Here is a 57,671-nt window from a genome sequence, read left to right on the forward strand (position 1 = left end):
GCATGGCTACGTTAATAGCGTCACACACCAAGTCAGTATTCAGGGCTTCAAGAATGGTTCTTCCAGTGAGGATTTCGGCTGCCATCGCGGCTGATTGAGTCATGCCTGAACAACCAATCGTTTCGATTAGCGCTTCTTCGATGATGCCGTTTTTTACGTTTAGCGTCAGTTTGGCTGCACCTTGTTGTGGTGCACAAGTGCCGACACCATGGCTTAAGCCAGAAATAGCGATGACATCTTTTGGGCTAACCATAGCGCCTTCAACTGGAATTGGAGCTGAAGTGTGAAGATCACCCCTTTGAATTGGGCACATTGATTGAATTTCTGAAGAGTAGTGCATAATGTTTTCTCACTTATAGAGCCATTTAAGACCTAGGGCGTTGAGAAAACAGGACGTGTTGGAAGAGGTGCGGCTAATTCACTACAGATCTTGAGCATCGATAATCCAAAGGTGTCATGGAGCTTGGTCTTAATAGACTAAGTCCATTTCAAAATGGAGGAATAGCGATACATCCAACAGTATTACCTGTTTTCGATTCTGTAGGAGTCATTAGCACTGTTCGAAAAGAACGGGCGGTTGAAGCAAAAGCTTAGGTGGAACCCCATCACCTGATGACTATAGATTAGATCTTTATCACACTTTTGTGCAAGCGAATGTTTAGAGCGATTTCGACTATAAACAAGCTTCATTATATTTCAATAAGTATAAAAAAACGCCAATAACGGACTCTTATTAGAGGCATTATTGACGTTTTTTAGAAAGGTATCAGCTAGTTATGCTGCATCTTCTTCTGCGTCTTCAACAGCTTCAAGTTTCTTTTCTTTTTTCGGAGCTGGTTTGCGCTTAGCACCTAGTGCGTAAAGAACTTCTTCTTTATTCTTCGCTAGGTACATTGCAAGTTCTTCTTGCTTGCCTTCATCTTCAACTAAATCGCTTTTGCTTAACAGTTCAAAAAGCTCATCAGCCATATCCAGCATTTTGTCGTATGCGTCAGCTTCGGCTTTAGAGGTAAAAGTCATTTTCTCTTCTCCGTTGCGTTCGACCACGTACTTGACGATAACAGCCATGGTTAATCCTCTAAGTTTGATAAATTTTACTGGCTTTTTATACAGTTTCTGATGCAAAAAGTCCAGTTGATGACCTAACTATGCGGCCTCAATCTTGATGTGTAGCCCAGTCTTCACAATAACCCATGAAAGATTTCAGCAGTGGGCTTTGATATTTGTCTTTGTGCACCAGCATCCAGAATCGGCGTTTCATGTCGAGCGGGACATCGAGTGTTTTAACTCGGCCGGAATCAATCGCTCGTTGTGCGGCCAACCGTGATAAACAGGCAAGTCCAAGCCCTGCAGAAACCGAATTGATGATGGCCTCCGTGGTGTTTAGCTCAAAGGATTCATACCAATGTTCGATACGAGGTGCGACGGCACGCAGGAAAAACTCACGGGTTCCTGAACCTGACTCTCTCAGTATCCAGTGGCTGCCTTCTAAATCTTGCAATGCAACTTTGTCTTGAGAAAGGAGAGGGTGTTGATTACTAACGATAATACACATTTCATCGCTACTGAACTGGCTAGAGATCAACTCCGGATGGAGTGTTTTTCCTTCAATTAACGCGATATCCAGTTCATAATCCACCAACTTTTGGCAGATCAGCGCACTGTTTGAAATGAACAAGCTCTGATCTTGATGCTGAGTTAGCTCGCGAAAGCCAGACAGAATAAACGGCGCGACCTGATTACCAATCGTGTCACTGGCGCCAACCTTGAGATTGCCACTTAATGGTTGGTCATCTCGGAATAAAACATCGATGCCTGCGGCTCTATGAAGAATCTCGTCAGCCAAAGGAAGTAGCTTTTGTCCTTCTTGATTGAGAATTAATCGGTTGTTGACCCGGTCAAATAGAGAGTGGCCCAATTGTTTCTCCATTTCGCCAAGCGCCATGCTGACAGCAGCCTTAGATAAAAACAGTGCTTCCGATGCGGCGGTAAGCGTCGAATGTTGGGTAATGGTGACAAACACTTTGAGTTGTTTGATTGAAATATTAGCCATCAGGTTCCTAGTTTTACGCTGCTGGTGGAAAAAGGTCTTGTTCAGTATTAATGAACACTTGTTATATATAATTGGATATTGTTTAACGAAGCGCAAGCGTATTATGGCTTCAACAAGCTGATGAGTTCACATGTTTAGTGAATTAAGTTTAAGAGAGGCTGACATGATTCAACGTATTAAATATAGATTAACAGGAGCTCCAACCCCCATGGCAGGGTTAGCACTCGCAATTGCAAGCTTAGGCTGGTGTTGGGATGGTGTTCTCGTCGCACAAGGTATATTACATACTCCAGGCTTAGTGCAGTGGGTTAGTGCTGGTATTGCTGCGGTATTACTTCTTGTTTTAGCTGTGAAATTTTTGATTCACGGCCACTTATTACGTGAAGACCTTGCTCATCCTGTTGTTGGTAGTGTGGTACCCACATTCGCAATGGGTTGTATGGTGGTGTCTGCTTCGTTGGCTCCAATTTCTCAATTCTTACAAGAAGCTGTGTGGCTCGCTTCGGTAGCGTTACATGTCGTGTTCTTGGTGAGCTTCTTATACCACAGAGCTAAAAACTTCGAGATTCACCACATGGTGCCAAGTTGGTTTGTGCCACCAATCGGTATTATCGTGGCAGACGTTTCTTTTTCAGGTAACCCGATCTTAGAACCTGTTGCTCACGCGACTTTAGTCTTTGGCTTATTGGTTTATGCCGTAATGCTACCGCTCATGATCTACCGTTTGATCTTCTCTCATGAAGTGCCTGACGCAGCAAAACCAACCATTGCGATTATGGCGGCTCCAGCAAGTCTATCTTTAGCTGGCTACCTAACGGTGACGGCAAATCCTTCGCCAGTGATCATTGGGTTACTCTTTGGCATTGCAGTGTTGATGACGTTTATTATCTACATCGCGTTTTTCAAACTACTTCGTCTACCATTCAGCCCAGGTTATGCGGCGTTTACATTCCCAATCGTGATTGGTGCAACGGCGTTATTCAAATTGGCGGCTTGGATGCAAACTGTTGGTGTGGAAACTCACTATGTGGATCAAGTCTTCAACCTAGCGTATCTAGAATTGATTGTGGCAACGTTTGTGGTGGGCTATGTGGCAGTTCGTTATTACATGAATTACAAACCTCACCGTGTTCTAAGCGCGGTAGGCAGTAGATTGTAAGAAGCAATAGTTCAAAAGATAAACGGACCTTAAGTTTTCAGTATTTCATAAGCTTATATTCCTAATCCAAACTCGGCACTTATGCTAATCTGGCTTTATATTGTGGCAAGATTAGCGTGAGTGCACTTTGTTTACTGTTTACCATTCCAATAAAGTCAATACTTTAAAAATCCTTCTCGTTCACTTAATCAAAAGTGACCCTTTAGCCAATCCTTTCGAAAAAGAGCAGATCTTGGTTCAGAGCCCAGGTATGTCTCAATGGCTTAAGATGGAACTCGCCAAAGAGTTTGGTGTAGCAGCAAATATAGACTTTCCTCTTCCAGCAACCTTCATTTGGGATATGTTTACCCAAGTTCTTCCGGATGTCCCTAAACGCAGTGCGTTTAACAAAGAAGCAATGACGTGGAAGTTGATGAGTTTGCTACCCGCTAAGCTTGACCACCCTGATTTCTTACCCCTGCAACGTTATCTTGAAAATGATGAAGATGACTCTAAGTTGTATCAATTGGCAGAGAAGATTGCCGATATCTTCGATGGTTACTTAGTGTATCGACCTGAATGGATGGCGATGTGGGAATCAGGAGAGCCCGTTGCTGAATTGGTCGATGATGAAGGGCAACAAGAGCACCCTTGGCAGCCGATTTTGTGGAAAGCGCTTTATGATCAGACCCTCTCTCAGGGTCAATCAAAGTATCACCGTGGTAACTTGTATCACGACTTCATTGAAGCGTTAGCCAATCAACAAGGTCAACTGCAGCACCTACCTAAACGCTTGTTCGTGTTTGGTATTTCTTCGTTGCCTCCTCGTTATATGGATGCGCTGAAGGCTCTCGGTGAACAGATTGATGTCAATTTAATGTTCACGAACCCAAGTAGGCCTTATTGGGGAGATATTGATAGTCTTAAAGATCTTGCAAGGTTTGATGCAAAGCGACGAAAAAAGTTAGCTCTATCAAATAATATTATTGCTGATGCTGGCTCATCCTCTCTTATGGAGGGGGCTAAATATGTCGTTCATGATGACTTGCATATCGATAATGCAGTCGGTAATAACCTTTTAGCTTCTATGGGTAAGTTGGGCCGAGATAATCTGCGTTTATTATCAGAGGGAGATAGTGGTGAGTTTGAAGCTTTTGTAAATATTAAGGCTGATAATTTACTTCACCAGATTCAATCTGACATTCTCGAACTCAAAGAGTATCGAAATGATCAAATCTTGGATTCCAGTGATCACAAGCAAACGGTTGAGCTTGGCGATCGCTCGCTGACCGTACATGCGTGTCACAGTCCAATGCGCGAGGTTGAAGTTCTTCATGATCAGTTGTTGGCGATGTTTGATGCCGATCCGACACTAAAACCACGCGATATCATCGTAATGGTGTCTGACATCAATGCCTATAGCCCAGCGATTCAGGCGGTATTTGGTAATGCTCCGGGTGAGCGTTATATCCCTTACTCGATCTCTGATAGAACCGCAGACCAAGAAAGCCCAATTCTGACCGCCTTCATGCAGTTGGTCGCGCTACCGAATACGCGTTGTCTAGCGTCTGAGTTGCTAGAACTATTAGAAATTCCTGCGATGATGGCACGCTTTGGTATTGATGAGTTTCAATTCGAGCAAGCCAAGCAATGGGTTGAAGAAGCCGGTATTCGTTGGGGGGTTGATGCATCAACTGCGACAGAATTTGATTTACCTGCGACCGAGCAAAACACTTGGCTCTTTGGTATTCAGCGCATGTTACTGGGCTATGCGATGTCGGATTCTGCAGGTTTGTTTGAAACTGAACACTCTCCGATTGCTGCTTATAACGAAGTTCAAGGCATTAACGCCGAACTTGCTGGTAAGTTAGCGCACTTTATTGACCGCATCGCACATTACCGTCAACGCTTAACTGAAACACAATCTATCGATATGTGGCGTGAAACCTTGCTGAAAATGATTGATGATTTCTTTGCAGTGGAGCTAGAAGGTGAGGTGGTGCTTAAGTCGATTCGCGATGCACTTTCGCAATTGAATGAACAGCTTGATGATGCCTTGTATGAACAAGAACTGTCGCCAAGCATTATCTATCAGTACCTCAATAATAAGTTATCTGGCGCGCGTATTAGCCAGCGATTCTTAGCTGGCCAAGTTAACTTTTGTACTTTGATGCCGATGCGTTCTATCCCGTTCAAAACCGTCTGTTTGTTAGGTATGAATGATGGGGTTTACCCTCGCTCAATGCCGCCAGAGGGCTTTGATTTGATGAATGGGCGTACGCGTCCTGGCGATCGTTCTCGCCGTGATGATGACCGCTATCTATTCTTAGAAGCGATGCTGTCAGCGCAAGAATGCTTGTACATCAGCTATGTTGGCCGTTCGATTCAAGATAATACTGAGCGAGTGCCATCGGTGTTGGTTTCAGAGTTGATCGAGTACTGCCAGCAGAACTACTGCTTAAGTGAAGACCAAGCCTTACCAAGTGATGATTCAGGCATCAACCTGACTCAAGCGATCAGTTTTGAACACACCATGACACCGTTCAGCCCTACTGCGTTTACTCAAGGTGATGCGAGCCATGTGTTGAGTTATGCCAAAGAGTGGCTTCCAGCGGCTAACCGTTCCGGTGAACGCAGTGGTGAATTCAATCGCGCATTGGATGATTACTTGTTGGGTGCAACGTATCCGTTAGAACTAGACTTGGTTGAGTTACAGCGTTTTTGGCGTTTGCCAGTGCAGTACTTCTTTAACCGCCGTCTAAAAGTGGTGTTTGAGCCGCCACTTCCTGTGATGGAAGATGATGAGCCATTCGTGCTTAATGGTTTAGAGAGTTTCCAGCTTAAGGATGCTTTGCTGCAAGTGCTGCTAGACCACCCTGAAGGTGCAGACGAAGCAGTGCGACTGTTTGTCTCTGAGCAAAAAGCACAGGGTCGTTTACCGGTCGGAGCCTTTGGTGATATTGAATTTGAAACCAACCGTGTTCAAGCGGAAGACTTAGCCAAAGAGATTCGATTTGTGAGTGGATCACCGCAACAAGATCTCGAAGTGAATATCGAACTTGATGTGTTAGGCGAAGGCAAACCTGTTCGCTTGATGGGTTGGTTAACTCAAAACTATCAATCGGGTCTAGTTCGTTTCCGTAGCGGTAAAATACGCTCTCAAGATTATTTGGCAGCGTGGATTGATCATCTATGTTGTGCAGTCATGGGACACGGAAAAACGACCCATATTATCGGCTACGACAGAAAAGAGGGCGTGGTTCACCAAACGCTACAACCTATCGGCGATGCGCAGCAGGCGAAGAGTTTACTGGCTGAGTTAGTACGACTGTTTTATCAAGGCATGACAGCACCACTGCCTTATTTCCCGAAAAGCGCATTGGCTGGCGTTGAGGCTGGCTTTAGTCGTGGTAAGTGGGTTGATGACGAAGAAAAGTCTCTTAAGAAAATGGCCGATACCTTTAATGACAGCTTCGCCTTTACGGGCGAGGGCAGAGATACCTACATCTCTCGAATCTGGCCTAAGTGGGATGATGGATTAGCTGCTGAGTCGCGTATGTATTCAACGCTTGTGTTACAGGCCGCAAGACTTGCCGCTGCCGATCTTGAAGATCAGGAATAATCGGCAGTGATCAGCAAGGTCGCCAACGATACTAACGTCAAAGAGATGTGCTTGAATAAAGGCATAGAAAATAAAGAGTTAGATTTAAACTTGGAGTGCTTGGCTTATCAAAAGGTTAGAGATAATCGAGGTATAAGCTTAGTCAAAGCGATAGATAGTGACTTGCGAGAAGTCAGGGTACAGGAAATAAAGTGGCCGCCAGTAAATCATTATTAGTGTAGGGCGTTCGCTGTACGGCCACAGGTCAGAGGGACCATTATTCTGTGGTTCAAAGTAACGCATGAGTATAAAACTCGAATCGCGCTCCTGAACTCGTGGGCGCATAGTAGCGAGGCGATCTGAATTGATCCGTGAGAGAGATCGCACTAACTATTAACAAATCAGCGTAGGACGTAAATTGAATGACGTTTTCCACGCTAGGTCACATTTGTAACAACACATTTATCAGAAGGCAGTAAGGCATGACGACCACAAGCAGTGTTCAGGTAATCGCTCCACAGACACTCGATACCATGACGTTTCCACTTCATGGCGCGCGTTTAATTGAAGCATCAGCGGGTACTGGTAAAACATTCACCATTGCTGGCTTGTACTTGCGCCTACTGCTCGGGCACGGCACGGCTGCGCAACAAGGTGATCTGACTGAAGCCACTCGACACCATGAGCCGCTTACCGTAGACCAAATTTTGGTGGTGACCTTTACGGAAGCGGCAACGGCAGAGCTACGTGATCGTATTCGCGCGCGAATTCATGATGCACGTATTGCGTTTGCTCGCGGGCAAAGTGACGATCCAGTGATTGCTCCTTTGTTACAAGCCATCGAAGATCATGCTGGTGCGGCGAAAACTCTACTCAATGCCGAAAGACAAATGGATGAGGCCGCGGTATACACCATTCACGGCTTCTGTCAGCGTATGTTGACTCAAAATGCCTTTGAGTCTGGCAGCCGATTTGATAATGAATTTGTGACCGATGAAAGCCATCTTAAAGCGCAAGTGGTTGCCGATTATTGGCGTAAACAGTTCTACCCGCTACCAATTCAACTGGCTGGTGAGGTGCGAAATATTTGGGGTTCGCCTGCTGCATTATTAGCAGACGTAAATCGTTATCTGACAGGATCTCCGCTGAAATTGACGGTAGATGCGATGTCGGGTGACTTGCAAACTCTGCACAATCAGAATCTAGATAAAGTGAAGCAACTTAAGGCGTTGTGGTGTGAATCTGAAGCGGACTTTTTGGCTTTGATTTCAGGTTCAGATGTGAACAAACGCAGCTACACCAAGAAGTCTCTGCCTACTTGGTTAGAAGCCGTCACAGCATGGGCGCAGAGCGACACTCATGATTACCAGTTTCCAGATAAATTAGAGAAGTTCTCTCAAGCAACCCTAATTGAAAAAACACCAAAAGGTACGGCTCCTCAACACGCGGTGTTTGAGGCTATTGAGAGCTTCTTAAACTCTCCTGCAGATCTAAAAGCCCCATTGTTGGCACATGCGATTACTCATTGTCGAACCATGCTAGCTAAGGCGAAACAGCAGAAGCAATGGTTATCGTTTGATGATTTGTTGACTCAGTTATCCGCGTCGATTGATGTGGATGAGCAATCACTGCTGGTGGAGAGAATCCGCACCTTATACCCAGTGGCGATGATCGATGAATTCCAAGATACCGATCCGCTGCAATACAGTATTTTTAGCCGAATCTACCTAGATAACCCGCAATGCGGCCTGTTTATGATCGGTGACCCGAAGCAGGCTATTTATGGATTCCGTGGCGCAGATATCTTTACCTATATTAAGGCGAGAAACCAAGTTAGTGCTCACTACACCTTAGGCACTAACTGGCGTTCAAGTTCCGATATGGTCAGTGCAGTAAACCAAGTGTTTATGAATTCGGACAGCCCGTTTATCTACGACCAAGACATTCCATTCTTACCCGTTGCTGCTAGTCCATCGGCCGACAAACGCCAATGGGTGATGAATGGTCAAACTCAGCGCGCACTTACCTTTTGGCTGCAAGAGGCTGAAGACAAGCCACTACCAAAAGGCGAATATCACAAGGCGATGGCTGAGGCGACGGCGAGTCAAATTCAAACCATTCTGACTGCCTCTCAAAACCAACAAGCCTATTTTGATAACGGTAAAAAACAACATGCCGTGAATGCGGGTGATATTGCTGTCTTGGTTAGAACCGGTAGTGAAGGGCGTCTAATTAAAAATGCGTTGTCTGAACAAGGTATCGCGAGCGTGTACTTGTCCAACCGAGACAGTGTGTTCACCAGCTTGGTCGCACAAGATATTCAGCGTTTATTACAGGCGGTGCTGACGCCTGAAAATGACCGAGCATTACGCGCTAGTTTAGCCTCAGAGTTGTTTGCTCTGGATGCGGCTTCATTGGACGAACTCAACAACGATGAAGTGGTGTGGGAAAACGTCGTTAACGAATTTCGAGAATATCGTAAGTTATGGCTACAGCGCGGCGTGTTACCAATGTTGCGCAGCGTGATCAGTAAAAGACATCTCGCGGAACGCTTACTGGAAGAAGAAAATGGTGAGCGCTCACTCACTGACTTGATGCACATTGGCGAGCTGCTGCAACAAGCTAGGCAAGAGCTCGACAGCGACTATGGCTTACTGCGTTGGTTGGCAGAAGCGATATCAGATGCACAAAATGGTTTAGGCGGCAGTGAAGACGACATTCAACGCCTTGAATCAGAAAGAAACTTGGTTCAAATCGTCACTATTCATAAGTCGAAAGGCTTGGAATATGATCTAGTATTTTTGCCGTTCGTTGCAAGCTATCGTGAAGCGAGTGAAGGTAAATTCTACGACCATGACTCAGATACCACGGTACTTGATATTACGGGCAGTGATAGTGCTTTAGCACAAGCGGATAAAGAGCGACTGGCGGAAGACTTGCGCTTAATTTATGTAGCGCTGACTCGTGCGGTTTATGGCTGTTTTATTGGTATGGCTCCTTTACGTAAAGGGCGCTCAACCAAAGAGCCGACCGGTGTTCATTTGAGTGCCATGGGCTACTTGGTTCAAAACGGACAAGAGCAAGGCATTGCCGAGTTGAATCAAGCTTTGTCAGCGATTGAGGGTAAGAACTCAAGTGTGTTGTTAGCCGAAACCCCAACCGCTCATGAGCAAGTGTTTGTACAAACGGAGCAAGTGAGTGAAGACTTACATGCTAGTGAATTGAAGGCTTCAATTGACCGAGCTTGGCGAATCACCAGTTACTCGGGGCTTGTAAAACAAGGCAGTCACGGCGCGAGCCATGACGCTACCATCGAGGTGTCAGGTTTCGATATTGATTCGGCTGATGAGCACGATGAGTCGGAACTGATTGAACCTGAACGTTCTATATTCACGTTCCCTCGCGGCGCTCGCCCAGGTACTTTTTTGCACACCTTATTTGAGGATGTTGAATTTACCGAGCCAGCAACCAGCGAACATAACACGCAAGTAATCACTCACTTATTAGAGTCGGATCAATACGAGCTAGAGTGGTTACCCGTGCTTCAACAGCTGGTTGATACCGTTCTTAATACCGCATTAGATGGCAAGAATTTAAAGCTAAGCGAGAAAGACTCAACTCAACGATTAGTCGAAATGGAGTTCTTGTTGCCGATCGAAGTGTTGGCTGCATCTGAATTGAATCAGACCATTCAGTATCATGATCCGTTGTCGGCCAAAGCGGGCGACCTAGGCTTCCAAACCGTGCAAGGCATGTTGAAAGGCTTCATCGATTTAGTGTTTGAGCACCAAGGTAAATACTATGTACTCGACTGGAAATCGAACCATCTAGGTGATGATGTTGCCGTCTACCATGGTGAAGCATTGAAATCGGCGATGGCCGACCACCGCTACGATCTGCAATATCAAATCTATGCGTTGGCATTGCATCGTTTCTTACGCAGCCGCGTTGCGAATTATAGTTATGAACAACATTTCGGTGGGGTTTATTACTTATTCTTAAGAGGAATGGACGGCCAATCTCAACAAGGTATTTTCTCGGCTAAACCCACATTGGCTTTGCTCGATGAAATGGATCAATTGATTGACGGTAAAGTGATAGACAGACGTTCAGCACAATTGAATGACAATGAAACTGGACAGATGGGGCTTCTATAATGACAACAACGACCACTAATACCAGCATAGAAACAGCGAACTCTGTTAAGCCAGTTTCACTTATCCCTGAACAACTCATGGGTGTATTAAAGTTCCTCGCTGATAAGGGCTCAATTCGTCAGCTGGATTATCAGTTTGCCCGTTTTATTGCTCAGCAAGCGACGAGTCACTCTCAAGAGATCGGCTTTCTCGCTGGGGTAGTGAGCCATGAATTAGGCAAAGGGCATATCTGTACTCAGCTTATACAGCTACATACGGTAGACCTTGAGCAAACGGCAGACCTTGCTCAGTTGCTTGGTTTGTACGGTGAAACGGCACTGCAACTGAACCAGAAATTGTTGGGTATTGATTGGGTGACTGTTCTGCAATCATCTAACCTAGTTGGTACAACCAACGATTGCGTTAAGCCGCTGATGTTTGATGGACAGCGTGTCTACTTACAACGCTATTGGAACTACGAAGTGGTGTTGGCTGAAACGTTAAACCGTTTAAGTAATCCAGTCGAGTTCAACATTGAGCAGAAAAAAGCGCTGACAGAAACGTTGAATCAATTATTCGCACGCAGTTATCACTTCCTGTTTAACGCATTAGCCAAGGCTGAAGCAAACCAACAAACCTCTCAGGTATTACGTCAGCAGTTAGTGTGTGACCATCTAGATATTGTGAATGAACAGGCTCTAGATTGGGGGGCGATAGACCAAGCGATTGTTCAAGCCAAGCAAGTGACCGATTTAGATGTACTGGATAGCCTAGTACCATTATCTGTTTGCTTGAATTGGCAAAAAGTAGCGGCAGCGGTGGCGTTAAGTCGTCGCTTCGCAGTGATTTCTGGTGGGCCGGGTACCGGTAAAACGACCACGGTAACTAAGTTGTTGTCGGCTATGGTCGAGCAATCACTCAGCCAAGGTAAAACACCGACGATCAAGCTGGTGGCACCGACAGGTAAAGCGGCTGCACGTTTAACAGAGTCGATTGGTAAAGCGATTGAGCAACTGCCTTTAGCGCCTGAAGTGAAGGCCAACATACCGACGGAATCGAGTACTTTGCACAGACTGCTCGGTGCTATTCCTAATCGAGCGGAGTTTAGACACAACCGACGTAATCCACTTCACCTTGATATCTTGGTGGTGGACGAAGCATCGATGGTCGACTTATCCATGATGTATAAGCTGGTGGATGCGCTCCCTGAACACGCAAGGCTGATTTTGCTTGGTGATAAAGATCAACTCGCTTCAGTCGAGGCAGGTGCCGTGTTGGGGGATATCTGCTCATTTAATTCAACAGGCTACAGCACAGCGCAAGGTAACTTGATTGCGGAAATGACAGGCTTTGATGCGATAGCTAAACCCAGACAAGTCAAAGCTGGATCGGTTAACCCTTCTGCGATTGCAGATAGCTTGTGTATGCTGCAGAAGAGTTACCGTTTTGATGCGCGTTCAGGTATCGGACAGTTGGCAAAAGCGATCAATAACGGTTCTGCTAATCAGGTCGATCAAGTGTTTGCGAAAGGGTTTGAGGATATCGAAAATCATCCCCTGTCGAGTGACAGCTATAACTTGATGTTGCGTACTTTAGTCAATGAGTATGGTGCGTATTTGAACCGAATGAATGTACCGTTAGAAGAATTAGAAACTCAAGAAGCGAGAGCCAAATCGGTGCTCGATTTGTTTAGCCAGTGTCGATTGCTATGTTCTATTCGTGAAGGTGACTTTGGTGTTAAAGGCCTCAACCACAGAATCGAAAGGGCACTTGCTGCAAGACGCTTGGTGAATCCGCATAACGATGAATTGTGGTATCACGGGCGACCAGTCATGGTAACGCGCAATGATCATGGCTTGGGCTTATACAATGGTGATATTGGTATCTGTATGCTTGAAGCTGATGCAAGTAGCTCTTCTTCAACTGACGATAACTCTGCACCTCGATTAAAGGTGTACTTTGAATTGCCCGATGGCAGTGTAAAAGCCGTACTACCAAGTCGAGTGCCTGATCATGAAACCGCCTATGCGATGACGATACACAAATCTCAAGGTAGTGAATTTGATCTGACCTTGATGATCTTACCGCCAGATTTCAGCCCGATTTTAACGCGAGAACTTATCTATACGGGGATTACGCGTGCCAAGAAACGACTGATGATGTTCAGTGATACGAATGTACTAAAGCGTGGGATTAAGGTGAAAACAGAACGAGTCAGTGGTTTAGGAAGTCGCTTAACCAGCTAACAGTCAGTCGTTTTAGCGAAGGTGGTGCTGGAAGTAAAACAACGAAATGGCAGGGTAAATCGTATACACAAAGCAACCATCCCTGGTTGCTTTGAACGTTATTAGGAATCCGTGCCTAAAAACGCTCGAGTAAACGATATATGGTTTATCTTGTACTTTGCTTGGCAATTCAAAATAAACTCTTTGAGGTTCTCGCTCACAGGGAACACGCAGTGTACGTCTAGCCCTTCTAAGAATTGGTTATCAGCCATATCCCAAAAACTTTGCAGCGAGTTACAAACAATGGTTCTCATATCAATGTTGCTCTTTTTGCTGTTTATACTAACGGCAGAGCTACTGCTAGCGTGCTGACCGTTAACGGGTATAGCAATCCGTGCAGTTACCATCTCAATAAGTTCGATGTGACTATCGAGATGGTAATTCCTATAAAAACATTTGTTAATATCATTAAAGCGCTTAAATTCTATACAATTATTCGTGTGAGTGAAAGTGCATACTTAATAAATCTCATATAGAAAACGATTACATTTGCAATTATTTTCCTTTTGAAGTGAGATTTTAGTCCAAAACTTTATTTACACATTTAACGCTAAGATCTTTGAGTTTCTCTGATAGTTGTATAGACCCTGTTTTTCCATCGGTAATTCATCAACACCTATCTCGTAAAAACCCTGTTCACGGAACCAATGAAGGCTATGTGTGGTAAGAACAAAGATCTGGTCGATGTCACGCGACTTGGATTGATGACGCATATAATCCAGCAGTAATTGCCCACGGTTTCCATCGCGGTAGTCAGGGTGGATAGCCACACACGCCATCTCTGCCATATGATCTTCGGGATAAGCATATAGTGCAGCGCAGCCAATAATCAGACCGTCTTTTTCGATGATGGTAAAACGATGGACTTCTTGTTCTAACTGCTCTCTTGAACGACGAACGAGAATACCTTGTTCTTCAAGAGGGCGAATGAGGTCAAAGATACCACCGATGTCATCAATCTGAGCTTGTCTGACTTGCTCGGCACTCGCCATGACCACTTGGGTTCCAATACCGTCGAAAGAGAACAGCTCTTGGATTAATGCGCCATCCACTTTGTAGCTGATTAAGTGACAACGAGGCACACCAGCACGACAAGCAGAGATCGCGCCTTTCAAGAATCGAAGTGTTCCTGTACTCATGTCTTCAGCTGGGTCTTGAGATTGAGTTAAGCGTTCTAGAATTTGTTTTGCGTCTGTGGGGAAAAGTTCGGCGAGTACATTACCGGTTTGATCCGTTACCCCTTGCTCCGAGCAAAAACCAATCAACTTATCGGCCTTTAAACGAATGGCCACTTGAGTGGCGACTTCTTCAGAAAGTAGGTTAAAGCTTTCGCCCGTTACCGAGCTGGCAATAGGGCCAAGCAGGACGATGGATCCTTGGTCGAGTGTACGATTAATCCCTTCTATATCGATTCGACGAATGCGCCCGCTGTGGCAGTAATCCGTACCATCATCGACACCTAATGGCTGAGCGGTAATAAAGTTGCCGCTCATGACGTTCAGTTGAGTGCCTGCCATTGGGGTGTTGTTCAGACTCATTGAGAGTCGAGCGGTGATGGCGAGTTGTAATTGGCCAGCAGCCTGCATCGCAACACCCAGTGAATACTCATCGGTGACCCTAATATTCTTGTGGTAAGGCGTATGGCAATCTTGCTTTGCTAGCAGTTGGTTGATCTGCGGCCTTGCCCCATGAACAAGAACAATCTTGACTCCAAGGCTGTGGAGTAGGGCAATATCACTAATAATGTTGCCAAAGTTTCTATCGGCAACGGCTTCACCTCCCAGCATAATTACCATGGTTTTGCCACGGTGAGCATTTACGTAAGGGGTTGATTGTCTGAAACCTTTTACTAGCGCTGTACTTCTTAATTTCACAGAACAAGTCCATTTGTGTTTATTTATTCGTTAATTTAGCATTTAAATTCAAAAGTAAACAACACATTTTTGGAATAAAGCGCAAACTATTCTCATCTAGGGTTCATTATATAAACTGTCTCAGTGTAGAATGCGCATAGCATCTTTATGAGTAGTCACCGAATGCAACAAGCTCCAGCAAGAAAGAACAAGATCGATGAAATAACCAAAGGCCTCTACAGTGAAGCTGAGCAACGCAACCAATCTAAATTGAAGCGTAAGATCATTGAACGCAGCCTGATGGCATTAGCTATGGTCGGAACGTTTGCGGTGGTGTCTCTTTTTGGTGATGTTATTAATCGAGTACAAGATGCAGCAACGCCCGATCATTTGCTTTATGGCACTTGGGTTGAACAAGATGTTGCTCATTATGCGACAGATGAATTTGTGCTTAATGCCAACGGTGTCTCAGTCGGTGGTTCGGTCATTTCGACTAACTTTGAGTTTGATGGTAACTACTTTGAATACAAGGCGGGGGATAAAACGTACCGCTTCCGCATGACCAAATCTGATCATACAGAAATGGTGCTCGATTCAGATGGGCACTACAACCCAGTCTTTCGCCTCAAAGGCTATATCGATAATTCCGTTCGATAGGTTATCTTACTGTAAACTCTTACAATCTAAGATTGTGTTATCTGACCGTTTTTGTCATCCTCGATGCATAGAATTTTTAGGATGACTCTTGTGATTAAAAAATGGCTTCCCCTTGTTGCCGCCTCTTTACTATTTGGCTGTGCTCAACCCACCGATCGTGCTCAACAACACCTTGATGATGAATTTCCCCGTGCCTTAAATAAGGTCGATCAGGTTGAATCCAATAAACCAAGAGACTACACCGCATTTTCAGAACAAGCTGAGATGGTGGTTTCTAAATCCCCTTCAATGGCAAAAATCTATGAGCCGCTTTATCAGCAACTTAACGAGTGGGCGATGCAAAGTGGTGATCCGAGCGAGCTAGCCAACTTTGGTGTTCAAACCGCGCAACTTGGTGGTGGCGATAAGCAAGGCAATGTTTTGTTCACGGGCTACTTTTCTCCTGTGATGGAACTGCGCCATGAAGCGAATGAAGAATACCGATTCCCTGTTTATGGACTTCCTGATTGTGATAAAGATTGTCCGACTCGTGAAGAGATCTACAACGGTGCATTAGAAGGCCAAGGTCTTGAATTAGGTTACGCTGCAAATCGTATCGACCCGTTTATGATGGAAGTGCAGGGCAGTGGCTTTGTGCATTTTGGTGACGACGACACGCTTAAATATTTCGCGTATGCGGGTAAGAACAACAAAGCTTACGTGAGCATTGGCCGTGTTTTGATTGATCGAGGCTTAGTTCCACGCGAAAAAATGTCTTTGAAAGCCATTAAAGAGTGGGTCATGGCAAATGAGCCTTCCGTGGTAAAAGAGCTACTTGAGCAAAACCCTTCTTTTGTTTTCTTTAGTTCTAGAGAAGATTTATCGGTAATGGGTAGCGCAGGCATTCCATTGTTACCAATGGCGGCGGTTGCAGGTGATCGCTCTATCTTACCAATGGGAACTCCGATTCTTGCAGAGGTGCCACTATTAAATGCCGATGGTACTTGGAGCGGAGCACACCAACTAAGACTGCTACTGGTTTTGGATACCGGTGGCGCGGTTAAGCAGAACCACTTGGATCTCTACCACGGTATGGGGCCAAGAGCGGGTACTGAAGCGGGTCATTACAAGCATTTTGGTCGAGTGTGGAAGCTGGGTCTAGATGGCAGCGCGACCGAAGCGCCTTGGGCTTTGCCTCCTGAGAAGGTCGAGTAAACGACAATAAAATTGGGCATTGAAAGCGAATCGCTAATCCCCTAGACTTTTTATTCAAGAGTGCGTATAAAACGCACTCTTTTCTTTTTCTCAGAAATAAATTGGCGGCAACAATGCGTGAATTGACCACTCCAGCTTCAGAAAACTATGACCAACGATTTGGTGGCACTCGTCGCCTATATGGCAATAGTGAAGTCGACATACTTAGAGCGGCACACGTGTGTGTTATCGGTATTGGTGGCGTGGGTTCATGGGCTGTTGAAGCGCTTGCTCGTACTGGTTTAGGTGAGCTGACGTTGATCGATATGGATGACGTTTGCGTGACTAACATCAACCGTCAGATCCACGCTATGTCGGGTACGGTTGGTAAGAGCAAAATCGAAGTGATGGCTGAGCGCGTTAAGTTGATTAACCCTGAATGTAAAGTGAACCTGATAGACGATTTTATTGGTCCTGACAATCAGTCTGAATACTTGTCGAAAGATTTCGATTTTGTTCTCGATGCGATTGATAGCATGAAAGCTAAGGCTTCGCTGTTGGCGTATTGTCGTAGTAACAAGATCAAAGTGATCACCACTGGTGGTGCGGGTGGCCAAGTTGACCCAACTCAAATCAAAGTGGCTGATCTGACTAAGACGATTCAAGATCCGTTAGCGAAGAAACTGAAAGACACGTTGCGTCGCCATCACAATTTCCCTAAGAACCCAGCACGTAAGTTTGGCATCGATTGTGTGTTCTCGACTGAGCAACTTAAATACCCTCAAGCTGACGGCAGTGTATGTGCTGCGAAAGCGACCGCAGAAGGTCCAAAGCGCATGGATTGTGCGACGGGGTTTGGTGCAGCAACGGTTGTAACGGCTACGTTTGGTTTTGTGGCGGTTTCACGTATCGTAGAAAAGATCGTTCAAAAGCATACTAAATAAGTAAGCACTCGATACGAAACAGCAAGCTTTTGTGCACCTAACAATCTACTGGATAATAAAATGATGTCATTCCCAAGCTCTCCATTCGGCAAAGAAATTAACAGCAATGATATTGTCGCAAAGATGCAGACTTTCAGCGGTTGGGAAGACCGTTATCGTCAAGTGATTCAATGGGGCAAGAAACTGCCAATCATGCCTGACGAGCTGAAAAATGATCAGGTTGTGGTTTCTGGTTGTGAAAGCCAAGTGTGGCTAGTTTCTCAGAACATCGACGGTGTTTGGTATTTTTGTGCAGATTCGGATGCGCGTATTGTGCGTGGTCTTATTGCTTTAGTGATGGCCGCGTATGACGGTAAAACATCAGAGCAGATTCAAGCGTTCGATATTGATGGATACTTCGAAGAGGTCGGCTTAATTACTCACCTTAGCCCTTCTAGAGGGAATGGTCTGAAGGCGATTGTTGAACAGATAAAGCTTCTTTCAGCTTAGAACTAGAAGTCAGTTATTAGAAAGCCTGCTTTTATAAACAAGAGATTAGAAAATACGGTGCTCAATGAGCACCGTATTTTTTTATGAACTAGTCATAAGTGAAAAAGTAAATAAGTAGGTTTAGAAGTGGAACTCAGCGCTTACCGCGTAGCCATTCTCGATAACTTTTGCTTCGTACATTGTGTATTCAAGAGCAACACGAGCCGGGCCAATCATTACACCTGCACCCACACCGTAGTAAACGTCGTTGCTATCACCTAGGTTACTTTCAAAGTGCCCAATACCTGCACGGCCATAAATGTCAAAGATAGTGATTGGCAAAGAAACTTTTGCACTAGTTAGCCATGCATTTGAGTACACGTGTTCGAAATCTTTGTGTGTATCGACAAAGTCAGCGTAGCCAGCTTCGATAGAAAGAAGGTCGTTGAATGAGTAACCCAAGTACAAGTTGTATCCGCTATTCTCATCGGTCATATCGACGTTTTCGTTCTCTACTTGGTACTCAGAATATAAGTAGCTCGCACCAATATATGGGTCAGCTGAAGCTTGTTGAGCGGCAGTTAGCATTACTAGAGGAAGAACGATTGTTTTAAGTTTCATTGTGTTGTCTCTATCTAAAAAGTTTGTATTTAAAGTGCTATTCCGTCAGCTCTAGGTCACCCATGATAAATGGTGGTTCTTGTTATTGATGGCGAGATTCAGTTTGTTATCTGCGGTTAACGAGAACGGGGTGCATTGTGTCTTTTTTTAGAAATGACTCATCAATGAAGTCTTAGAAATCAATAAAAACGAATCAGAGAAATATAAAGGAAATATAAAGTTATTACTTATCAACGGTTTAACTTGGTAGGTGTTTAATGGGGAAATGGAACTAATTTGGAAGGAGGAGTGTCTGGTTTGAAAATTAAAACCAGACACCAAAATTGTTAGCGGTGAATTAGAGCATATCGACGGCTTTTTCTATCGCTGCAATGAGCTTTTCAACATCATCCATATTGTTATAAATACCAAATGAGATCCGTACCGTCCCTTTTACATTAAGTGCATCCATTAATGGGTGTGCACAGTGGTGGCCAGCACGAACTGCGATGCCTTGTTGATCTAACAGCGTCGCAATATCTTGATGGTGAACTCCGTCCATCACAAAAGTAATCACACTTGAATTGGGTTTGTAGCCAAGAACCTGGATATCACCCAATTGATTGAGTGCTTGGTAGGTTTTCTGTAGTAGCTGGTGGATGTGAGTTTCCACATCGTGCTGCTCAAACTGATGTAACCACTCTATCGCTGTACTTAATGCGATGGCTCCCGCCACGTTTGGCGTGCCAGCTTCAAATTTACCAGGCAGTTCAGAAAATGTGGTGCCAGAAAAGGATACGCGCTCGACCATTTTGCCACCACCATGCCAAGGTGGCATCGCTTCTAACAATTCAATCTTACCGTAAAGCACGCCAATGCCTGCTGGAGCATAGAGCTTATGTCCTGAGAAAACGTAGAAGTCAGCATCTAAAGCAGCAACATCAACGGGTTCATGAACAATACCTTGCGCGCCATCGACCACAACAATTGCATTCATCTTATGTGCTTTCTTGATGACAGCTTCAATCGGCTGACGAGAACCAGTGACGTTGGTTATCTGAGCCAGCGCAACAATCTTGGTTCGCTCATTCAACAGAGCGTTAAACGCAACAAGATCAAACTCGCAGTCCGATGTCATCGGTACTTTCACAACTTTAGCACCAGTTTGTTCAGCTACGATTTGCCAAGGGACGATGTTGGCGTGGTGTTCCATTTCACTGACCAAGATCTCATCGCCAGGTTGAAGCGTACTTCTAGCGTAAGTTTGTGCGATCAGGTTAAGTGCTTCGGTTGCACCGCGAGTCCAAATAATTTCTTTTGACGATGTCGCGCCGATAAACTGTGCGACTTTGTCTCTGGCCGCTTCAAATTGACTGGTCGCCTGAGCTGTTAAGCTGTGGCTACCACGGTGAACATTGGCATTTTGCTTGGAGTAATATTGGCTAATGGCATCAATAACCACCTGAGGTTTTTGTGTTGTTGCCGCGCTGTCTAAGTAAATCAACGGTTGTTGGTTGATGGTTTGTGATAGCGCAGGAAACTGCTCTCGGATGTGATTGATATCAAGCATCTATTCTTACCTAAAATCTTGGAAATTGGTGCTAGCGTTATGCTTAGCGGTATCGTTATTTTATCGCGACTTGTTAACCGTTGCTGACTAATCTTGATGATTCCAGCTATTTTCTCGTTCTTTAACCTGAGCGAAGAGCTTTTGGTTAACCGGAACTTCTATCTGATGCTTAAGCGCGGTTTTTATTAGGTGTCCGGTAATGAAGTCGATTTCTGTTTTTCGTTGGTAAAACACATCTTGCTTCATTGAGGAATTGTTCTTAGCTGTCGCTTGAATAACCTTATTGACGCTTGTCTCTAATTCGTCGAAGGAACAAGTAATACCCTCAGCCTGCATCACTTGTGTGAGTTCTTTAATTATAGAACTCAAAACTTCGCTAAACCTTTGGTCAGCAAGCTCTCCGTTTTTGACTTGTTCCAACCCTGTCAGTGGGTTGATGGCACAATTGATGGCGAGCTTAGTCCATAGCGCTGTTTTTATTTCTGGATTCCAACTCACGGCAGGTAAGGCATGTTCCAACACATCAACTAAAAAAGTGCACTGTTGACCCTTGAGGTTAAAAGCCCCCAATTGTGTTTGGCCGATTCCTGTGTGGGATACATTGTTGCGGTTGGGTTTGAATGCCGCTTGGGTGGTGGTCGCCAATACTACCGGATGACCATCAATTTGAGTGGCTATATCGTCAACCGCGCCCATTCCGTTGTGCATGAACATGAGAATGGTATCAGGCTCGAGATATTGAAGCAGCGGGGTAGTTGCTTCTTCTACTTGCCAAGCTTTGACCGTGAAGATGACTAGATCACTTTCCGATAGCTTTTCGATATTGTGGTTACTGAAAGAAAGGGAAGCTTGTTCATCTAATGATAGTTTCATTGAGTCGTCAGCGGAGCGACCCCACAAAGATACATTATGACCCGCTTGAAGTAGTTTTATCGCCCACAAAGAGCCAATAGCCCCAGGCCCAACAATCGTGATGTTCACAGCAATACCGAGATAAGAAAGTGATGCTGCAAGGATAGCGAGGCATTAAATGAAAGCAATAAAAAATGGCACCCGAGGGTGCCATTTAGGAAGTTTTCTTAGAAGTTCGATTAGAACTTGTAAGTTACTGCTACGTAGTGACCGAAGCCTGTCGTTTTACCTGCTAGGCCGTCATCTTTAAGACCGTATACGTCTTTGTAACCTTTTAGACCGTAACCAACCGCGAAGCTGTCAGAGTGCCAGTAGATACCGTTGAACATAGCACCACCGTTAGTAGTGTTAAGTGCAGCGAAGTCGTCATCCATGCCGAATTGGTAATCGATGTAACCTTGGTAAGAGATGAACGAACCGTTTTCAAAGAAGTAGAATGGTTTGAACCAGTTCATAGAAACTTGGTAACCGTTCCAGTCTTTAATTTTTGAGTCGTATGTACCGTAAAGGTTTAGGCCTACTTTGCCAAACCAAGGAACCATTACGTCAGAACCAAGGCCCACTTTTTGAGTGTTTACACCACCGTTTGAACCATCCCACTCCATAAGAGTAGCAACGTATAGCTCTTGAACTGGACCGAAAGAAAGGTCTTTACCAGTTAGTCCGTCTAGAGACATACGAGGTGCGAACTTCATAAAGATTTTTGAGTCTGCGTCAGCTTTGTCGCTGCCAGGATCAGACGTTAGGTTGAACACATCAACGTAACCGTAAAGATCGAAGATACCAGAGCGGCCGCCGAATTCCATTTCTAGGTAATCATGAGTTGATTCACCTGGAAGCTCGTCAATTGCAGCCATAAGGTTGAATTGAAGCCATTTGTAATCGTTCTTGTGAATGTCGCCGTCAGAATAATCCGCTGCCATTACTGGAGCAGATGTTGCTGCAAGTAGGCCAAGAGTTAAAAGTGATTTACGCATAATGGAACTCTCTATGTTTAAAATAAGTAACCCGCTAATCCGTGCGTGTTTGTATGTCCGAATGCCGAGCATAATAGCGATTTTGTTCTCAAATAAAAGTGAGACGGAGTGAAAACTATAATTATTATAGTGAGGTTGATCACACTAATGATCTAAATGATGGAACTTTAAGTCAGTAATGCATCTTGATGCACCACTAATTCTATTGATTTTGTGAAATTCGATTATTTTATGGATAAATTGGTGAATTACTGCCCTAAGCAAACGATTCTACTGAATAGAGTGACATGCATATCAAAATCAACAGTATTCCTTTCCAAGGCTTTTCGCGCTGAAAAGTGACTAATTCAAATCACCCTCCATTCTGTGTTTGATCTATTTTTGACCAACTTCGTAATGGTGTTGGAATCAATTGATGAACAACTCATGTGATGAGTAATCTGGAATTCGAGCCTCATTACTTTTCAAGCTACAGATATATTTGAGACAGTTCACAGCACTAAATACCGAGAGAGTGTTTAAAGATTTTTACTGAGCTTATCTTTTTGTGTGACGAACTGGTCTAATTTTTTTGGAGAGAAGACCGATGAAATATTCACCATTATTAGCGGTAGCAATTTCAGCGCTGTTCATTGTTGGGTGTGATGACGACGATGAACCAACAACACAACTGCAAGCCGTGCATGCATCACCCGACGCGCCCTTAGCTAATGTTATCGTAAATAGTCAGGCTCGTTGGACTGGCGTTGATTATGCTCAAGCGTCTGGTTACACCTCTGTCGACCAGGGGCAGACATCAGTACAAGTCGATGTGCAATTACCTGGTGATGCTGTCGCCACAGTGATTCCTCAAAGCCAATTCGATTTGAGCGGTGACTTAGATTACACCGTCATGGTGGTCGGCGATGCCGATGGCTCTAATAATCCTGTAGAGGCTTTAGTTGTTACACGCCCTGCAGAGGGGACGGCAACAAGCTCAAGTTTAGACGTGCAAGTTGTACATGCAGCAACAGGAGTTGGTGATGTGAACCTGTATGTTACCGGGCCGAGTGATCCGTTAGGTGCGCCGCTTGGGACTCTTGGTTACAAAGATTTTACTGATGTGCTGAATATCCCAGCTGGTCAGTACCGAATAAGATTAGAAACAGTGAGCGGAAGTGCTATTGCTTTTGATTCTGGGGAGATAACGCTTTCTGGTGGCAGTGAACTTACTATTGCAGCGGTACCAAGAGCTGACTCAAACAGTGCATCTCCGGTGAAGTTGATGGTGATGGACGGTAGCGGTTCATCTTTAATTTACGACATGGCAGAAACTGCCGAAGTAAGAGTCGGGCATTTAGTTAATGGAGCGCCGGATGTAGATCCATTTGTGAACGGAGCTGCATTTGCACCTCTTGCTGATTTGATGTTTAAAGAGATCCGTGGATTTCTAGATTTAGCCGTAGGCACTTACGATATTGATATCTTTGCTGATGGTACAACAACCAACGCATTGATTGATGCAGATGGAGTGGCTGTATTTGCTGGCATGGATTACAGCATCTATGCCGTGGGGACAGTGTCTCCATTGAACTTGGAAGCACTTGTAATCCCTGAGAACCGTCGTCCGGTAGCGACTAGCGCAGTATTGAATATTACCCATGCGGCGGCAAACCCAATTGCAGCTTCGGTAGATATTTACTTGACCGAGAATACGGGTATTGCTGGCAGCACCCCTGCGCTGAGCGATGTGAAATTCAAAGATTATGTGAATGGTATTTATGTTGCGGCGGGGTCTTACTTTGTGACGATTACGGTCGCGGGTCAACCGTCGGTTGTGGCAATTGATTCTGCTCCTGCTACCTTGGCTGATGGTGTGGTGTATCAAGTCGTGGCGATTGATGACGGAACGGGTTTTAATCTTATAGTGAGTGATACAACAGATTAGCTCTTGTTAAATTGATAGCGACAAAGTAAAAGAGGGTAGCGTGATGCTACCCTCTTTCTATTCTGTTTCTTTTTATCTTATTCGTGATTGTTTTTGGCTTTTTCTAATAAATCCGTGAAAAAGTGACGTAACGAATAGAGCATGATCAAACTCGGAATCACCATTAATGACGTCAGTATAAAGAAGGTTGACCAATCATTGAGGAAGTCGACGAGCTCGCCACTGAATGAAGCCAGTGTTGTTCGACCGAAATTACCCAAGGACGCTAACAAGGCATATTGTGTCGCTGAGAAGGCTTGCCCTGTTAATAGTGTTAAGAAAGACACAAATGCGACGGTCGAGAAAGCGGTAGTGAAATTATCGACAATAATCGTTGCCAAGAATAAGTTTTCATTTGGCCCTACTTGAGCTATCCATGCAAACATTAGGTTGCTGGCTGCCATTGCTACGCCGCCAATCATTAGCCCACGTACAATACCAAATTTCACATTGAAGACACTGCCTAACAAGGTGAAGAATATTGTTGCGCCCCAACCAATTAATTTGGAGTAGTGGCCGATTTGTTCATTGCTAAAGCCGATCTCTTTATAGAAGGGAATCGACATTCTACCTAAGAAGGCTTCACCAATCTTAAATAGGAATACGAAGAGCAATAGAGTAATGGCAACTTGAACACCGTTACGCTTAAAGAAATCGTAGAACGGCTCTAGTACCGTTACGCTAAACCAAGCGACGACTTTTGAACCCACCACCTTACTATGTCGCTGCTGTGCTTCTTGTTGTAGCGCTTCACGTTGTGTTGTTGGTTCACCGACAAATAAAGTGAATAGCATCAGAATAATCACAACGCCAGCCATGCCGTAGTACACGCCATTCCAACCGATAGTATCGGCATTGATAAAGGCGAGATAACCCGGAAGAGAATAACCCGTCCACCATCCCATCACGGCCATTGCGGATGCTTGCGGCAGTTTTGATGCTTCGGATTTTGGGAAGGTATCAATACGAAATGCATCAATCGCGATGTCTTGTGTGGCTGAGGCAATAGCAATAGCGAGCGCTAACATTGAGGTAAACGCCAAATTATCTGCGGGATTGACGCCTGCGATGAATAAGGTGCCGATTAAAACAATGGTTTGGCAGAAAAAGATCCAACTGCGGCGCTGGCCGAGTATTGCGTGAAGCACCGGCAGTTTTACTCGGTCTACCAATGGTGCCCATAAAAAGTTAATGGCATAGACGGCAAATACACTACCGAAATAACCGATCGCAGCACGAGTTAAGCCAGCATCTTTTAGCCAGCCAGACATGTTAGAGCCGATAAGAACCCAAGGAAAGCCACTCGAACAACCCAGCATAAACACCCAAAGTAGACGTTTATCTAGGTAGCTACGGAAGGTCTGCATCCAAGAAAGAGAGGGAGTGCCAGATGACATGGGGCGTCCTTGTATAGAAAAACGCCCTTAAGAGATTAAGGGCGCTGTATGAGATTACTTAAGAAGTGTTACTTTGTTGATGATGATAGGGTCTGATGGGATATCTGACATACGACCGATTCGCTTAGTTGGAATGGTTGCCATCTTTTGTACGACATCGAAACCTTCAGTCACCGTACCGAAAACAGCGTAACCAGGGTTGCCACCTTTTGCATTCAAGAAGTCGTTATCCGAAAAGTTGATAAAGAACTGACGAGTCGCAGAATCTGGCGCGTTAGTACGAGCCATTGCAATCGTTGCTGTATCATTTTTTAGACCGTTACTGCCTTCATTTTTGATCGGAGCATAAGTCGCTTGTTGATTCATATCTTGATCAAAGCCGCCACCTTGCGCCATAAATCCAGGGATAACACGGTGGAAGATAGTGCCTTCGTAGCTGCCATCTTCAACGTATTTTAGGAAGTTAGCCACACTAATAGGTGCTTGCTCTTGGTTTAGCTCGATAGTGAAGTCGCCTAATGTCGTCTCTACGTTGACTTTAGGGGTAGCCCAAACGCTCACGCTAACCAGCATTAATGCAATAGAAGTTAGAATACGGCTCATTAGAAACGTTCCTTCATGTAGTTTTGTAGTTCAGGATCGTTCGCGATTTCAGTAAGAACCAAGTTGATCACATCGTTTAGAACCATTGAGATGTCTTCGTTTGAAGCACTTAATGCACCAGTACGAGTTGCAGTACCGTTGAATGTTTTAACGAGCTTACCTTCAGGTGTCTCAGCCGTGACTTCAAGTGTCACTTTACCGTCCATTTGGTTTTCCATAATGGTGTGTTCTACGGTAACAAGTGCTTCTTGAATCTCTAAAACAATTGAGTTTTCACTGTTTACGCTTGCACGGAAACCTTGAGAGTCCAGTTGTTTTGCTAATGCGTCCTCTAGAGAAATACGCATGTTCTGTTTAGCGTGAATCGGCTGGATATTTGAACGGCCACTATCAACCAAGGCTACATACTGAGCGGCACGAACATCTTTGCTCGTTAGTGTGTATGTTTTGTCTTGAACGATGTTGCTTGAGCTTAGTGAAGCTTCTGGCATTACGTTGATCTGTTCTTGCTGAGGGGCTGAACAGGCAGTCAGAGCCATGATAGAAGCAGCCAAAATCAGTTTTTTCATTCCTTTATCCTTTCTAAATTCACACCAGAAGCTCGGTATCTTAAATTCTTATAAAGCAGTCTACTGCCTATTTATTAAAATTAGCAGGCTCTCTTGTTGCCTGTAATATCTCAAATTTTTGGTTCAATTCAAGCGTTTCGACGTTAGCTTCACCAAATAATCTTGCTAGTTTGACATCGTATCCGAGGTGTCGGTTACCAATAACAATTAATTTACCTCCGTTACTAAGAACATGCTTTGCATCACAGAACATTTGCCACGCAATGTGATCAGTGATCGCTTGCTGTTGATGGAACGGAGGATTACACATAACTAAGTAGGTGCTGTTTTTCTTAAAGCCATCTAAACAGTTATTTGCGATGAACTGGAAGTTACCTTCTTCGCCAAGATTGTCTTTTACGTTTTGGCGCGCAGATTCCACCGCCATGAAGCTTTCGTCTACACAGGTAATACGAGCTTGTGGGTTTAACTGACCTGCTTTCACACTCAGTACACCATTACCACAACCCAAATCAATTATGTGACGTAATTCTGGATCTTGTGGAATGTGTTCCAACATATAACGAGCGCCTTGATCGAGTGCCTCGCCTGAGTAAACATTTGGTAAATTTTTCAAGCGAATATCTTCACCGTCCACATCCCATTCAACATAAGGCTCTACCGTTTGAATTGGTTGGCAGTTTGGAGACGAGAACACAAGGCGATGCTTTTTCTTAGCTAGAGAGGTTTTGGTTTCACCCAGATACTTTTCAAACAGGTTCAGTGTTGAAGTGTGGATCTCTTTAACTTTATTCACACCAATTACTTGGCAGCCTTCAGGCAGTGCTTGGCGCAACTGACTCAACTGCCATACAAGGTGGCGGTTGGTTTTCGGCAATTGCATGATCACAAGGTCGATACCGTGTGGGATATCATCCATCGTGTTTAAAAAGTTCACACGGTTGCTCTGATTACGTTGCAAGTTTTTTAGCGTTCCGCGATGAGAGATAAAAGAGTCACTCATCATGGTCACGTCATGATCTTTTGAGAACCAAGCGGATAGGGCGCCAAAACTGTCGTTCATGATCAGGATGTGTTTACCAGGTTCAAGATTCATCTCTTCAACATGGCTAATCAGGTATTCGTCGCCGGCATCCCAAGCTTGAAGGGTTTCATTTGAACGGTTGGGGAAACGATTTAGGGTTAAAGTTCTATCGTGAAGGGTAAGTTCAGTTTTCATTGCTTGAGATACTTATGTAAGAAATAACAAAGATATTGTCTCAAATGCAGCCTGAACAAGATATAAAAAACTCGACTAAACCCCTCGAGTCAGCGATGAAATACTCAGACAGTCGGTTAGTTAGGGTTTATACTGGAGCGACAGATAATGCCAATACGCTATTTAAGGAATCACAATGATCCAAGAAGTTATCGAAACAAAATTGCACAATGAGTTTTCACCAAGTCATTTAAACGTGGTGAATGAGAGCTATATGCACAATGTTCCGGCTGGTTCTGAGAGTCATTTTAAAGTGATTGTTGTCAGCGATGTGTTTGAAGGTTTGCGTCTTATTGCTCGTCACCGAGCGGTAAATAAAGCACTTTCAGAAGAACTGGCGAATAATATTCACGCGCTATCCATTCATACCTATACAAAAGATGAATGGATGAAGCAGCTAGATAACGTGCCAGATAGCCCTATGTGTATGGGCGGTGGCAAGTAATAGATTCAATACATATAAAGAGAGGTGGTTATGCCGCCTCTTTTGTCATCAAAACTATGTGTTTTTAGGTTTATATCACTCAGATTGATGTCAAATTGAGCTGTCAAAAATACCTACAATGAGTAATGTTTTTATTAACAGTGTTTCAACATAACTCGTAAAATATTAGTTTGTGACAGAGTATTAATCTCTTGTTTAAAACACGATTCAAAAGCCATTTTATCTGTGCGGCTCGTCAAATTTATACATATTTGAGAGTCCATATGCTTCAAATCTCACCAAATAAAGGCCGTATTCAAGTTATTGGTCATGGCATCAAGTTGTCAAAAAATGCTAGAATACGGCACCTGATAAATCTCACATAATTAGTGTGATGAATTTATTAAGATAATGTTGCGATTTTGGTATCTCAAATCTACCGAAACCGGACACTGTAATGTCGTGTCTAAGGGCGGAATAAAACGTCCTGAATTTACGCAATTAAAAGAATCTTTTTCCCGATAAAGTAGTGCAAGTGCGTATGATTACAATAAAGAAGGGTTTGGATCTTCCTATCGCAGGAACTCCATCCCAGGTGATTAATGATGGTAAGTCCATCACTAAAGTCGCCTTGCTTGGCGAAGAGTACGTTGGTATGCGTCCTACGATGCATGCTCGCGTTGGTGATGAAGTGAAGAAAGGCCAAGTTCTTTTTGCAGATAAAAAGAACCCAGGTGTTGTATTTACTTCTCCAGCAAGCGGTAAAGTTATTGAAGTGAACCGTGGTGCTAAGCGTGTTCTTCAATCAGTAGTGATTGAAGTAGCAGGCAATGAGCAAATCACGTTCAATAACTATGAAGCTAACCAACTAGTAGGCCTTGACCGTGAAACGGTTAAAGCTCAGTTAGTTGAGTCTGGCGCATGGACCGCTTTGCGAACTCGTCCGTTCAGCAAGGTTCCAGCCATTGATTCTGAAACTCAGGCTATTTTCGTAACTGCTATGGATACTAATCCGCTAGCAGCTGAGCCAGAATTAATCATTAACGAGCAGTCTGATGCTTTCGTTGCTGGTTTAGATCTTCTTTCAATTCTGACTAACGGTAAAGTGTACGTTTGTAAAAAAGGTACTAGCTTACCTCGTTCAGCTCAGTCTAACGTTGAAGAACATGTTTTTGATGGCCCACACCCTGCAGGTCTTGCAGGCACGCATATGCATTACCTATACCCGGTAAATGCACAAAATGTAGCGTGGAGCATTAACTACCAAGATGTTATCGCATTCGGTAAGCTTTTCCTTACTGGTGAGATTTACTCTGAGCGTGTTGTTTCTCTGGCTGGTCCAGTGGTGAACAACCCACGTCTAGTTCGTACTCAACTTGGTGCTAGCCTTGAAGAGTTGACAGACAGCGAGTTAATGCCAGGTGAAGTTCGTGTGATTTCTGGTTCTGTACTTACGGGTACTGAAGCAACAGGTTCACATGCTTACCTTGGTCGTTACCATCAGCAAGTTTCTGTTCTACGTGAAGGTCGTGATAAAGAGCTATTCGGCTGGGCTATGCCTGGTAAGAACAAGTTCTCTGTTACTCGTTCATTCCTTGGTCACATGTTTAAAGGTCAGTTGTTCAACATGACAACGACAACAAACGGTAGTGACCGCTCAATGGTTCCAATTGGTAATTACGAGCGCGTAATGCCTCTAGATATGGAACCAACATTGCTGCTTCGTGATCTATGTGCAGGCGACATTGATAGTGCTCAAGCACTTGGTGCGCTAGAACTAGACGAAGAAGATGTAGCATTGTGTACCTTTGTATGTCCAGGTAAATACGAGTACGGTCAACTACTTCGTGAATGCCTAGATACGATTGAGAAGGAAGGGTAATTTTCATGGGCCTTAAAAAGTTTCTTGAAGACATCGAGCATCATTTTGAGCCAGGTGGTAAACACGAGAAGTGGTTTGCGCTTTACGAAGCAGCAGCGACAGTGTTCTACACGCCAGGTCTTATCACAAAGAAAAGCTCACACGTTCGTGATAGCGTTGATTTAAAACGTATCATGATCATGGTTTGGTTCGCGGTATTCCCAGCAATGTTCTGGGGTATGTACAACGCGGGTGGCCAAGCTATCGCTGCACTTAACCATATGTACGCAGGCGCTGAATTAGTTTCTGTTATCGATGGTAACTGGCACTACTGGCTAACCGAAATGCTTGGAGCCTCCTTAGGGCCCGATGCAGGTGTTGGCAGCAAGATGCTACTTGGTGCGACATACTTCCTACCTATTTACGCAACGGTATTTATCGTTGGTGGTTTCTGGGAAGTTCTGTTCTGTATGGTGCGTAAGCACGAAGTAAATGAAGGTTTCTTTGTTACTTCTATCTTATTTGCGCTTATCGTTCCGCCAACTCTTCCTCTATGGCAAGCAGCACTAGGTATTACCTTCGGTGTTGTTGTAGCGAAAGAGATCTTCGGTGGCACGGGTCGTAACTTCCTGAACCCTGCACTTGCTGGCCGTGCGTTCCTATTCTTTGCATACCCTGCACAGATTTCAGGTGACGTAGTTTGGACTGCTGCAGATGGTTTCTCTGGTGCAACTGCTCTTAGCCAATGGGCTCAAGGCGGCGGTAGCGCACTAATGAACGTAACATCTGGTGAAGCAATCACTTGGATGGACGCATTCATTGGTAACATCCCAGGTTCTATCGGTGAAGTATCGACTCTTGCACTTATGATTGGTGCAGCGATGATTGTTTACATGCGTATCGCTTCATGGCGCATCATTGCTGGTGTAATGATCGGTATGATTGCTGTGTCTACGCTGTTCAACGTGATCGGTTCTGATACTAACGCAATGTTCAGCATGCCTTGGCACTGGCACCTAGTTCTAGGTGGCTTCGCGTTCGGTATGTTCTTCATGGCGACAGACCCAGTATCAGCTTCATTTACCAATAAAGGTAAGTGGTGGTACGGAATCCTAATCGGCGCAATGTGTGTAATGATTCGTGTAGTTAACCCTGCATATCCAGAAGGCATGATGCTTGCGATTCTATTCGCAAACCTATTTGCTCCTCTGTTTGACCACGTTGTAATCGAGAAGAACATTAAGCGGAGACTAGCGCGCTATGGCAAGTAATAACGATAGCATTAAAAAGACGCTGTTTGTTGTTATCGCATTGAGCCTAGTGTGCTCAATCATCGTTTCAACAGCTGCAGTTGTTCTTAAACCTAAGCAGCAAGCTAACGCAGTTCTGGATCAGCAAACTAAGATCCTTGAAGTTGCGGGTATTGAGCTTGCAGGTGATATTCCAGCACTGTACGCAGAGAACATCGAACCTCGTCTAGTTGATTTCGCTACTGGCGATTTCGTTGACGGCGATGCTGCTGCATACGACCAACGTAAAGCGGCAAAAGATCCTGCTGAGTCAATCAAGCTTTCAGCTGAAGATGACATCGCTAAGATCATTCGTCGTGCTAACACGGGTACTGTATACCTTGTGAAAGATGGCGCTGAAACTTCTAAAGTTATCATCCCTGTTCACGGTAACGGCCTATGGTCAATGATGTACGCATTCGTTGCGGTAGAAACTGATGGAAACACAGTTTCTGGTATCACTTACTACGAGCAAGGTGAAACTCCTGGACTTGGTGGTGAAGTTGAGAACCCAACTTGGCGCGCTCAATTCGTTGGTAAGAAATTATTCGACGAAAACCACAAACCTGCTATTCAGGTTGTTAAAGGTGGCGCTCCTCAAGGTTCTGAGCACGGTGTAGATGGCCTTTCTGGTGCAACACTGACTAGCGTTGGTGTTCAACATACATTTGACTTCTGGTTAGGTGATATGGGCTTTGGTCCGTTCCTAGCAAAAGTTCGTGACGGAGGTCTGAACTAATGTCTAGTGCAAAAGAAATTAAAAAGAGCATCTTAGCGCCTGTGTTGGATAACAACCCAATCGCGCTACAGGTTCTTGGTGTGTGTTCTGCTCTTGCGGTAACCACTAAGCTAGAAACAGCATTTGTTATGACAATCGCGGTAATGTTCGTTACTGCTCTGTCTAACTTCTTCGTTTCTTTAATCCGTAACCACATTCCTAACAGTGTGCGTATCATCGTTCAGATGGCAATTATCGCATCATTAGTAATCGTGGTAGACCAAGTGCTTAAAGCATACTTATACGATATCTCTAAACAGCTATCTGTATTCGTTGGCCTAATCATTACTAACTGTATTGTAATGGGTCGTGCTGAAGCATTCGCAATGAAGTCTGCTCCAATCCCATCGTTCATCGATGGTCTTGGTAACGGTCTTGGTTACGGTTTCGTTCTTATCACTGTTGGTTTCTTCCGTGAGCTTCTAGGCTCTGGCAAACTATTTGGTATGGAAGTACTACCTCTAGTGAGCAACGGTGGTTGGTATCAGCCAAACGGCTTGATGCTTCTAGCACCTTCAGCATTCTTCCTAATTGGTTTCTTGATTTGGGCAATTCGTGTGTTCAAACCAGAACAAGTAGAAGCGAAGGGGTAAGGTAGTCATGGAACATTATATTAGTCTGCTAGTTAAATCGATTTTCATCGAAAACATGGCGCTTTCTTTCTTCCTAGGTATGTGTACATTCCTAGCGGTTTCTAAGAAAGTTAAAACTTCTTTTGGTCTTGGTGTTGCGGTAGTTGTAGTACTTACAATCGCTGTTCCTGTAAACAACCTTGTTTACACACACATCCTAAAAGAAAATGCACTTGTTGCCGGTGTCGATTTAAGTTTCCTTAACTTCATCGCATTCATCGGTGTTATCGCTGCACTTGTACAAATCCTAGAGATGGTTCTAGACCGTTTCTTCCCACCTTTGTACAACGCACTAGGTATCTTCCTTCCTCTGATCACAGTTAACTGTGCAATCTTTGGTGGTGTATCTTTCATGGTAACTCGTGACTACAACTTTGCTGAATCTGTTGTTTACGGCTTCGGTTCTGGTGTGGGTTGGATGTTAGCTATCGTTGCTCTTGCGGGTATCCGTGAGAAGATGAAGTACTCTGACGTACCTCCAGGTCTACGTGGCCTTGGTATCACGTTCATTACTGTTGGTTTGATGGCGTTAGGCTTTATGTCTTTCTCTGGTGTTCAACTGTAGGGTAAGCACCCAGTAATAAGGAATAACAAATGCAAAGCATTATTCTTGGCGTAGCGATGTTTACCATTATTGTATTGGCTCTAGTATTAGTGATTCTTTTCGCTAAATCTAAGCTAGTACCATCAGGTGACATCACTATTGCTGTAAACGGCGACCCTGAGAAGGCGATCGTTACTCAACCTGGTAGTAAGCTACTTGGTGCTCTTGCTGGTGCAGGCATCTTCGTATCTTCTGCTTGTGGTGGCGGTGGCTCTTGTGGTCAGTGTCGTGTAAAAGTTAAGTCTGGCGGTGGCGATATTCTACCTACAGAACTTGATCACATCACAAAAGGCGAAGCTCGTGAAGGCGAACGTCTTGCATGTCAAGTTGCTATGAAAACTGACATGGAGATTGAGCTAGACGAAGACATCTTTGGTGTTAAGAAGTGGGAATGTACTGTTATCTCTAACGATAACGAAGCTACTTTCATCAAAGAGTTAGCACTTGCTATCCCTGAAGGCGAAGAAGTACCTTTCCGTGCCGGTGGTTACATTCAGATTGAAGCTGAACCACATCACGTGAAATACGCAGATTACGATATTCCTGACGAATACCGTGGTGACTGGGATAAGTTCAACTTGTTCCGTTACGAGTCTATCGTTAAAGAGCATTCGATCCGTGCTTACTCTATGGCTTCATACCCAGAAGAGAAAGGCATCATCAAGCTTAACGTGCGTATCGCAACTCCGCCGCCAAACAACCCTGACGTAGCTCCTGGTGTGATGTCTTCATACATCTGGTCTCTTAAAGAAGGCGACAAATGTACTATTTCTGGTCCATTTGGTGAGTTCTTTGCTAAAGACACAGACAATGAAATGGTATTCATCGGTGGTGGTGCAGGTATGGCGCCAATGCGTTCACATATCTTCGACCAACTTAAGCGTCTTAACTCTACTCGTAAGATGTCTTACTGGTACGGTGCACGTTCTAAGCGTGAGATGTTCTACATTGAAGACTTCGACGGCCTAGCGGCTGCAAACGAAAACTTCGTGTGGCACTGTGCACTGTCTGATCCTCAACCAGAGGACAACTGGGACGGTTACACAGGTTTCATCCATAATGTACTGTACGAAAACTACCTGAAGGATCACGAAGCTCCTGAAGACTGCGAGTACTACATGTGTGGTCCACCAATGATGAACGCGGCTGTTATCGGCATGCTGAAAGATCTTGGTGTAGAAGATGAAAACATCCTACTAGATGACTTCGGTGGTTAATCCATTTAAGTGATTGATATTATGGCTGACTCCTACGAGTCAGCCATTTGTTTTTCTAAAGCTCGTTTTGACAACATACTGGCTTATATAAGAAAGAGTAAGGTATTTTTAAGACCTATATTTACTCTTATTTTTCCTTATATAAATCCTCAACATTAGACAGGAGTAAGCAAGTGAGAATTTGGCTTGTTGCATTAACTTCTTTGATTTTTCTTGCTGGCTGTGAAAAGCCGATTGAGCAAGTGCATTTAAGTGGCCCAACGATGGGTACTAGCTACAATATTAAATACATCAATGGTGATGAGTTCCCTGAGTCTAAAGAGATTCACACCGAGATTGATCGCTTACTTGAAGAAGTAAATGATCAGATGTCGACTTACCGTGAAGACTCAGAGTTAAGCCGTTTTAATCAGCACAAGGGCGCAGACCCATTTGAAGTTTCTGAGCAAACTGCGATTGTAGTGAAAGAAGCTATTCGTTTGAACGGTCTTACTGAAGGAGCGTTGGATGTTACTGTTGGTCCTTTAGTGAACTTGTGGGGTTTTGGCCCAGAAGCACGTCCAGAAGTTGTTCCAACTGACGAAGAACTTGCTGCTCGTAAAGCGAAGGTGGGTATCCATCACCTAAGCATTGAAGGCAACAAGCTCACCAAGGATCTACCGAACTTGTATGTCGATCTTTCGACAATTGCAAAAGGTTGGGGTGTTGACGTTGTAGCTGACTATCTTGATTCAATTGGCATTCACAACTACATGGTTGAAATTGGCGGTGAAATTCGCTTGAAAGGTCTAAACCGTGACAATGTAGGTTGGCGCATAGCGATTGAGAAACCAAGTGTAGAAGAGCGTACTATTCAAGAGATCATCGAACCGGGTGATATGGCGATTGCAACCTCTGGTGACTATCGTAACTATTTCGAGCGTGATGGTGTTCGTTACTCACACATCATCAACCCAGAAACAGGTAAACCTCTTCATCACAAAGTGGTTTCTGTGACTGTTTTAAACCCGTCTTCAATGACTGCAGACGGCTTATCTACTGGCCTTATGGTCTTAGGTGAAGTAAGAGGAATGGAAATCGCTAACCAGCATAACATCCCAGCGTTTATGGTGGTTAAAACAGCAGATGGCTTTAAAGAAATTGCTTCAGAAGCATTTAAGCCATACTTAGGTAAATAAGGTAAGCGAGAGAATTATGAATACATTTCTGATTACATTTGGTGTTTTTCTTGCCGTGATCACAGCAATGTCGATTGGCTATATTGTCCAAAAGAAAGTTGTGAAGGGTAGCTGTGGTGGTTTAGGCGCTGTCGGTATCGACAAAGTCTGTAATTGCCCAGAACCTTGTGATGCGCGTAAAAAGCGCGAAGCACGTGAAGCTTACCGAGTTGAAAAACTGGCTGAGCGTCAAGAAAAAGAAGCGGCTTGGAGCAAGGATCGTATCGCTTAATTGGTGATAACGATTGATGCTAGTTTTCCTTAATTAGTCCTTAACTAATGGGTAATCTAGCTCTCTAAACGTAAGAGCTCAAGGCATTGTCTTGAGCTCTTTTGGTATCTACAGACTTAAACGCTTAAAGTGAAAACCGTATAAGCCTGCCTATAAAGGGTTTGGCTGTTATATCTGTCTATCTATATAGCTAACTACCTATGAACTCTTATTTCGAGCGCATACAAGCTGGTTTCTACCTTGTTCTTTGGCCGTATAAAGCAGTTCGTCGGCTGCTTTTATTTGTTCATCTAGCTTGCCGTTTAAATCCGTGACACCAATGCTGATGCTGACTTTAATGCTTTGGGATTCATGAATCACTTCATGATCTTCTATTGCTACTCTCATTGATTCTAGGTTATCAACGAAGCTTTCAAACGACCCACATGACTGAATACAAAACTCTTCACCGCCAAAACGAACGGCCACATCATCGTTGAAGTGATCCTTGATGATACTGCCCACAGCAACCAGTACCGCATCGCCACCATCATGGCCGAAGGTATCGTTCACTTTCTTGAAAAAGTCGATATCCATCATCGCGATATTACGTTCTTCACAGCCTTTGCACGATTGATTGAACAAGTAGCGACGGTTCCATAGCCCCGTGAGTGCATCCTCATTGGCATGACGAAACAGTTCATTGGTCGCTTCTTTCATATCGAGAAGTTGGTGAATACGACAGAAAAACTCTTCTTGGTTAAATGGCTTATAGAGGAAGTCATTGGCGCCCGCTTTAAGGAAGCGTGCGGTCATGGTGCGATCGTCACTGCCTGATAACCCAAGAATAGCGAGTTGGTTTCGATCGTGGTGTACTCGAATGTCACGAGTCATCGATATGCCATCTTTTTTAGGCATGTCATGATCGGTAACGACAAACGTGATATCAGGATCGTTGCGTAGAAGCTCTAGCGCTTGTTCGCCATCTTCCGCTTGAATCGTTTGAATGTATTGATGTTCGAGGAGCTGAACGACATATCGGCGAACCACCGCAGAATCATCAACGACTAACGCTTTATGGTGTCGATTATTCGAGATTCGATTAACCAGAGGAAGTAAGTAACTGACCGATGACATACTGTCTTTGAGGATGTAATCAAGCACACCTTTGGCGAGAACTTGCTCTCGAAGTGTGTTGTTAAACATGCCAGTGAGTACAATGATTTTTTGTTGGTAACCGAGTACCAAATCAATGATTTCACCATCTTGGCCATCGGGTAGGCAGTAATCTAATACAGCACACAAGAAATCCGTTTCTTGCTCTAAGATCGCTTTCGCTTCCTTAATAGACTCTGCGAGTGCGACTTCATAGCCACTGTTTTTTAATTGCTGGTATAGATAGTTTCGGAATGCTCGACTGTCTTCTACCACTAGTATTTTTTCACTCAAAAGCTATCCCTACTTATAGACTAAATACTCCTTACAATACTATCAGAAGAGTGGACTGCTGTTGAAGTGAAACCTCTTGAGCTGGACACGAGATCATTTTAAATCGCGGGATAATTGATTATACTGTTCATAGATACAGTTGTAAGGTTGAGTTATTCCTAAATGTGCAGTGCAGACCAAGATAAAATCAGAAAAATAATCCATGTCGATATGGATTGTTTTTAAACTAGCAGGTGTTAATTATTGGGGAAAGTTGTAATTGAATTAATGCCTACTACACTTCAACCAAAGGGTGGCAATTTTGGGGTTGAAAATGTATGCAGCGTATTCATGATAAATCACATAATGGTCATTGGATTTACCTTTACGATAATGATGTTCCTATTCTTCTACCTTGTCTCTATTGTCGATACACTTATGTGACTGGTCTTTCGGTTGTTCATGAAAAAAAACGTATTGAAGGCAAAGGCAATTTCGAGTTCTTACTCAAAGAGGATGAGATTGGAGGTGATGCTCAATATGTACGTGGACATCAACTTGGCCTGTTCTTAGAATGGATAGAAGATTATAACCACCCTTCCGTTACCCTTGCGTGGCATACCGCCCTTCCTGCCGAGTTCATTAATGAATATATAAATGAATACCTCATTGTAGAAAAGCAAAAAAGCGAAGTCGTTGTGAACAAAGCCATTACTTCCCTTTGTAGCTATTACCATTGGTTGACTTACTTTTTCGATACAAACTTTAAAAAGATATTTATTTTCTCTGAATATAGAGCATTAGCTAGAGGAAATAATAAGTCTAATCTCATTGTCAAATACTTTCTTCCTGCGACAAGGGAGCTCCTTTATCGACATACAGACAGTTTGCTAGAGGAAATTGTTCTTCGAAATGGTGGGGAGTTAGGGTGCAGGACTTCTGAGAACCGAGGGTTTTATTTGGCTGATTTTAAAGCTGACGGCAAAATCCGTCTGGGTTTACAGAGCTTATTTAAGAAATTGAAAGAATCACCTGAAAAGGAAGAGTTTGAGTACCACCTCTCTTCTATGGATGTGAAATACGGCTCTGCGCGAACACTCTATATTCCTCGTACTCACCTAGAATTGATGGAGCGTTACTGCAATACGGAGCGCCCAGAGTCAGCGTCGAATCATTTGCTTGTTTCTAACTCTAGCAATTACACGAAAGGAGAAGAGGTTAGCAGAAGGTACGGAAGTGCTACTTTTTCTAAGACACTGAAGAAGCTGTTAAAGGTAATGAGTGAAAACCCAGAGGCTTATTCAGGTTATCAAATGTTAGATGAGGACAATGTTTACCATCATTTAAGGCATTCGTTTGGAACAGATATTTTCCACTATTTATGTGTTGCTGCTAAAAAAAATTACGAGTCAATCACAACAGAATCAAGAGTTTATATTGAAACCGCTCGGCGTCTTGGCCATAAGGTAGATGGTAAGCACGCTAACCAAACAACAAAAATCTACATTCATGCTTGTGGAGAGCGAGAAGCTCTATTAATAGAGGTGGTTAATGGATAAAGCGCTTTCAAGTTCTGAGATAGAAGAGCGATTAAAGCATGACTTTAAAAAAGAACAATCAGTTACTGCATTTGAATTGCCTTTTACAGCTACTTCAATAATAGTGCCTAAAACGGAACAATATGCTTCGCACATACTATTATTGGATGATATTAACACGCCTGATAAGGTGATTATATATAAAGCAATGATTGCTGTTTATAATTATGTGTTCTTTGATAAAAGTGCAGCTGTAACAGCTAAAGATGTTTTCTCATCAGCAGCAAAACCCTTCATTTCATGGTTAAATTCTTACAAAATTAATAATCGTTACGAAATTTTAAGGCGTTATGAATCTGATCGTATGGATGAGCTTGATAATCATGGTGGTTATAGCCCACTAAGAGCCCTCAATTCTATTATTGGGTATGCAATTGAATCGGAAGCTCTTAGTAAAGAGTTGAGTAGCGAAGATTATACATTTCTTATTGAACTAAGAAAGACGAAACCTGCACCTAACTTAAACAAATCACAAAAATCCATAGCGAGTTATTTCGGTGCGTTAGACTGGTTGAGAAGAGAAGATATTGGCATTGGGGGTGAGTTATATTCGGCTTTAGCTTCACCGAAGTTAGCCATCAATTCATTAAGTTTGACAGCTGCAACTTTGATTATTGAACTTAAAGATTATAAAGATGAACTTCAAACATTGATCAAGAGTACCGAGCCTCAGTTAGCACCTTTGTTAGATTTGAATTTTAAAACTCTTTCACGGAGTAAAAAGCAATGTCTAATTGGGGAGATGGTTTATTTAATTGTGTGTGCTTATCATCGACTAGATAAACCATCATATACTCTTCAATCCGCTCTAGGAGTTTTGCTATTGTCGAATGCATCTAGTCAAAGTAGCTACTTCAATCTATTAAATGTATTAAAGAGTCAGACTGAATGCGATAGTTTATTTTTAAATAAAAAGTTCAATACGGATAAAGTTAATGCTGAATATTGTAGAGATAATTTCACCGCTATGAGAAATGGAACTCTTTTCTCAATTGATGTAGTTAAAAACTTATTGTGTAATGAAGTATCAAAAGCTGTCACCAAAATAGAAGAAGTTATGTTTGCGTGGATAATGGCAGGATTAATGGTACAGCCGACAGATATACCTAAAATTACTCATTCGGACTTCAGGTTAATGAAAGTTGGTGGTCGAGTGACACATATCGAATGTGAATACTTCAAAGGGAGGTCAAAGCTTTTTCACGCTACACGCTCCCTTTCAACTCGAACGCGAGAAGGAAAGGCATTATTGGTTGTAATGGAGCAACAAGAAGAAAGCCTACCTTTTTATACTAAGGTGGTTCTTTTTATAAGTAATGGTTTTAACTCACTTTTAGGGACTTTAAATTTACTGCTTCAATCAAGTAGTATTTCTATGGTGTTAAAAACCGTACACTCAAAGCAAAATATACCTTGTTTAATGCCCTTAACACTTTGCTCTCTGATATCGAATGGGATTCATACTATTAATTGTGTTGCAAACGCTAATAAAGTGGCATTAGAAGACAGACAAAAATTGGTAAGGCAATCACAATCTCCTTGTCAGTCAAATTTGTTTGGTTTTCAATTAATAAAAAATAGCGCAGTTCATGCTTTTAGCGATCCTTATACTTTAGACTACCTCATTAACCGAAACTCTCATTCAAACCAGACAGAGAAGGTTAACTACCTGACTGAAGATAATGAAGCGTGGATTAATAACTCAGGAAGAATTACTCGTGAGGTAATGTTTGATTTAATTCAAAATGTCTTTAATTTGGGCTTTGAGCGTGATGATGCAGAACAATTAAAACGATTTAACAGCGAATTTATGGCGGTGACAGAAAGTATCTCTTATAGGCATGAAGAAATGAACTCAAGACTTCGTATGATAACTGGACAGGGAAAAGGAAAAGTGAATGAAGTAGGAGTTCTCTCATTGAATGATAAAAATGAAAGCGAACCTTTATCTCCTATTTATGTAGTTGATAGCTCAATCACAGTTCTAAAGATGTATAACTACCTCCACGAATTTAAAAAAAATCACAAAAAGATACTTGCGAATAATCCAGACTTTTTGTTTAAGACTGTTATACCAACCGTTGAATGGATCGAGGGTACGCTCAAAAAGATGAGTAAACCATCACTACGAAAGGGTAGAGACCAATTTGATTTAATGATTAAGAATGGCGTAGTGATTAGCGTCTTTAATTCTATGTAGTTGGAGGTTATATGACATTAAGTGTACTAAATTATCAAATTGATAACTTTTGGCATGAGAAAAATCTAAAATTAAAGGCGAATCCGTTCTTTATAAATGAAAGAGGTGATTTTTACTCTGATGTTTGGAGTTTTAGTGCAAAACAATATGGCAATATAACAACGATTGATTTTTCATGGTTTGATTCACCTGAATATAGCTTAAGTTCAATTGCAACTTATATCAAAGATAATTGTGAGTATTTGTTAAGCAGTAAAGCATATGCGAAGCTGGCCTGTCTGGAAATGTTGACGCCATCTAATATTGCGTATGTCCAACCGACCTACCAAATGATGCTTCATTTATTTGCCTTTTTTAAAGAGAATAATGTTTCTATCCTAAATATATCACTAATGGAACCTTTCTGGACATCATTCATGGGACGAACGATAAGCCCACATGGTTTAGTGAATCGTGTATCAATACCTTCATATCGTGCCTCTATCAGACGAGTGTCTTTTCATAAAATAAGAAATTCACTAAAAGCATTAGGTGTGGTGGGGGTGATTGAACCTAAACTCACATTTAAAATAGTTGAAAAAAGTTTAAATGATGTATGCCAAACGCAGTATAGCACTACGCTAGCTGAGTATAAAAAAGGAGGTAGCTTTAACTTTCTTGGTTTAGAGCTTGGACAATATTATGTCGATTACTTGAATGGTGTTTATCAGCAGAATTTTCTTTATGTCTTAGTGTGTAAAAAAACCTTTGAACATTGCATTAATAAGTACTCTATTGGAAGTTTTGAATCAAAAACGAATAATCGTCTATTTAATGTAATGCTTTCTGCTGTGTTTGGTGGCGAGGATTATGCGCCTAATTCTCATACTAAAGGTATTAATCATATAGCACTTAAAGTTAATGCTGAAAATATCCTTTTTAATGAATACCTGAAGCATTTTGAAGCAGTGATGTCGTTAAAAGATAGTAATATTGAAGCTTTGGTTTATGAGCTAGGTTTATCTACTCGAAGCGATGCAATGGAATTAATTCGAGTCCTGATGTTACAAAAGCATTTAGGGTTGGATGGACATAAGACACCAGATGAGGTATGGCAAGGTTATTTATTGTCACTGGATCAGACTTTCTTAGGAAGTGAGTCCCTGAATGAAACTTTGGTGGAAGATCTGTATAAAAAAATGCAATTAATCATCGACAAGAAGAAATTAGAACAAACTCAGTTTCTAGTAGATATTCAAAAGTGGGCACTAGAGCAAATCTCCTATTCGGAGAATAAAACGTATGAAAACTTTAAAACGACACTCAACATTACACTATATGCAATGACAAGTTTAGTGGTTGCGTGGACTGGTTATCGAAGATCAGAATTTGGATTCCCACTGAGTGCTATACGTCCAGAACCTAATCTAGATATTTTAGATAATGCTCATGTGCCATTTTGTTTTAAATTAAAATGGCTTGTTCCTAAAACGAGTGGGTCAACTAAAATTAATCGAGAAATCACATCGCAGTGCTATCAAATTGCGGCACAATTGAATGATGTGTTTGGGAGTTCAAGCAATGAACCTTGCTTGTATCGGTTGGAAAATAATAATTTCAAAAAAGAAAAGTTAAACAATTCTGATGTTTGTATTAATAATAGAGTTATCGCTAATTGGAAAGGGTTTGTAGATTCTTATTCACCTTTTAATGACGTAGTTTTGTTAGACAGATTAATTCAAAAAGAGATTTGTCTGTTAACGAACACAGAACAAGAAAAGCTTAGGAAATTATCTTTGATGTATGAGGTCGGTAGCGCGCGTTATGAGAATTTATTAACTTGTGCCAAAGAGGTGAAAAAAGATTGGCTTCGTCTATCAAATTCCTCATTCAATGGAGCTAGAGCGCAAGAGCGTTTTAAATCTTCTTTAATTAAATATATGAAAGATAATGAAGTCGATAACATTAAACATCAGCAAATAATAGATACTTATCTTTCTGATGAAACTAAAAATCTATTGACGAGTAATTCGATAGATTTAAATGATAAAAAAACAGTTATGGATATAACCTCTGAAATATTAGAGGGGGTTCGCTATCCATCTGCTCATGCTTTTCGTCATATTTGGGCTGAAGCGGTATTAACGCGCTATCAGGGGGATGTAGGGGCAGTAATTCGCCATCAATTTGCTCATTTAGACAATTCATTCTTTATGGCGTACTTGAGAGACAAAGACGCACGGGGGCTGATGGCCTCGGCAAAACAACGCTATTTAAACACCATTGTTGAAACGTTGATTATCGAATCAAACCACATTGGTGAGCGGTATATCGGGGGGGTAGCCCAGTTTGTCAAAAAGGCTGTCCACTTAACACAGGTTAAAGATGAGAGCGAGCTCACTGAGAGTGAACGGCGTGCATTAAGCGAGGCGATTGCTGGGAGGATCATCGATATTCAACCGAGTCGATTTGCTACGTGTATTCCTCGTGATGGTGGCGAGAGCCGTGCCAAGTGCGCCCAAATGGGAAGCTTAAATCCACAGGATGCAAAACTCGAATTTTGTCTAAATTGTATGAATGCTTATATTTCGGAGGGGAATATCCGGGGAATTTGGCAAACAGTTCAACCAATGGTTAAAGAGGCAATGCAACCAAATGGGATTGGCTTTTTACTGGAATCTCACCTTCCTGCCTTAACATCAAGTTTAAGGCGAATCAAAGAGCTTCGAAACAGTAGGAATGAGGAAAGCGTAGACAAAATATTGTCAGCGATAGAGGATGCGGTCGATTCAATTAAGCGCAAAATGGCAGTGGAGGCAAAACAGTATGGCTACGAATGATCTGGATGAATTGTTCACCGATGACTTCCTTGATTCGCTGGATGATGATTCAACAGTTGAGCAGAGCGTCTCGGCCTCCTGGGTGGTTGATGACAAAGACCACACCACTTACAAAGCTTACCATGCGATTCTTGAGTTGAAGGCACAGGCAGAGAAAGCAATTGAGAACTTTGGTGAAGTCGAAACAACAAAAACGCCGAAATTCTACCAGTTGAAAAAGTCACATGTGGCTAAAGCAGTGGGCGTATCAGCACAGAGTATTTTTAACACATCCTCTTTCAGCCCTCATATTCGTACTTTCTTTGATGATATTAACGATGAGCTTCTTAAGCGGCATCAAACCGAACAGAAGAAACAAGTCAAACGGAAAAATACGGGACTTAGAAGGAAAAAGAAGGAGGCGGTTGTGGTGAGCCATCAAAGTCTAGAGAAGAAATACAATGCTCTCAAGGCTCTCACGACCAAAGAGGTGCTAAACCTTTCAATTGAGAAGATGCCAATCGATCTTAAGGCTAAGTTAGGCTTGTAAATAAACCCATGTTCACAACCGAAAATACGCCTTTAGACAGGAAAAAGAGTTCTTGTTTTTAAATCACTGAGCTTCACATAAATGATAGGTACAAAATTGCCTCTACTCATACAAATACTTCTGAAACCCAATGAACGTATCTCGTATAGCCATTGGCGAACCGAATTGTTCAGCAGCATCGCTTATCGTGCCGTACTTAAGCTCAACTAAACTGCGCATTTTCTTGGCTGCCAGCTCTTGAACGCCATCTTCAATGTACTTGTCTAAAATGAATTCGATAAACTCTATTTGGTTTGGGGTGAATTCGCTCGATATGCCTGGCTTTGCTGTAGCGACGCGTTCTTTTCGAGTATGGGTTTCTCTGGCGTAAGCGACAAAAGACAACAGGTCATAAACGTCGCTATCTTTAGCATCGATAATTTCTTTCATGCTATCGAGTTTTTCATCGTCGTAACCCGCTTCTTGCAGATCCGCGAGTAGCTTTTCGCGGGTGCTTGGGTTGCTCCAGATCTCGCGTAGCTCATCTTCATTGCCAAAGAATCGTGGTAAATAACCAAATAGCTGCTCAACAAACTGTTTAGCGGTGAGCATGTCGCCGTCAGCACCCATGAACAATACGCTTTTCATGTGTTGTATTTGGCGTACTTTGCCGTCGGTTAGAGTAATGAATATCTTCTCTGGTTTACCTGGCCCTTCATCATCGCCCCCCGTATCGCAGCTACAAGGGGTGTCTCCGCAGTTATTACAAGGTTCGACAAGACATTGGCAAGGAGAGTGGTGGCACTCGCTACAAGGCACGTCTGGGGCTTCAGTGTCACAATTGCACGGATTGAAGCCACACTCTTCACATAGGCAACTACATGGCTTGTTATTACAGGTATCACAAGGCTCTTCGCCGGGCTTTTCCTCTGGCGGTAATGGCTCGCCATCCCACCCAGGGTCAGAGAAATTGTGATGGGCTTTTACAAAGTCATATACCGTGAAAAATGATTTGCCATCGTACATACGAGTGCCACGGCCAATGATCTGCTTAAACTCAATCATGTTGTTACATGGGCGCATCAGTACTATGTTACGTACGTTACGGGCATCAACACCGGTCGATAGCTTACGAGAGGTCGTTAAGATCGTCGGAATTGTTTTTTCGTTGTCACAGAATGTGCGTAGATCATTCTCACCCGCAGCGCCATCATTAGCAGTTATGCGAACACAGTAACTTGGGTTTGTTGTCCAACCTTTCTTAACTGCGTATTGGTTGATGAAGTCTCTAACCATACCTGCATGCTCTTGAGTAGCACAGAATACTATGGTCTTCTCTCTTGGATTGATATGGTCCATCCAATATTGCACACGCTTTTGCTCTCTCTGAGGCATTGTGATAATTCGATTGAAATCACTCTCTTTGTACACTTTCCCTGGCTCTGGTTCACCTTTAAAGGTCACTGCATCACCTGGGGTATAGATGTACTCATCCATAGTGCCGACAATTGGATATACTTTAAAAGGTGTTAAGAAACCGTCGTTGATGCCTTGCTTTAATGTGTAGCTATAAACAGGATCACCGAAGTATTTGTAACTATCAGCGTTGTCAGTACGTTTAGGTGTTGCAGTCAAGCCCAGTTGTACGGCAGGTGCGAAATAGTTGAGGATGTCACGCCATGAGCTTTCATCATTTGCGCCGCCACGGTGACACTCATCAATAATGATGAAGTCGAAGAAGTCTTCAGGATATTGTCTGAAGTTACAGTAGTCTGTGTCGGTGATGACAGCTTGTTCAAATTCTTCGTCTTCAACCTCTTCTAGATCCGCACTGTTTTGGTTTGCACTATCAGTCATTAAGGTTTGGAAAATGGCCATGAAGATACTGGCATTTTTCGGCACACCTTTGGCTTTTTTGATTTCGCTAGGGGTAATACGAACCACCGCATCTTCACCAAAGGCACCAAAGTCATTAAAGGCTTGCTTAGTAAGTACATTACGGTCGGCTAGGAATAATATACGTGGGCGCTTTTTAGCGTTACTTGGATTCTTAGCCGCTTGTAAGCTCCAGCGGCTGTTGAATAGCTTCCAAGACAGCTGAATGGCAATGCAGGTTTTACCCGTGCCTTTTGCTATTGCCTCCAACGCTTGGTTAATCGCATTCTCTTGGTAATAGCGAGGTTGCCAATCGCCTTTACATTCAAACGGGATTTTTGCAAAGTTCTCACGCCAAGTACTCGTGAATTTGGGTTCGCTCTTTCCGTCTTCACCATTAAAGGCAATCGCCCACATCTCTTCAGGGCTTAAATAGCGGTTAACGAGCTGTTCTTCACCCGTTAGCATGTCTATTTGGTAAATGTCATGACCATTGGTGGCATAAGCGAAACGGCACTGCAAGCGTTGAGCGTAGTCTTTGGCTTGGCGAACACCTTCGGTGTAACTTAGGCTTTCACGTTTGGCTTCAACAGCTGCGAGTTTACGGCCTTGAAACTCTAAAACGTAATCCGCACTGAGTTTAGAACTACGTTTACCACCGCCTAAAATACGCCCAGCAGTAATGATCACCTCTCGGCGAATAATGCTGTGGTCAGCTTTACCCCAACCATCTATCGTTAATTTAGGTGAGATTAGTTCAGCACGGGTTTCAGATTCATTTCTACTCATGACACTTACCTTGTGTTTACTGTTTAGACTGATGCTTAGTCGTGAGTTAATTCACCGCTGAAAGCTTTTTGTAGTATTGATTTTTTAAGTTCGTCTATTGAATTCAGCTTTTCATTGTAAATATCAACAACTTTCTCTATCTCTATTGATAACTGGTCGATAAGTTTAGTAATTTCTATTTGCTTGTTTTTTGAAGGTACTCTCACCCCAAACTTACTCAAACTAGAGTTACTTAAATTTGGCATTACAGCGCCCCCAGCTATTTTTTCCAAACTGGCTACACAAGAAGCAGACCTAAGAAATCTTACGAGAAATCCTCCATCACAACGATCTGATGATTTGATGATAAAGCTGCCAGTTCCGCATAAATACCCATCTTCATCTTGGGTTATTAATGCGCAGCGCCCCATTTCCCCCCTACGACCAATAACGATATCACCAGCTTTCATTTTATAAGCTGAAAGTCGCAATGCTGTCTCTTCTGAAATCGTCTTTCTTGTATCTGGTACTATTTTTTGTCCGACAATGTGCGCAGGATTTACAAGTGGTATACCGTCTTCAATGTAATCACTTTTATGGAGAAGTGAGCCGAAAGGCCCAGTAGCTATACCACCCGTGATTTCACCCAAAGTAGTATCAATCCAACCTTCACCTTTTTGGCTAAACACTTGTTGCAGGTAACTATCAAACAACTCACATGCGTTTTTTAGGTTTTGTTCGGTTTTAGCGCGTGTTTGCTCTAAGTCGGCAAACACAGTGTCGAGTAATGTCACAATGCGTTTTTGTTCTTCTACATCGAGAGGGAATTCTAATTCAAGATCCTTAAGCGATGAGTTTGAAATTACAGGCTGTGCAGCCTGCCGAGCAAGACTTCGTAAATTGTTAAAATTCAACAAGTAAGTTAAAAATTTATTATCAAAATCATACTTTTCATCTATGATCTTAAAGGCATTGTCTGTTAACCAAATATCTTCAGTAATATGCCTCGCATTGCCACATAAGGCACCTACACGACCAACAATTACATTATCGCCAGAAAGGTTGAAAGTATTATGAGTACCTGCTTGAGAGTTACCACCAAATACAGGGTAATCACCAGCTATCATATTTTTTGCAGTAAGACCGTCACCACTTTTCAGTTTAAAACAGTCTTTAAGCTTCTTGCGTACCCAACCTTGATTCATAACAACCCCTGAATCTTAGCCAAAATCGCTTCAGATTCTTTATCTAATGCAATGATGTCATCAATAATCACGTTAGGCTCACGCAGCGGTACTGCTTCCTCGGTATTTGGGTTTTTAATCGATAGATCATAAGTGCTTTCATCAACATCGCTAATGGCAATTGACCATGACTTATCAGAGTCACCTTTTTTCAAATCGCTCATGGCTGCTTTTTGAAGCACTACAAACTCTTCTAAATCTTTATCGTTTAGTGGGTTTGTTTTGCCCATGTTACGACCGACATTTAGCTCGTAGAACCATGTATTAAGCGTTGGTTCGCCTTTGGTAAAGAACAGCACAACGGTTTTTACTCCCGCACCTAAGAACGTACCACCAGGGCAATCAAGCACAGTATGTAAATTACAGTTTTCAAGTAGTTCCTTACGCAGTTTAATCGCGGCATTGTCGGTATTACTTAGGAAGGTATTTTTAATAACAACCGCTGCGCGGCCGCCAGGTGTAGTTGACCCGATCTAGTGGACACCTTCAATTGTAATTGGAGGTGTTTATGCCAGCTTATAAATCAGGTAAAAAAACTCAACAATATCTTACGGAATTTAAGGTAACTGCTGTCCGACTTTCGCTTCGAGAAGGAGCTACAGTTAAAAGCGTGGCGCTATCATTAGATATCCACCCTTATATGCTTTCTAAATGGCGAAAGGACTATAGAGAAGGGGTTATTATGGAAGATAAACGTAAGAAAAGGACTCAGATCCCGAGCCAGAAAACTGAGTCTAGTCGGATTGCAGAGCTTGAACGTCAGAACGAACAACTTAAGCTCGAGAATGACTTGCTAAAAAAGTGGCAACGATTCGTTGCCCAAGAAAATCGACAAAATTCCGATTCATAGCCCATTACAAAACGCGTTATTCCATTGTCTTGATGTGTCGTTTTCTATCTGTTTCTAAGTCGGGTTACTACGCATGGCTTGATAGAGAGCCAAGCCGCTACGATCAAGAAGAGCAGGCTTTGAAGAAGCGCATAATTAAAGTGTTTACCCAGAGTCGAGAGACTTACGGTAGTCCACGAGTTCATGCAGAGCTGAGGCGCCAAGGAGTTTTGGTTAGCCGCAAGCGTGTAGCTCGGATCATGAGAGAGCAAGGGCTAAGAGCGCGAAGTTATCGCATTTACATGAAAATGGCCAAGCTACATCGGTTCTATCAATCGATTAAGAATATTAAAAAAGACACACCAAAACCAACGGCAGTTAATCAACAATGGTCTGGAGATCTAACGTATATAAAGCAAGGTAAACGTTGGATGTATCTAGCGGTCGTTATCGATCTTTACTCGCGTAAAATCGTCGGTTGGTCGCTTGGTAGTAAGAAGAGTACACAACTAACGATGAGTTCGTTGAGAATGGCCATTAGAAATCGAAAGCCACAAGAGCGCTTATTGTTTCATACCGACAGAGGCTCTGAATATCGAGCACATGAAGTTCAAGCTTTATTATCAAAAAATGGAATTGTCCCAAGTATGAATCGTCCAGGTCATTGCACTGATAATGCGGAGGTGGAGTCGTTCTTCCATACGCTCAAAGGCGACATAATTAGGAAAAATAGTTTTAAAAGTGAGAAGCAGCTTAGAGATAAACTTGCCGGTTATATCCAGCATTTTTATAACCGTTATAGACTGCACTCAAGTCTTGGATATCGACCCCCGCATGAATATGAAGTAGCGACGGGTTAAAGATAATAGGGTGTCCATTTTATCGGGTGAAGATCACAGGTTTAAGCATTTTGATAAAGTGCTGCAAGAACAAAAATGCCGTTTCACTCGTTTGAATCGGGAAGTTCTCTTGAACCTCTTTACGCTCTTTACCACCAAATGGAGGGTTAGCCAATATTACATCGTGTTGGTTGCTTGGCTGAATGTCTTGCAAGTTTTCAGATAATGTATTGGTGTGCAATACATTAGGGGCTTCAATGCCGTGCAAAATCATGTTCATGATGGCGATAACGTAGGCTAAAGACTTCTTCTCTTTGGCATAGAAGGTGCCATCTTGCAGTGTTTTCAAATCACTCGTACTAAGTTTGGTTTTGTCTCGACCACCTTGACGTAAGTAATCGTAGGCTTCACATAAGAACCCTGCTGAACCAGCGGCACCGTCGTAAATGGTATCCCCGATTTTTGGCTGTACGACATCGATCATCGCGCGGATTAATGGGCGTGGCGTATAGTACTCGCCACCGTTTCGGCCAGCGTTACCCATATTCTTGATTTTAACTTCGTATAAGTGGCTCAACTCGTGCTTTTCTTTTTGCGATCGGAAACGAAGAGTATCTATTTTTTCCAGTGCATCACGCAGTGAGTAACCGCTTTGAATCTTGTTTTTTATCTCACCAAAAACCTCACCAATTTTATATTCAATGGTGTTGGCATTATTCGCTCGTTGTTTAAAGCCTTTCAGGTAAGGAAACAGTTCTCCATCAACAAACTCCATTAGGTCATCGCCAGTTAATGCGTTGTTGTGGTCGAAGTTACCTTCTGCATCTTTTGGTGCAGCCCAGTTACTCCAGCGATATTGCTCTTCGATGATGTACTCGTAGGTTTCCATCATCATTTCAGCTTCCTGTGACTTGGTGAACTCAAGATCATCAAGGTACTTTAGAAACAGCATCCATGATGATTGCTCTGTGTAGTCGAGTTCAGACGAACAACCTGCGTCTTTATGAAAGATATCGTCGACGTTTTTAAATACTTGTTCAAACATGCTTTGAATGTCCTGTCACGGCTGTACTATTGGGAGGATGGTTACTGCTAACTTCACCGAAAAATCCCATAGAAAATTGAGTTCTGAATTTAGGGTGGAATATACCCATTTTCTTTAGTCTTTACTTTGGCTTAGTGATGCGATGAGTGTCTTTCTGTCGCTCTCAGTCATTTGAGAAATAATGCATGCTAACTCAGCAGAGCTTTCATCTTCACAGAAGAAATAATTGAGCGGCACACCAAGCTCATCAGCGATGAGCTTTAAGGTTTGAACATCTGGGGCGTGCTTGCCTTTCTCGTACTGATTCATTCGAGGGCTTGCTGAACTTGCATCCATACCTATGCTTTCTCCCAAGGCTTTTTGAGAGAGCTTTGCTTTTTTTCGAGCTTGTTTGAGTCGCTCTGGGATTGGGTTTTTAAATGACACTTAGATTTCATTTCTCTGAGCTCAAGTTGACTAAGATTTTCTTAGTTTTATGGATTTCTGTATACTAAGCAATCCTTAGTTTTTGGTTGGTGTAATTTTGGAAATGAAACGGGCTCGAAGAATTAGTGCGGTCATGCACAAATTATTGATAGAGTGCATATTTCGGAGCTAGCCGACCGCCTATTTCGGTTTTAATCGACCACCAAATCCGTTTTTAACCGACCACTCATTTCGGTTTTAATCATCCACTTTTCGGTGTGTTTCCGAAATCGATGGTCGATTTACCGAAATAAACCTCTTTTCTCTTTTAAATCAATAGGTTTAACCTGAGTCTTTCATGTTGAGAGCACTAAGGATAAATCATGCCGAAAAAGAGAATGCCAATGAATAAAATTAAGGAAATCTTACGCCTCCGATACGAGTGCAATCTTTCTAATCGACAGATCGCCGCTTGCCTCAATATTGCTCATTCCACTGTATCCCAGCATCTATCCCGATTTAAATCCAGTGGCCTCACGTGGCCACTGGAAGAGACTCATCATGAAAATCAAGTCACCCAAGCTTTGTTTGATGGTCGCTCATCTTCTCAGCATAAAGTGATGCCTGATTTCACTCTCTGCTACTTAGAATTGAAGCGTAAAGGGATGACTAAAGCTTTGCTTTGGGAAGAGTATTGTCATCAGCATCAAGACAAAGCCTATGGCTATACACAGTTCTGCGAACTGTATAGACGTTGGCTAAAGACACAAAAACGCAGTATGCGCCAACTTCACCATGCTGGTGACAAGCTCTTCATTGACTACTGTGGCCCAACGATCCCTGTTGTGAATCCAGATACAGGAGAATGCCGACATGCTCAGGTATTTGTCGCCACTTTAGGAGCGTCAAATTACACCTATGTCGAGGCGAGTGAGAGCCAAGGGCTTGAACACTTCCTCATGGCTCATGTGAATACCTTTAATCACTTTGGTGGTGCTCCGAATCTACTTGTACCTGATAATCTGAAATCTGCTGTAACGAAAGCAGACTGTCATAGCCCTATCCTCAATGAGAGCTACCGAAAACTGGCACAACATTACGGCGTTGCTGTGATGCCAGCCAGGCCCTACAAGCCTAAAGATAAAGCCAAAGCTGAGAACGCAGTTCTCATCGTAGAGCGCTGGATAATGATGCGCCTTCGCCACCAAGTGTTCTATACAATGGCTGAGCTGAACCTGGCTATCCGAAAGCTGATGCATGACTTAAACCAACGAGAGATGAAACAGCTTGGTGTCAATCGACATGACTTGTTCAACAAAGTTGACCGTCCAGCGTTAAAACCACTGCCATCGCAACCATATGTGTATATCGAAACTAAACGAGCAACCGTCTCCCCTGATTATCACATTCAATATAAAAAGCACTTCTACTCTGTGCCGCACCAACTTGTTGGGCAACAAGTTGAGCTTGAAGCAACGCATCAAATAATACGTATCTACCACAAAGGGAGCATTGTTGCTCACCACTGCACAAGCCAAAAAGAATATGGTCTCTCTACCGTTTACGAGCATATGCCAAGCAACCATCAATACCAATCATGGACACCCGAGCGTTTTATCCGTTGGGGAAAATCTATTGGGCCAGCCACAGGTGAACTGACTCAGATGTTGCTCAAACGCCCAGAGCATGAAGCATTGGCCTTTAGAAGTTGCTTTGGGTTACTAAGTCTTGCCAAAAAGCACTCAGACGCACGGTTAGAACAAGCTTGCCGAGATGCCTTAGTGACAGAGAAGCCATACCTTGGCTTCGTCAAAAACTTATTGAAGAACCATCGAGAAGGCACTCTCTCTCAGCCTTCCACTGATACCCCAAACCTTAAACACACTAATGTTCGTGGTTCCAACTACTACCACTAGGAGAAACAATATGGACGCAATAATCCAACAGTTAAAATCACTACGCCTAAGTCATGCTTCTGATGCACTGGAACAGCAAAGGATACACCCCGCGACCTATGCTGAACTTGGCTTTGAAGAAAGGTTAGGACTCATCCTTGATCATGAGATAGTGAACCGAGATCAAACCAAAATCCAACGACTTAAACGGCAAGCCAAGCTGCGCCTAAGCGCTAGCGGTAATCAACTGGACTACCGCCCAGAACGAGGCTTAAAAAGAGCAATGATGGGAGAGTTATTATCAGGCACTTATTTACAAAAGCGACAGAATGTCCTGATTACAGGTGCAACAGGTGCAGGTAAAACCTATGTTGCTTGTGCGCTCGCCGAGCAGGCGTGTGAGCAACACTGCCCAAGTCGTTATTATCGCCTAAATCGTTTACTTGATGACCTGAGTAGTAGCCGCCTTGATGGCAGCTATCAAAAGCTGCTACTGAGCTTGTCTAAGAAAAAACTGTTGGTTATCGATGACTGGGGAATGGAAAAACTCAGCCAAGAGCATGCAAGTAATCTTCTCGAAGTGCTAGAAGATAGATACCAAGAGTGCAGTACAATCATTATCAGCCAACTACCTGTAAAAGAATGGCACGAGATGATCGACAACTCGACGATCGCTGATGCGATCTTAGATAGGTTGGTTCATCAAAGTCATAGAATCGAGTTACGAGGGGAATCAATGAGAAAACTGGCTTAAATCGACCACTTGGAGTAAAACTAAGGAAGAGAAAAGAGAGGCTTAAAAAGGTGGTCGATTAAAAACGAAACTAGGGGTCACATCAGCCGAAATACGCAGCTGAAGCGATTGTTTCACCGCTAAGTAATATGGAAGCGATGGCGAAGCACCTTGAATTGATCTCAATAGCAACACCGATTGATAAACACTCTGTGATTATTATGGATCAAGCGAGCTGGCATCAAACACACTTAGCCAATCACTTTAAGAACATCACGATAATCCATATCCCGCCCAATTCACCAAAATTAAACCCGATAGAGCAAGTTTGGCAATGGCTTCGTCAGTACAAGTTAGCGAATCGGTGTTTTGAAAACTATAACGATATAGTGAACTCGGTGTGCGAAGCTTGGAACAGTTTTTGTGAAGATAAACGCAGAGTCCAATCTCTCTGCTTTAGATACTGGACTAGGTTGATAAGTTAATTAATGGAATTGGTATTATTTCACTTTCAGACATGCTTCCTTTATGCTTACCGTTTTCAAGTTGAAGTTTTACCATTGAGGTAGAAAAGCCTTACAAAAGTCATCGACATGGCAAAATGAGTCTACTAGTTTATGCATAGCTGGTTCCCTGCGATTGTTATCTCTTGGTCGAAAGATCTGATCGCAGAACCAGCGTTTAGTTCACTTCTATTTTTATCCCAAGTTCAGGTTAATTAGGGAACATTAGTTGAAGAAAAGTAAATTATCGAGCATCAAAGAAGCAAGACTATCAGTTCCAACCAAACTGGACACAATAGTAACGATAAGGTTTGTATTCCTTTTGATGGTTTAAAATACCAATGCTGTGGTGAAAGTTTTAAACTTTATTGTCATGATGCTAGCATCCCGGAGGTTGTTAGGTTAATTTAGTTTCAATCTTTATTGCTCCTTGTGACATTACCTAGCAACAAGCTCTACACGAGAAAATGTTTTAAACTTTAATGTCCTCCGACACCTGCTTTTAGGCCAGAACTTGCGCACATTGTTAGCAGAGTGGCTGATTCCATTTCAAAGTTCAGCACCCCCATATCTTGCCATTCTTTCATCGAGCCTTGAAAACGTCTCACCACTCGACCCGAGAAAGTATCGTAACGTTCTTGGCCGGGATAGAAAGTGTCACTTGATGCCGTCACGCCCATGTGAACTTGAGCTCCCGACTCTTCCACCGCTGCTTTCATCGCCGTCGCGACTGAAAAATCAGCCACAGCAGGAAATTCCATTGGAGCAAAGTGCAGGCTTGCACCATCTAGGCGAACCGAGCCTGTCGATACAATCATATCACCAACATTCACATGTGGCTGTATGGCACCCGTTGTACCAACTCGTAAGAAAGTCTAGTTGACACCAAAGTAGCTCATCGCTAACATTCACGGCGCTTTTAAAGCAATTCCCCCTTAGTTCAGTTGGTAGAACGGCGGACTGTTAATCCGTATGTCGCAGGTTCGAGCCCCGCAGGGGGAGCCAAATTCAAAAAAGACGCCTTATGGCGTCTTTTTTTGTCTTACACCTTGCCCTATTTTTCTTGACTGACCTCGCTTAACGTTTTCTCGCTAATCTTACAAGACCGTCACCTATACCCAATACAACCAGTAGATCATTTGCAATACATGTTTTGTCATCTTGCAAATAAGTCTGATTACTAGGCCATCCTATCCTCCATCGATTTTTTATGACTTAATGGCTAAGAGAAAAGTAAACCAACGCAGAACTCAACCATTTTTTTCTAAAAAACCACCACTAAACACCAAAAAAACAAATCACTAAAAGTTAAAAAAACAAATAATAACAGTCACTTAAAATGACAAAGAAACCAAAAAAAAGGTAAATGATTAGGCTTTATTTTTTTTCTGCGTGATTCCGTGTAATTCCTTTCTGTTTTTAGGCCCAAGGCTCTAACTTAGTCGCCACTTTCACCGCAGCGTGAAACAAAAAATCGATAACAACAGAGTCAGCTACTTGTTAGCTTTAGATACCTAGGAAATACATAGTATGCAAAACAAAACAGTAAAATTTTTCGCTTTGGGCGCATTGGCAGCAGCAACGACATTTGGTGCAAGTGCAGAAAATACTTATGACTACTTTGTCGGTTTTGATGCCGGTACTCATATCAGCGGTAAATCGAAGGCAACCGGAACAGAGGAAGATGGAACCCCGTTTGAAAATTCTTATGATACCGATCCGTCTTTAATTACTGGATTGAGTGGTGGTGCGATTATTAATGACCACCACAGAGTAAAAATGAACCTTGCTTATGATGCTCTTGAGTTTGACGGAGAAGATCATACCATTGACCGTACAGACCTGACTGTTAGCTATGATTATATGCTACCTATCGCTAACAAGCTTAGCTGGACTGTGGGTGCGCATATGGGTTACGAATTTTTTGAAAGCGATGCAGATGACCTAGATGGCCTTACTTATGGTGTTCAAACCGGTCTAGACTACAGACTAACTCAAAAATGGAGCCTAGGCGCTGAAATCGCCTACACAGCTCACGACGGTGAAGTAAAAGCTGGTGAAGGTTTATGGTCCTATGAAGAGCAAATCGAAGACGACGTAACCTTTATGGCTAACGTTCAATACCACTTCTAATTGAAGCTAAACACTGTCCTTATCACTCCCGGCTTTTGCCGGGAGTTTTTTATCTCAACATAGAATTTTCACTGCGCGTCAGCATTACCGCCCCTCTAGTCCCTTCCAGCATCACTATATCTTCATTTTGATAAACCAAAACGTTATTTGATTTACCAGATAAAAATAGTGATGTATAAGTGACTGCATGGTAGCCATCTATCACTTTGGAGGTTTGAATCGGCTCAGTGGAATATGACAACTCAAAAGCGCCATTTTCAGACTGAGTGACTTCACCACTTAGCGCAAATAACGCCACACCTTCCAATCCATCACCTTCAACTGATATAGTGGATTCTATTTTTTCTCGATTGAGACTTACCTCAATTCTCTCTCGCCACTGACCATTGGCCTTTGAGTACCCTTGAATACGAGCAATATAACGCCCTTCAATTAGCAATTGCTGACTACTAAAAT

General features: G+C 43.0%; 47 protein-coding genes, 1 tRNA gene, 2 pseudogenes and 1 riboswitch (2 of these 51 cut by a window edge). Of the genes and pseudogenes, 28 read left to right on the top strand and 22 right to left on the bottom strand.

What is annotated here, in order from left to right; genetic code table 11:
• From QUF19_RS03340 to QUF19_RS03350, 3 genes are all read right to left on the bottom strand, one after another.
• Positions 1 to 340: the 5' portion of an iron-sulfur cluster assembly scaffold protein gene (locus QUF19_RS03340; protein ID WP_102437418.1), read on the bottom strand. Its footprint begins 353 nt before the window's first position; 340 of the gene's 693 nt are visible here — the first part of the coding sequence; it begins with the start codon at positions 338 to 340; its stop codon lies beyond the left edge, outside the window.
• A gap of 194 nt (positions 341 to 534) precedes the next feature.
• A riboswitch (Fluoride riboswitch) is annotated at positions 535 to 619 on the bottom strand.
• A gap of 155 nt (positions 620 to 774) precedes the next feature.
• Positions 775 to 1,068 (bottom strand): YebG family protein, encoded by a 294-nt coding sequence (locus QUF19_RS03345; RefSeq protein ID WP_004735185.1) that lies wholly within the window; start codon positions 1,066 to 1,068, stop codon positions 775 to 777.
• Positions 1,069 to 1,156: 88 nt separating this feature from the next.
• Positions 1,157 to 2,053: a LysR family transcriptional regulator gene (locus QUF19_RS03350; protein WP_017106621.1), complete on the bottom strand. Its 897-nt coding sequence runs from the start codon at positions 2,051 to 2,053 to the stop codon at positions 1,157 to 1,159.
• Between the two features lie 163 nt (positions 2,054 to 2,216).
• On the opposite strand from QUF19_RS03350, the gene QUF19_RS03355 reads away from it, so the two are divergent.
• From QUF19_RS03355 to recD, 4 genes are all read left to right on the top strand, one after another.
• Positions 2,217 to 3,212: a TDT family transporter gene (locus tag QUF19_RS03355; RefSeq protein ID WP_017098030.1), complete on the top strand. Its 996-nt coding sequence runs from the start codon at positions 2,217 to 2,219 to the stop codon at positions 3,210 to 3,212.
• A 127-nt stretch (positions 3,213 to 3,339) separates the two neighbouring features.
• Entirely contained in the window at positions 3,340 to 6,813 is a 3,474-nt protein-coding gene (recC, locus tag QUF19_RS03360; protein WP_286295961.1) for an exodeoxyribonuclease V subunit gamma, read from the top strand.
• A 461-nt stretch (positions 6,814 to 7,274) separates the two neighbouring features.
• Entirely contained in the window at positions 7,275 to 10,949 is a 3,675-nt protein-coding gene (gene recB, locus QUF19_RS03365) for an exodeoxyribonuclease V subunit beta (RefSeq protein WP_286295963.1), read from the top strand.
• Complete coding sequence (gene recD / locus QUF19_RS03370) at positions 10,949 to 13,174, top strand: exodeoxyribonuclease V subunit alpha (protein ID WP_286295964.1); 2,226 nt, start codon at positions 10,949 to 10,951, stop codon at positions 13,172 to 13,174. Before recB ends, recD begins: the two co-directional genes overlap by 1 nt.
• Positions 13,175 to 13,275: 101 nt before the next feature.
• On the opposite strand, the gene QUF19_RS03375 is transcribed toward recD, so the two are convergent.
• Together QUF19_RS03375 and argA are read right to left on the bottom strand one after the other, a co-directional pair.
• A complete protein-coding gene (locus QUF19_RS03375; protein ID WP_008223046.1) occupies positions 13,276 to 13,467 on the bottom strand; it encodes a hypothetical protein in 192 nt (63 codons plus the stop codon).
• Between the two features lie 282 nt (positions 13,468 to 13,749).
• Positions 13,750 to 15,087 (bottom strand): amino-acid N-acetyltransferase, encoded by a 1,338-nt coding sequence (argA, locus tag QUF19_RS03380; protein ID WP_286295974.1) that lies wholly within the window; start codon positions 15,085 to 15,087, stop codon positions 13,750 to 13,752.
• A gap of 162 nt (positions 15,088 to 15,249) precedes the next feature.
• Here argA and QUF19_RS03385 point away from each other — a divergent pair, with 162 nt between their 5' ends.
• The 4 genes from QUF19_RS03385 (at position 15,250) to csdE (ending at position 18,329) form a co-directional block, all read left to right on the top strand.
• Complete coding sequence (locus tag QUF19_RS03385; protein ID WP_192890716.1) at positions 15,250 to 15,723, top strand: DUF2850 domain-containing protein; 474 nt, start codon at positions 15,250 to 15,252, stop codon at positions 15,721 to 15,723.
• A gap of 81 nt (positions 15,724 to 15,804) precedes the next feature.
• Positions 15,805 to 16,917 (top strand): murein transglycosylase A, encoded by a 1,113-nt coding sequence (gene mltA / locus QUF19_RS03390; RefSeq protein WP_198595881.1) that lies wholly within the window; start codon positions 15,805 to 15,807, stop codon positions 16,915 to 16,917.
• A gap of 113 nt (positions 16,918 to 17,030) precedes the next feature.
• Positions 17,031 to 17,840 (top strand): tRNA cyclic N6-threonylcarbamoyladenosine(37) synthase TcdA, encoded by an 810-nt coding sequence (tcdA, locus tag QUF19_RS03395; RefSeq protein WP_286295976.1) that lies wholly within the window; start codon positions 17,031 to 17,033, stop codon positions 17,838 to 17,840.
• A 60-nt stretch (positions 17,841 to 17,900) separates the two neighbouring features.
• Positions 17,901 to 18,329 (top strand): cysteine desulfurase sulfur acceptor subunit CsdE, encoded by a 429-nt coding sequence (gene csdE, locus QUF19_RS03400; protein ID WP_286295977.1) that lies wholly within the window; start codon positions 17,901 to 17,903, stop codon positions 18,327 to 18,329.
• 120 nt (positions 18,330 to 18,449) lie between these two features.
• On the opposite strand, the gene QUF19_RS03405 is transcribed toward csdE, so the two are convergent.
• From QUF19_RS03405 to QUF19_RS03420, 4 genes are all read right to left on the bottom strand, one after another.
• Complete coding sequence (locus QUF19_RS03405; protein WP_286295979.1) at positions 18,450 to 18,929, bottom strand: porin; 480 nt, start codon at positions 18,927 to 18,929, stop codon at positions 18,450 to 18,452.
• A 337-nt stretch (positions 18,930 to 19,266) separates the two neighbouring features.
• Complete coding sequence (gene csdA / locus QUF19_RS03410; protein WP_286295981.1) at positions 19,267 to 20,478, bottom strand: cysteine desulfurase CsdA; 1,212 nt, start codon at positions 20,476 to 20,478, stop codon at positions 19,267 to 19,269.
• An 87-nt stretch (positions 20,479 to 20,565) separates the two neighbouring features.
• Positions 20,566 to 21,459 carry a 2-dehydropantoate 2-reductase gene (gene panE / locus QUF19_RS03415; RefSeq protein WP_286295985.1) on the bottom strand — a complete coding sequence of 298 codons (894 nt, stop codon included), beginning with the start codon at positions 21,457 to 21,459 and terminating at the stop codon, positions 20,566 to 20,568.
• Positions 21,460 to 21,569: 110 nt separating this feature from the next.
• Positions 21,570 to 22,367: a nucleoside-specific channel-forming Tsx family protein gene (locus QUF19_RS03420; protein ID WP_286295987.1), complete on the bottom strand. Its 798-nt coding sequence runs from the start codon at positions 22,365 to 22,367 to the stop codon at positions 21,570 to 21,572.
• A gap of 586 nt (positions 22,368 to 22,953) precedes the next feature.
• On the opposite strand from QUF19_RS03420, the gene QUF19_RS03425 reads away from it, so the two are divergent.
• Positions 22,954 to 24,294 carry a DUF4397 domain-containing protein gene (locus QUF19_RS03425; protein WP_286295990.1) on the top strand — a complete coding sequence of 447 codons (1,341 nt, stop codon included), beginning with the start codon at positions 22,954 to 22,956 and terminating at the stop codon, positions 24,292 to 24,294.
• A 77-nt stretch (positions 24,295 to 24,371) separates the two neighbouring features.
• On the opposite strand, the gene QUF19_RS03430 is transcribed toward QUF19_RS03425, so the two are convergent.
• The 4 genes from QUF19_RS03430 to QUF19_RS03445 form a co-directional block, all read right to left on the bottom strand.
• Entirely contained in the window at positions 24,372 to 25,730 is a 1,359-nt protein-coding gene (locus QUF19_RS03430; protein WP_286295995.1) for an AmpG family muropeptide MFS transporter, read from the bottom strand.
• A 54-nt stretch (positions 25,731 to 25,784) separates the two neighbouring features.
• The gene (locus tag QUF19_RS03435; protein WP_286295998.1) at positions 25,785 to 26,333 is read right to left on the bottom strand and encodes a peptidylprolyl isomerase; all 549 of its coding nucleotides are present in this window, start codon (positions 26,331 to 26,333) and stop codon (positions 25,785 to 25,787) included.
• Positions 26,333 to 26,902, bottom strand: coding sequence for a YajG family lipoprotein (locus QUF19_RS03440; RefSeq protein WP_286296000.1), 570 nt, complete (start codon positions 26,900 to 26,902; stop codon positions 26,333 to 26,335). The genes QUF19_RS03435 and QUF19_RS03440 overlap by 1 nt, the downstream gene beginning before the upstream one ends.
• Positions 26,903 to 26,969: 67 nt before the next feature.
• Positions 26,970 to 28,121, bottom strand: a complete 1,152-nt coding sequence (locus QUF19_RS03445) for a methyltransferase (protein WP_102437463.1) — start codon at positions 28,119 to 28,121, stop codon at positions 26,970 to 26,972.
• A gap of 175 nt (positions 28,122 to 28,296) precedes the next feature.
• On the opposite strand from QUF19_RS03445, the gene bolA reads away from it, so the two are divergent.
• The 9 genes from bolA to nqrM all read left to right on the top strand — a co-directional run bounded on the left by bolA (position 28,297) and on the right by nqrM (position 36,414).
• Positions 28,297 to 28,605 carry a transcriptional regulator BolA gene (gene bolA, locus QUF19_RS03450; protein ID WP_017064186.1) on the top strand — a complete coding sequence of 103 codons (309 nt, stop codon included), beginning with the start codon at positions 28,297 to 28,299 and terminating at the stop codon, positions 28,603 to 28,605.
• A gap of 520 nt (positions 28,606 to 29,125) precedes the next feature.
• On the top strand, positions 29,126 to 30,466 hold the full coding sequence (locus tag QUF19_RS03455) for a Na(+)-translocating NADH-quinone reductase subunit A (RefSeq protein WP_122054169.1): 1,341 nt from the start codon (positions 29,126 to 29,128) through the stop codon (positions 30,464 to 30,466).
• A gap of 5 nt (positions 30,467 to 30,471) precedes the next feature.
• Positions 30,472 to 31,716: an NADH:ubiquinone reductase (Na(+)-transporting) subunit B gene (locus QUF19_RS03460; RefSeq protein WP_122054171.1), complete on the top strand. Its 1,245-nt coding sequence runs from the start codon at positions 30,472 to 30,474 to the stop codon at positions 31,714 to 31,716.
• Positions 31,706 to 32,473: a Na(+)-translocating NADH-quinone reductase subunit C gene (locus QUF19_RS03465; protein ID WP_102437467.1), complete on the top strand. Its 768-nt coding sequence runs from the start codon at positions 31,706 to 31,708 to the stop codon at positions 32,471 to 32,473. Before QUF19_RS03460 ends, QUF19_RS03465 begins: the two co-directional genes overlap by 11 nt.
• Positions 32,473 to 33,105, top strand: coding sequence for an NADH:ubiquinone reductase (Na(+)-transporting) subunit D (locus QUF19_RS03470; protein ID WP_004735210.1), 633 nt, complete (start codon positions 32,473 to 32,475; stop codon positions 33,103 to 33,105). Before QUF19_RS03465 ends, QUF19_RS03470 begins: the two co-directional genes overlap by 1 nt.
• A 7-nt stretch (positions 33,106 to 33,112) precedes the next feature.
• Complete coding sequence (nqrE, locus tag QUF19_RS03475; protein WP_004735211.1) at positions 33,113 to 33,709, top strand: NADH:ubiquinone reductase (Na(+)-transporting) subunit E; 597 nt, start codon at positions 33,113 to 33,115, stop codon at positions 33,707 to 33,709.
• A 29-nt stretch (positions 33,710 to 33,738) separates the two neighbouring features.
• Complete coding sequence (gene nqrF, locus QUF19_RS03480) at positions 33,739 to 34,965, top strand: NADH:ubiquinone reductase (Na(+)-transporting) subunit F (protein ID WP_004735212.1); 1,227 nt, start codon at positions 33,739 to 33,741, stop codon at positions 34,963 to 34,965.
• Between the two features lie 173 nt (positions 34,966 to 35,138).
• The gene (locus tag QUF19_RS03485; protein WP_286296026.1) at positions 35,139 to 36,143 is read left to right on the top strand and encodes an FAD:protein FMN transferase; all 1,005 of its coding nucleotides are present in this window, start codon (positions 35,139 to 35,141) and stop codon (positions 36,141 to 36,143) included.
• Positions 36,144 to 36,159: 16 nt separating this feature from the next.
• On the top strand, positions 36,160 to 36,414 hold the full coding sequence (gene nqrM / locus QUF19_RS03490) for a (Na+)-NQR maturation NqrM (RefSeq protein ID WP_017104444.1): 255 nt from the start codon (positions 36,160 to 36,162) through the stop codon (positions 36,412 to 36,414).
• A gap of 198 nt (positions 36,415 to 36,612) precedes the next feature.
• Here the strand turns inward: nqrM and QUF19_RS03495 are convergent, their stop codons facing one another.
• Positions 36,613 to 37,842 (bottom strand): GGDEF domain-containing response regulator, encoded by a 1,230-nt coding sequence (locus QUF19_RS03495; protein ID WP_286296027.1) that lies wholly within the window; start codon positions 37,840 to 37,842, stop codon positions 36,613 to 36,615.
• 317 nt (positions 37,843 to 38,159) lie between these two features.
• Here QUF19_RS03495 and QUF19_RS03500 point away from each other — a divergent pair, with 317 nt between their 5' ends.
• From QUF19_RS03500 to QUF19_RS03515, 4 genes are read left to right on the top strand one after another with little or no spacing between them, the layout of a single operon-like run.
• The gene (locus QUF19_RS03500) at positions 38,160 to 39,380 is read left to right on the top strand and encodes a site-specific integrase (RefSeq protein ID WP_286296028.1); all 1,221 of its coding nucleotides are present in this window, start codon (positions 38,160 to 38,162) and stop codon (positions 39,378 to 39,380) included.
• The gene (locus QUF19_RS03505) at positions 39,373 to 41,619 is read left to right on the top strand and encodes a hypothetical protein (RefSeq protein ID WP_270000030.1); all 2,247 of its coding nucleotides are present in this window, start codon (positions 39,373 to 39,375) and stop codon (positions 41,617 to 41,619) included. The genes QUF19_RS03500 and QUF19_RS03505 overlap by 8 nt, the downstream gene beginning before the upstream one ends.
• 11 nt (positions 41,620 to 41,630) lie before the next feature.
• Positions 41,631 to 44,438: a hypothetical protein gene (locus QUF19_RS03510; RefSeq protein WP_286296029.1), complete on the top strand. Its 2,808-nt coding sequence runs from the start codon at positions 41,631 to 41,633 to the stop codon at positions 44,436 to 44,438.
• Entirely contained in the window at positions 44,425 to 44,967 is a 543-nt protein-coding gene (locus QUF19_RS03515) for a hypothetical protein (protein WP_102579653.1), read from the top strand. The genes QUF19_RS03510 and QUF19_RS03515 overlap by 14 nt, the downstream gene beginning before the upstream one ends.
• Positions 44,968 to 45,069: 102 nt before the next feature.
• On the opposite strand, the gene hsdR is transcribed toward QUF19_RS03515, so the two are convergent.
• The 3 genes from hsdR to QUF19_RS03530 are packed head-to-tail and all read right to left on the bottom strand — an operon-like array spanning position 45,070 to position 49,306.
• Positions 45,070 to 47,610, bottom strand: coding sequence for an EcoAI/FtnUII family type I restriction enzme subunit R (gene hsdR / locus QUF19_RS03520; protein ID WP_286296033.1), 2,541 nt, complete (start codon positions 47,608 to 47,610; stop codon positions 45,070 to 45,072).
• Between the two features lie 35 nt (positions 47,611 to 47,645).
• Positions 47,646 to 48,794, bottom strand: a complete 1,149-nt coding sequence (locus QUF19_RS03525; protein ID WP_286296035.1) for a restriction endonuclease subunit S — start codon at positions 48,792 to 48,794, stop codon at positions 47,646 to 47,648.
• Positions 48,791 to 49,306, bottom strand: a complete 516-nt coding sequence (locus tag QUF19_RS03530; protein ID WP_353505925.1) for an N-6 DNA methylase — start codon at positions 49,304 to 49,306, stop codon at positions 48,791 to 48,793. Before QUF19_RS03530 ends, QUF19_RS03525 begins: the two co-directional genes overlap by 4 nt.
• A 35-nt stretch (positions 49,307 to 49,341) precedes the next feature.
• Between QUF19_RS03530 and QUF19_RS03535 the strand changes: the two genes are divergently transcribed.
• Positions 49,342 to 50,522 (top strand): IS3-like element ISVisp1 family transposase gene (locus tag QUF19_RS03535; protein ID WP_286296037.1). Its coding sequence is split into 2 segments (ribosomal slippage): positions 49,342 to 49,627 and positions 49,627 to 50,522, totalling 1,182 coding nucleotides; the frame shifts between segments, so codons are not numbered across the junction.
• Positions 50,523 to 50,541: 19 nt separating this feature from the next.
• Here the strand turns inward: QUF19_RS03535 and QUF19_RS03540 are convergent.
• Positions 50,542 to 51,546, bottom strand: coding sequence for a class I SAM-dependent DNA methyltransferase (locus QUF19_RS03540; protein WP_286296040.1), 1,005 nt, complete (start codon positions 51,544 to 51,546; stop codon positions 50,542 to 50,544).
• A 114-nt stretch (positions 51,547 to 51,660) separates the two neighbouring features.
• Entirely contained in the window at positions 51,661 to 51,972 is a 312-nt protein-coding gene (locus QUF19_RS03545) for a helix-turn-helix domain-containing protein (RefSeq protein ID WP_286296044.1), read from the bottom strand.
• Positions 51,973 to 52,334: 362 nt separating this feature from the next.
• Here QUF19_RS03545 and istA point away from each other — a divergent pair, with 362 nt between their 5' ends.
• The 3 genes from istA to QUF19_RS26420 all read left to right on the top strand — a co-directional run bounded on the left by istA (position 52,335) and on the right by QUF19_RS26420 (position 55,064).
• The gene (gene istA / locus QUF19_RS03550) at positions 52,335 to 53,867 is read left to right on the top strand and encodes an IS21 family transposase (RefSeq protein ID WP_286291968.1); all 1,533 of its coding nucleotides are present in this window, start codon (positions 52,335 to 52,337) and stop codon (positions 53,865 to 53,867) included.
• 10 nt (positions 53,868 to 53,877) lie between these two features.
• Positions 53,878 to 54,600, top strand: a complete 723-nt coding sequence (gene istB / locus QUF19_RS03555; protein ID WP_286291966.1) for an IS21-like element helper ATPase IstB — start codon at positions 53,878 to 53,880, stop codon at positions 54,598 to 54,600.
• 137 nt (positions 54,601 to 54,737) lie between these two features.
• On the top strand, positions 54,738 to 55,064 hold the full coding sequence (locus QUF19_RS26420; protein ID WP_353505921.1) for a transposase: 327 nt from the start codon (positions 54,738 to 54,740) through the stop codon (positions 55,062 to 55,064).
• Between the two features lie 7 nt (positions 55,065 to 55,071).
• On the opposite strand, the pseudogene QUF19_RS26475 reads toward QUF19_RS26420, so the two are convergent.
• Positions 55,072 to 55,202: pseudogene (locus QUF19_RS26475) on the bottom strand (IS982 family transposase); the annotation flags it as partial.
• Positions 55,203 to 55,576: 374 nt separating this feature from the next.
• Positions 55,577 to 55,957, bottom strand: a pseudogene (locus QUF19_RS03560) (phosphorylase family protein); the annotation flags it as partial.
• Positions 55,958 to 56,011: 54 nt separating this feature from the next.
• Between QUF19_RS03560 and QUF19_RS03565 the strand changes: the two are divergent.
• Both QUF19_RS03565 and QUF19_RS03570 read left to right on the top strand, forming a co-directional pair.
• Positions 56,012 to 56,087 (top strand) — tRNA-Asn (locus QUF19_RS03565).
• Between the two features lie 525 nt (positions 56,088 to 56,612).
• A complete protein-coding gene (locus QUF19_RS03570) occupies positions 56,613 to 57,215 on the top strand; it encodes an outer membrane beta-barrel protein (RefSeq protein WP_270000026.1) in 603 nt (200 codons plus the stop codon).
• A gap of 49 nt (positions 57,216 to 57,264) precedes the next feature.
• Here QUF19_RS03570 and QUF19_RS03575 read toward each other — a convergent pair whose 3' ends face one another.
• Positions 57,265 to 57,671, bottom strand: the 3' portion of a protein-coding gene (locus QUF19_RS03575) for a hypothetical protein (protein ID WP_286296046.1). The gene runs 67 nt beyond the window's last position; only the last 407 of its 474 coding nucleotides appear in the window; its start codon lies off the right edge, out of view; its stop codon occupies positions 57,265 to 57,267.

The sequence above is a fragment of the Vibrio sp. FE10 genome, assembly GCF_030297155.1.
Lineage (GTDB): Bacteria > Pseudomonadota > Gammaproteobacteria > Enterobacterales > Vibrionaceae > Vibrio > Vibrio apostichopi.

Bases quoted from the DNA above. Each gene is read 5' to 3' on its own strand.
- QUF19_RS03460 (WP_122054171.1), top strand. From the start codon at position 30,472: ATGGGCCTTAAAAAGTTTCTTGAAGACATCGAGCATCATTTTGAGCCA.
- QUF19_RS03440 (WP_286296000.1), bottom strand. From the start codon at position 26,902: ATGAAAAAACTGATTTTGGCTGCTTCTATCATGGCTCTGACTGCCTGT.
- QUF19_RS03385 (WP_192890716.1), top strand. From the start codon at position 15,250: ATGCAACAAGCTCCAGCAAGAAAGAACAAGATCGATGAAATAACCAAA.
- QUF19_RS03470 (WP_004735210.1), top strand. From the start codon at position 32,473: ATGTCTAGTGCAAAAGAAATTAAAAAGAGCATCTTAGCGCCTGTGTTG.
- QUF19_RS03465 (WP_102437467.1), top strand. From the start codon at position 31,706: ATGGCAAGTAATAACGATAGCATTAAAAAGACGCTGTTTGTTGTTATC.
- QUF19_RS03510 (WP_286296029.1), top strand. From the start codon at position 41,631: ATGACATTAAGTGTACTAAATTATCAAATTGATAACTTTTGGCATGAG.
- recB (WP_286295963.1), top strand. From the start codon at position 7,275: ATGACGACCACAAGCAGTGTTCAGGTAATCGCTCCACAGACACTCGAT.
- nqrM (WP_017104444.1), top strand. From the start codon at position 36,160: ATGAATACATTTCTGATTACATTTGGTGTTTTTCTTGCCGTGATCACA.
- QUF19_RS26420 (WP_353505921.1), top strand. From the start codon at position 54,738: ATGGCGAAGCACCTTGAATTGATCTCAATAGCAACACCGATTGATAAA.
- istB (WP_286291966.1), top strand. From the start codon at position 53,878: ATGGACGCAATAATCCAACAGTTAAAATCACTACGCCTAAGTCATGCT.
- QUF19_RS03570 (WP_270000026.1), top strand. From the start codon at position 56,613: ATGCAAAACAAAACAGTAAAATTTTTCGCTTTGGGCGCATTGGCAGCA.
- istA (WP_286291968.1), top strand. From the start codon at position 52,335: ATGCCGAAAAAGAGAATGCCAATGAATAAAATTAAGGAAATCTTACGC.
- hsdR (WP_286296033.1), bottom strand. From the start codon at position 47,610: ATGAGTAGAAATGAATCTGAAACCCGTGCTGAACTAATCTCACCTAAA.
- csdE (WP_286295977.1), top strand. From the start codon at position 17,901: ATGATGTCATTCCCAAGCTCTCCATTCGGCAAAGAAATTAACAGCAAT.
- mltA (WP_198595881.1), top strand. From the start codon at position 15,805: ATGACTCTTGTGATTAAAAAATGGCTTCCCCTTGTTGCCGCCTCTTTA.
- nqrE (WP_004735211.1), top strand. From the start codon at position 33,113: ATGGAACATTATATTAGTCTGCTAGTTAAATCGATTTTCATCGAAAAC.
- QUF19_RS03350 (WP_017106621.1), bottom strand. From the start codon at position 2,053: ATGGCTAATATTTCAATCAAACAACTCAAAGTGTTTGTCACCATTACC.
- recD (WP_286295964.1), top strand. From the start codon at position 10,949: ATGACAACAACGACCACTAATACCAGCATAGAAACAGCGAACTCTGTT.
- tcdA (WP_286295976.1), top strand. From the start codon at position 17,031: ATGCGTGAATTGACCACTCCAGCTTCAGAAAACTATGACCAACGATTT.
- csdA (WP_286295981.1), bottom strand. From the start codon at position 20,478: ATGCTTGATATCAATCACATCCGAGAGCAGTTTCCTGCGCTATCACAA.
- QUF19_RS03375 (WP_008223046.1), bottom strand. From the start codon at position 13,467: ATGAGAACCATTGTTTGTAACTCGCTGCAAAGTTTTTGGGATATGGCT.
- QUF19_RS03505 (WP_270000030.1), top strand. From the start codon at position 39,373: ATGGATAAAGCGCTTTCAAGTTCTGAGATAGAAGAGCGATTAAAGCAT.
- QUF19_RS03405 (WP_286295979.1), bottom strand. From the start codon at position 18,929: ATGAAACTTAAAACAATCGTTCTTCCTCTAGTAATGCTAACTGCCGCT.
- QUF19_RS03445 (WP_102437463.1), bottom strand. From the start codon at position 28,121: ATGAAAACTGAACTTACCCTTCACGATAGAACTTTAACCCTAAATCGT.
- QUF19_RS03540 (WP_286296040.1), bottom strand. From the start codon at position 51,546: ATGTTTGAACAAGTATTTAAAAACGTCGACGATATCTTTCATAAAGAC.
- QUF19_RS03525 (WP_286296035.1), bottom strand. From the start codon at position 48,794: ATGAATCAAGGTTGGGTACGCAAGAAGCTTAAAGACTGTTTTAAACTG.
- QUF19_RS03455 (WP_122054169.1), top strand. From the start codon at position 29,126: ATGATTACAATAAAGAAGGGTTTGGATCTTCCTATCGCAGGAACTCCA.
- bolA (WP_017064186.1), top strand. From the start codon at position 28,297: ATGATCCAAGAAGTTATCGAAACAAAATTGCACAATGAGTTTTCACCA.
- QUF19_RS03420 (WP_286295987.1), bottom strand. From the start codon at position 22,367: ATGCGTAAATCACTTTTAACTCTTGGCCTACTTGCAGCAACATCTGCT.
- QUF19_RS03435 (WP_286295998.1), bottom strand. From the start codon at position 26,333: ATGAGCCGTATTCTAACTTCTATTGCATTAATGCTGGTTAGCGTGAGC.
- QUF19_RS03425 (WP_286295990.1), top strand. From the start codon at position 22,954: ATGAAATATTCACCATTATTAGCGGTAGCAATTTCAGCGCTGTTCATT.
- QUF19_RS03430 (WP_286295995.1), bottom strand. From the start codon at position 25,730: ATGTCATCTGGCACTCCCTCTCTTTCTTGGATGCAGACCTTCCGTAGC.
- nqrF (WP_004735212.1), top strand. From the start codon at position 33,739: ATGCAAAGCATTATTCTTGGCGTAGCGATGTTTACCATTATTGTATTG.
- QUF19_RS03345 (WP_004735185.1), bottom strand. From the start codon at position 1,068: ATGGCTGTTATCGTCAAGTACGTGGTCGAACGCAACGGAGAAGAGAAA.
- QUF19_RS03500 (WP_286296028.1), top strand. From the start codon at position 38,160: ATGCAGCGTATTCATGATAAATCACATAATGGTCATTGGATTTACCTT.
- QUF19_RS03515 (WP_102579653.1), top strand. From the start codon at position 44,425: ATGGCTACGAATGATCTGGATGAATTGTTCACCGATGACTTCCTTGAT.
- QUF19_RS03355 (WP_017098030.1), top strand. From the start codon at position 2,217: ATGATTCAACGTATTAAATATAGATTAACAGGAGCTCCAACCCCCATG.